The sequence below is a fragment of the Gilliamella sp. B2969 genome (genome assembly GCF_026536195.1).
GTDB lineage: Bacteria > Pseudomonadota > Gammaproteobacteria > Enterobacterales > Orbaceae > Gilliamella.
On record NZ_JAFNOP010000003.1, the window covers coordinates 1 to 57,671 of the forward strand.

Annotated in this window: 47 protein-coding genes, 1 pseudogene and 2 riboswitches (1 of these 50 running past the window's edge); of the genes and pseudogenes, 17 read left to right on the forward strand and 31 right to left on the reverse strand. The window is 35.0% G+C overall.

Features of this window, described 5'->3' with window-relative positions; translation table 11 throughout:
* Positions 1-537 precede the first annotated feature (537 nt).
* Together J3U66_RS03045 and J3U66_RS03050 are read left to right on the forward strand one after the other, a co-directional pair.
* Entirely contained in the window at positions 538-1,638 is a 1,101-nt protein-coding gene (locus tag J3U66_RS03045) for a hypothetical protein (protein WP_267347942.1), read from the forward strand.
* Entirely contained in the window at positions 1,631-2,392 is a 762-nt protein-coding gene (locus J3U66_RS03050) for a DeoR/GlpR family DNA-binding transcription regulator (protein WP_267333065.1), read from the forward strand. The genes J3U66_RS03045 and J3U66_RS03050 overlap by 8 nt, the downstream gene beginning before the upstream one ends.
* Before the next feature lie 37 nt (positions 2,393-2,429).
* Here J3U66_RS03050 and J3U66_RS03055 read toward each other — a convergent pair whose 3' ends face one another.
* Positions 2,430-3,233 (reverse strand): Cof-type HAD-IIB family hydrolase, encoded by an 804-nt coding sequence (locus J3U66_RS03055; protein ID WP_267347943.1) that lies wholly within the window; start codon positions 3,231-3,233, stop codon positions 2,430-2,432.
* Positions 3,234-4,116: 883 nt separating this feature from the next.
* Positions 4,117-6,687 carry an ATP-dependent chaperone ClpB gene (gene clpB / locus J3U66_RS03060; protein ID WP_267343859.1) on the reverse strand — a complete coding sequence of 857 codons (2,571 nt, stop codon included), beginning with the start codon at positions 6,685-6,687 and terminating at the stop codon, positions 4,117-4,119.
* A gap of 761 nt (positions 6,688-7,448) precedes the next feature.
* Positions 7,449-7,494, forward strand: a riboswitch (PreQ1 riboswitch).
* Between the two features lie 2 nt (positions 7,495-7,496).
* On the opposite strand from clpB, the gene queD reads away from it, so the two are divergent.
* Positions 7,497-7,925: a 6-carboxytetrahydropterin synthase QueD gene (gene queD, locus J3U66_RS03065; RefSeq protein WP_267333068.1), complete on the forward strand. Its 429-nt coding sequence runs from the start codon at positions 7,497-7,499 to the stop codon at positions 7,923-7,925.
* A complete protein-coding gene (locus tag J3U66_RS03070) occupies positions 7,922-8,536 on the forward strand; it encodes a 7-carboxy-7-deazaguanine synthase QueE (protein WP_267347945.1) in 615 nt (204 codons plus the stop codon). Before queD ends, J3U66_RS03070 begins: the two co-directional genes overlap by 4 nt.
* A gap of 465 nt (positions 8,537-9,001) precedes the next feature.
* On the opposite strand, the gene pgeF is transcribed toward J3U66_RS03070, so the two are convergent.
* Together pgeF and rluD are read right to left on the reverse strand one after the other, a co-directional pair.
* Positions 9,002-9,772 (reverse strand): peptidoglycan editing factor PgeF, encoded by a 771-nt coding sequence (pgeF, locus tag J3U66_RS03075; RefSeq protein WP_416379558.1) that lies wholly within the window; start codon positions 9,770-9,772, stop codon positions 9,002-9,004.
* Positions 9,773-9,785: 13 nt separating this feature from the next.
* On the reverse strand, positions 9,786-10,760 hold the full coding sequence (rluD, locus tag J3U66_RS03080) for a 23S rRNA pseudouridine(1911/1915/1917) synthase RluD (protein ID WP_267347947.1): 975 nt from the start codon (positions 10,758-10,760) through the stop codon (positions 9,786-9,788).
* A 93-nt stretch (positions 10,761-10,853) separates the two neighbouring features.
* Between rluD and bamD the strand changes: the two are divergent.
* The 6 genes and pseudogenes from bamD to infA form a co-directional block, all read left to right on the forward strand.
* Positions 10,854-11,576: pseudogene (gene bamD, locus J3U66_RS03085) on the forward strand (outer membrane protein assembly factor BamD); the annotation flags it as partial.
* A 282-nt stretch (positions 11,577-11,858) separates the two neighbouring features.
* On the forward strand, positions 11,859-14,441 hold the full coding sequence (gene leuS / locus J3U66_RS03090) for a leucine--tRNA ligase (protein WP_267347948.1): 2,583 nt from the start codon (positions 11,859-11,861) through the stop codon (positions 14,439-14,441).
* 34 nt (positions 14,442-14,475) lie between these two features.
* Positions 14,476-14,970 (forward strand): LPS assembly lipoprotein LptE, encoded by a 495-nt coding sequence (lptE, locus tag J3U66_RS03095; RefSeq protein ID WP_267347949.1) that lies wholly within the window; start codon positions 14,476-14,478, stop codon positions 14,968-14,970.
* A gap of 9 nt (positions 14,971-14,979) precedes the next feature.
* A complete protein-coding gene (gene holA / locus J3U66_RS03100) occupies positions 14,980-15,984 on the forward strand; it encodes a DNA polymerase III subunit delta (protein WP_267347950.1) in 1,005 nt (334 codons plus the stop codon).
* Positions 15,978-16,634 carry a nicotinate-nucleotide adenylyltransferase gene (nadD, locus tag J3U66_RS03105; RefSeq protein WP_267347951.1) on the forward strand — a complete coding sequence of 219 codons (657 nt, stop codon included), beginning with the start codon at positions 15,978-15,980 and terminating at the stop codon, positions 16,632-16,634. The genes holA and nadD overlap by 7 nt, the downstream gene beginning before the upstream one ends.
* A 232-nt stretch (positions 16,635-16,866) precedes the next feature.
* On the forward strand, positions 16,867-17,085 hold the full coding sequence (gene infA, locus J3U66_RS03110) for a translation initiation factor IF-1 (protein ID WP_025315083.1): 219 nt from the start codon (positions 16,867-16,869) through the stop codon (positions 17,083-17,085).
* Positions 17,086-17,207: 122 nt separating this feature from the next.
* Here the strand turns inward: infA and J3U66_RS03115 are convergent, their stop codons facing one another.
* Together J3U66_RS03115 and J3U66_RS03120 are read right to left on the reverse strand one after the other, a co-directional pair.
* A complete protein-coding gene (locus J3U66_RS03115; RefSeq protein ID WP_267333256.1) occupies positions 17,208-18,656 on the reverse strand; it encodes an amino acid permease in 1,449 nt (482 codons plus the stop codon).
* Between the two features lie 212 nt (positions 18,657-18,868).
* On the reverse strand, positions 18,869-19,147 hold the full coding sequence (locus J3U66_RS03120) for a YkgJ family cysteine cluster protein (protein ID WP_267333076.1): 279 nt from the start codon (positions 19,145-19,147) through the stop codon (positions 18,869-18,871).
* A 104-nt stretch (positions 19,148-19,251) separates the two neighbouring features.
* Between J3U66_RS03120 and yeiP the strand changes: the two genes are divergently transcribed.
* From yeiP to J3U66_RS03140, 4 genes are all read left to right on the forward strand, one after another.
* Positions 19,252-19,824 (forward strand): elongation factor P-like protein YeiP, encoded by a 573-nt coding sequence (gene yeiP, locus J3U66_RS03125; protein ID WP_065634563.1) that lies wholly within the window; start codon positions 19,252-19,254, stop codon positions 19,822-19,824.
* A 14-nt stretch (positions 19,825-19,838) separates the two neighbouring features.
* Positions 19,839-20,735, forward strand: coding sequence for a tRNA 2-thiocytidine(32) synthetase TtcA (ttcA, locus tag J3U66_RS03130; RefSeq protein ID WP_267333078.1), 897 nt, complete (start codon positions 19,839-19,841; stop codon positions 20,733-20,735).
* 264 nt (positions 20,736-20,999) lie between these two features.
* Positions 21,000-21,827, forward strand: coding sequence for an MBL fold metallo-hydrolase (locus J3U66_RS03135; RefSeq protein ID WP_267347952.1), 828 nt, complete (start codon positions 21,000-21,002; stop codon positions 21,825-21,827).
* Between the two features lie 13 nt (positions 21,828-21,840).
* Positions 21,841-23,067: an MFS transporter gene (locus J3U66_RS03140; RefSeq protein WP_267333080.1), complete on the forward strand. Its 1,227-nt coding sequence runs from the start codon at positions 21,841-21,843 to the stop codon at positions 23,065-23,067.
* Positions 23,068-23,114: 47 nt separating this feature from the next.
* Here J3U66_RS03140 and J3U66_RS03145 read toward each other — a convergent pair whose 3' ends face one another.
* From J3U66_RS03145 to rplM, 10 genes are all read right to left on the reverse strand, one after another.
* The gene (locus J3U66_RS03145) at positions 23,115-25,277 is read right to left on the reverse strand and encodes an extracellular solute-binding protein (RefSeq protein ID WP_267347954.1); all 2,163 of its coding nucleotides are present in this window, start codon (positions 25,275-25,277) and stop codon (positions 23,115-23,117) included.
* Positions 25,278-25,511: 234 nt separating this feature from the next.
* Positions 25,512-28,343, reverse strand: coding sequence for a bifunctional [glutamate--ammonia ligase]-adenylyl-L-tyrosine phosphorylase/[glutamate--ammonia-ligase] adenylyltransferase (glnE, locus tag J3U66_RS03150; RefSeq protein ID WP_267347955.1), 2,832 nt, complete (start codon positions 28,341-28,343; stop codon positions 25,512-25,514).
* Between the two features lie 9 nt (positions 28,344-28,352).
* Positions 28,353-29,333, reverse strand: coding sequence for a hypothetical protein (locus J3U66_RS03155; protein WP_267347957.1), 981 nt, complete (start codon positions 29,331-29,333; stop codon positions 28,353-28,355).
* A 39-nt stretch (positions 29,334-29,372) separates the two neighbouring features.
* On the reverse strand, positions 29,373-30,311 hold the full coding sequence (locus J3U66_RS03160; RefSeq protein WP_267347958.1) for an inorganic triphosphatase: 939 nt from the start codon (positions 30,309-30,311) through the stop codon (positions 29,373-29,375).
* Between the two features lie 66 nt (positions 30,312-30,377).
* Positions 30,378-32,111: an ABC transporter ATP-binding protein gene (locus J3U66_RS03165; RefSeq protein WP_267347959.1), complete on the reverse strand. Its 1,734-nt coding sequence runs from the start codon at positions 32,109-32,111 to the stop codon at positions 30,378-30,380.
* Positions 32,104-33,972, reverse strand: a complete 1,869-nt coding sequence (locus J3U66_RS03170) for an ABC transporter ATP-binding protein (RefSeq protein WP_267347961.1) — start codon at positions 33,970-33,972, stop codon at positions 32,104-32,106. The genes J3U66_RS03165 and J3U66_RS03170 overlap by 8 nt, the downstream gene beginning before the upstream one ends.
* 222 nt (positions 33,973-34,194) lie before the next feature.
* Positions 34,195-34,605: a ClpXP protease specificity-enhancing factor gene (locus tag J3U66_RS03175; RefSeq protein WP_267333087.1), complete on the reverse strand. Its 411-nt coding sequence runs from the start codon at positions 34,603-34,605 to the stop codon at positions 34,195-34,197.
* Between the two features lie 46 nt (positions 34,606-34,651).
* Positions 34,652-35,284 (reverse strand): stringent starvation protein SspA, encoded by a 633-nt coding sequence (gene sspA / locus J3U66_RS03180; protein WP_267333088.1) that lies wholly within the window; start codon positions 35,282-35,284, stop codon positions 34,652-34,654.
* 350 nt (positions 35,285-35,634) lie between these two features.
* A complete protein-coding gene (gene rpsI, locus J3U66_RS03185) occupies positions 35,635-36,027 on the reverse strand; it encodes a 30S ribosomal protein S9 (RefSeq protein WP_034901366.1) in 393 nt (130 codons plus the stop codon).
* 11 nt (positions 36,028-36,038) lie between these two features.
* Entirely contained in the window at positions 36,039-36,467 is a 429-nt protein-coding gene (rplM, locus tag J3U66_RS03190) for a 50S ribosomal protein L13 (protein ID WP_065566227.1), read from the reverse strand.
* A gap of 274 nt (positions 36,468-36,741) precedes the next feature.
* Here rplM and J3U66_RS03195 point away from each other — a divergent pair, with 274 nt between their 5' ends.
* Positions 36,742-37,362 carry a YrbL family protein gene (locus J3U66_RS03195; protein ID WP_267333089.1) on the forward strand — a complete coding sequence of 207 codons (621 nt, stop codon included), beginning with the start codon at positions 36,742-36,744 and terminating at the stop codon, positions 37,360-37,362.
* Here J3U66_RS03195 and pmrB read toward each other — a convergent pair.
* From pmrB to coaA, 15 genes are all read right to left on the reverse strand, one after another.
* Entirely contained in the window at positions 37,343-38,434 is a 1,092-nt protein-coding gene (pmrB, locus tag J3U66_RS03200; protein WP_267343843.1) for a two-component system sensor histidine kinase PmrB, read from the reverse strand. The two genes, J3U66_RS03195 and pmrB, sit on opposite strands and share 20 nt — an antisense overlap.
* Before the next feature lie 29 nt (positions 38,435-38,463).
* On the reverse strand, positions 38,464-39,129 hold the full coding sequence (gene pmrA, locus J3U66_RS03205; protein WP_267333091.1) for a two-component system response regulator PmrA: 666 nt from the start codon (positions 39,127-39,129) through the stop codon (positions 38,464-38,466).
* 12 nt (positions 39,130-39,141) lie between these two features.
* Complete coding sequence (gene eptA, locus J3U66_RS03210; RefSeq protein WP_267343842.1) at positions 39,142-40,806, reverse strand: phosphoethanolamine transferase EptA; 1,665 nt, start codon at positions 40,804-40,806, stop codon at positions 39,142-39,144.
* A gap of 108 nt (positions 40,807-40,914) precedes the next feature.
* Positions 40,915-41,454: a phosphatase PAP2 family protein gene (locus J3U66_RS03215; RefSeq protein WP_267343841.1), complete on the reverse strand. Its 540-nt coding sequence runs from the start codon at positions 41,452-41,454 to the stop codon at positions 40,915-40,917.
* A 222-nt stretch (positions 41,455-41,676) separates the two neighbouring features.
* Entirely contained in the window at positions 41,677-42,360 is a 684-nt protein-coding gene (locus tag J3U66_RS03220; protein ID WP_267343840.1) for an amino acid ABC transporter permease, read from the reverse strand.
* 2 nt (positions 42,361-42,362) lie between these two features.
* Positions 42,363-43,091 carry an amino acid ABC transporter permease gene (locus J3U66_RS03225; protein WP_267333095.1) on the reverse strand — a complete coding sequence of 243 codons (729 nt, stop codon included), beginning with the start codon at positions 43,089-43,091 and terminating at the stop codon, positions 42,363-42,365.
* 3 nt (positions 43,092-43,094) lie between these two features.
* Positions 43,095-43,922: an ABC transporter substrate-binding protein gene (locus J3U66_RS03230; protein WP_267347963.1), complete on the reverse strand. Its 828-nt coding sequence runs from the start codon at positions 43,920-43,922 to the stop codon at positions 43,095-43,097.
* A 287-nt stretch (positions 43,923-44,209) separates the two neighbouring features.
* Positions 44,210-44,635 (reverse strand): nucleoside-diphosphate kinase, encoded by a 426-nt coding sequence (ndk, locus tag J3U66_RS03235; protein ID WP_267347965.1) that lies wholly within the window; start codon positions 44,633-44,635, stop codon positions 44,210-44,212.
* A 13-nt stretch (positions 44,636-44,648) separates the two neighbouring features.
* The gene (gene pbpC / locus J3U66_RS03240) at positions 44,649-46,946 is read right to left on the reverse strand and encodes a penicillin-binding protein 1C (RefSeq protein ID WP_267347966.1); all 2,298 of its coding nucleotides are present in this window, start codon (positions 46,944-46,946) and stop codon (positions 44,649-44,651) included.
* Positions 46,947-47,040: 94 nt separating this feature from the next.
* Positions 47,041-52,119, reverse strand: a complete 5,079-nt coding sequence (locus J3U66_RS03245) for an alpha-2-macroglobulin family protein (RefSeq protein ID WP_267347967.1) — start codon at positions 52,117-52,119, stop codon at positions 47,041-47,043.
* A gap of 260 nt (positions 52,120-52,379) precedes the next feature.
* Positions 52,380-53,051: a 7-cyano-7-deazaguanine/7-aminomethyl-7-deazaguanine transporter gene (locus J3U66_RS03250; RefSeq protein WP_267333100.1), complete on the reverse strand. Its 672-nt coding sequence runs from the start codon at positions 53,049-53,051 to the stop codon at positions 52,380-52,382.
* Between the two features lie 42 nt (positions 53,052-53,093).
* Positions 53,094-53,771: a 7-cyano-7-deazaguanine synthase QueC gene (gene queC / locus J3U66_RS03255; RefSeq protein ID WP_267348087.1), complete on the reverse strand. Its 678-nt coding sequence runs from the start codon at positions 53,769-53,771 to the stop codon at positions 53,094-53,096.
* Positions 53,772-53,785: 14 nt separating this feature from the next.
* Complete coding sequence (queF, locus tag J3U66_RS03260; protein WP_267347968.1) at positions 53,786-54,259, reverse strand: preQ(1) synthase; 474 nt, start codon at positions 54,257-54,259, stop codon at positions 53,786-53,788.
* A 4-nt stretch (positions 54,260-54,263) separates the two neighbouring features.
* Positions 54,264-54,308, reverse strand: a riboswitch (PreQ1 riboswitch).
* 127 nt (positions 54,309-54,435) lie between these two features.
* Positions 54,436-54,888 carry a DUF1090 domain-containing protein gene (locus tag J3U66_RS03265; RefSeq protein WP_267347969.1) on the reverse strand — a complete coding sequence of 151 codons (453 nt, stop codon included), beginning with the start codon at positions 54,886-54,888 and terminating at the stop codon, positions 54,436-54,438.
* An 18-nt stretch (positions 54,889-54,906) separates the two neighbouring features.
* Positions 54,907-55,842, reverse strand: a complete 936-nt coding sequence (coaA, locus tag J3U66_RS03270) for a type I pantothenate kinase (protein ID WP_267333102.1) — start codon at positions 55,840-55,842, stop codon at positions 54,907-54,909.
* 169 nt (positions 55,843-56,011) lie between these two features.
* Here coaA and yihI point away from each other — a divergent pair, with 169 nt between their 5' ends.
* Both yihI and hemN read left to right on the forward strand, forming a co-directional pair.
* The gene (gene yihI / locus J3U66_RS03275; RefSeq protein ID WP_267347970.1) at positions 56,012-56,506 is read left to right on the forward strand and encodes a Der GTPase-activating protein YihI; all 495 of its coding nucleotides are present in this window, start codon (positions 56,012-56,014) and stop codon (positions 56,504-56,506) included.
* A gap of 288 nt (positions 56,507-56,794) precedes the next feature.
* Positions 56,795-57,671 carry the 5' portion of an oxygen-independent coproporphyrinogen III oxidase gene (gene hemN / locus J3U66_RS03280; RefSeq protein ID WP_267347971.1) on the forward strand. It continues 527 nt past the right edge of the window, so 877 of the gene's 1,404 nt are visible here — the first part of the coding sequence; the start codon lies at positions 56,795-56,797; its stop codon lies off the right edge, out of view.

The following is a 57,671-nucleotide window of genomic DNA, read 5'->3' on the forward strand; positions in this document are numbered from 1 at the left end:
GCCCGATGCCCGATGCCCGATGCCCGATGCCCGATGCCCGATGCCCGATGCCCGATTAAGACCACATTTTAACATATTTTTACCAATCCTTGTAGTGAATATCTAAATTTTTTCTTTAAAATTCATATGATTGAGTTTAATTTAATCATCAATTAATTTTGCTCTAAACCTTTAGTACCAATTTATACTAAAGTACTTTTAGCGTAATATATTAGAATAGTTAATTGAGTTTGTAATGAGCTTTTCAGTAAAGAATTGTTAAGTTATCACTCAAATAAAGTGACATTTGTCTTTACACTAGACGTTTAATTTTAATACTATCTTTGATAGATTCAGAGATAACATAATAAAAAAATTTAAAAAAATGATTTTAAGTTGAAATATAGATAAATTCATTTAGTTTATACCCTTTTGCATAAAAGCAGATTTACATTACAATTATTAAATTAGATTGTAATATGTTGATGAAAACGTCTTCCTTAATAACCCTATTATAAGGAATGTTACATAATCAACATTATTTAAGAGATAAAAAGCATGAAAAAAATAATATTACTTTTATTATTGATGGTATCTTCACCGGCATTTAGCACTATCTATGTTTATAAAGGTAATATAGCAGATAAACAAATGACTTTATATCTAGAGCCGATAAGTCAAGCTTTTTGGGTTTATGATGATGATCCTAAACAGATACAACATAAATTAAACTATGGATGTGAATTAAATAATTCCTGCTCACAGTTAACTCATCAAACCAATTTAGAACTTTATGATGCACACGATCTCTATATCGATCCTGACAATCAACAAATAAAAGCCAAAAAACAAAGTCATTATTTTATCTTTAATGATATTCATCTAACACAAAATCAAGAAACAACATTGTTAGATCAAACATTAGAGGGTTATTGGTTTAATGGCAGTAATAATCAACACTATCCGGTAAAACTTTCTCAACAATTAGTGATAGATAAAGACAGTAATACGCAATTTACTAATGTTGAATTATTACAATTAGCGTCAACTGATCATCACTATTTTACTGCCGTCTTTTCTAAACAAAAAATGGATAAAATTAAGTTAGTTGGCATTAATGTTTATGCGAAAAATAACCATCAGTTATTACAAAAAATCGAAAATTTAAACTATAGTGATAATGGTTTTATGAGCATCGACTTACAAGATATCAATTTTGATGGAATACTTGATTTAGCTATTAAAAAATACCGTTCAAGGCAAGGTGATAACTTGGATTATTATATTAATGATAAGGGAGCATTTACACCAACCCATTTATGGGGGAGCAATATAGAATTTAATCCCAAAGACAAATCCGCCATAGGTAGCAAAGATTGTTATGACCTGGATGATAAACAACAAAGGGTCCAGACTAAAATAGAAAGTGTTTATCAATACAAAAACTATCAATATATTTTTGTAAAAAATCGTTGTCAAATCATTAATATTGACAACAAAACCCAACGAAATTGTTTAGATGCCGAATATAATGCCTGTTTACTAAACCGCAATAATATTAATCGTGAAAATCCAAATGTAATTGGTGAAGATAATATACTGTACAAGAATATGGCGTGGGATAAAGGTAAATTAATTGATGGAGTGATAGATGATTGATTATGATGCTTTTCCTGAGCAACGGCAATCTTATATTCAGCAGCTGTTACAAGACAAAGGTCGAGTAGTCAATGCCGATTTAATTAAATTACTTGGTGTATCAGAACATACAATTCGCCGCGATTTACAAAAACTTGCACGTAATGGTATCTGCAAACGTGTTTATGGTGGTGCGGTCAGCCAATTAAAACAATCTGCAAGCTTTGAAACCAGAATGACACAAAGCGTTAGCGAAAAGTCATCGGTTGCTAAACGATGCGCTCAACTCATCAAAGCCAATTCTTGTATTTTTATTGACGCAGGTTCAACCTATTTGACAATGGCAAGTTATATTCCTACAAATATTGAGTTAACTATTGTGACAAATTCCCCCCAAATCGCTTCACTACTTAGTAGTCGAACTCAGGGGGAGCTTATTTTACTTGGTGGAAAAGTAAATCCACAAACCGGCAGCACCCTGGGTGCAGATACGGTAAATCAGATCCGTAACATGGTCTTTGATCAAACATTTATCGGCGTGTGTGGACTTGATCCACAAGCTGGATTAAGTGCTGTTTATTATGAAGATGCTTGTTTTAAAAAAGAGGTAATTGCCCAAAGTAATGAAGTTGTCGCCGCTGTAATAGCCGATAAAATGTTACAAATAGCTCGTTATAAAGTGGCAAAGTGTGAAGATCTCGATATCATTGTCGTCAGTCGAGAAACTAAAATTGAAGGTTTTGAGCAGGTTGATTTACAAATAGAGGTCGCCTAATAGATTCGCTCTAAGGTCGACCAAATCTCTTTTTTAGCTATTTTGCTTGTAGATTTAATAGCAATTGAATTGTTTTTAGAACAGCACTGTCAGTATTATAGCCCGTTATAAAATTTGCCTTTGCTTTCGTTTCTTCAAATGCATTACGCATGGCAAAACTATATTCCGCTTGTTCTAACAATTCAATATCGTTATAACCATCACCGAATGCCATAGTTTCGTGTGTAGTTACATTAAGCATTTGTTGTAATTTCTTGATAGTTGTACCTTTATGTACATCATAATCGGTAATATCAATCCAATTTGCTTCTGATACAACAATATAGACATTATCCTCATAAGGGGTTAAATGCATACGCGTTTGAGGGCATTGACCTGTTTCATCATAGACCGTGATTTTAATAAAATCATCAGAAATTGAACTCAGTTCATCAACTTCAATAATGGAAGCATAAGAACCACGAACTTTTTGTTTTAATCTTGCTGGTAAATCCGATCGAATCACTGCCCCTTTTGCTGTACAGGCAATGATGACATGATTGGTGCTGGCTTGTTCCAATGTTTTGATAATACGTTGTCCTAAATCATTGGCTAAAAAGGAACGATAGACAAATTCTCCATTAAATTTAATCGCTGTAGCACTGTCGCCAACGATCCAAATATGTTGACTATAATCGCCAAAGAGTTCCTCGACACGCTCACACTGTTTACCTGTACACGCAACAAAATGGACATTCTCATTTGCCATTTGCTTATACACTTTAGCAAACAGTTTACGATCGTAATCACCTTGTTCGTTTAAAAAAGTCCCGTCTAAATCACTGATAATTAATTTAATCATATATTTTTCCTTTCATGCTAATAATAAAGATTTTATCAATATGATTTAGTATGATGCTTTGTGATGGATTTAGCAAGATTAAATAATACTTTTGCTTTGAGCTTTATCAAAACACACTCAAACAAGTCTTTTACAAAATGATTAATAAATTCAAGATTAATTACTAAGATGCTGAGCATTAATAAACAACGAAGGATGTCATAAAGGTTAGTGAAAATCCAATTATCACCCGCCATATAAAAAGCATCAACATCGAGCATCAACAACCAATAAAATAGCTAATTATAGAAAAGATCCTGAATCGATACTTCCCTATTCCGTTAATCAAACCGCGCTTATCAATGCTTGTTTAGGGGTTATTAATCAAACCCCAAAACGGATAATAATAGGCAAAAAAATAGTGCTTTAATTGAAAAAAACAGAACAACTGTATATCAATGTCACCCTTTTAACAGTCAAAGCATCGATAGGAACAATAATCTATTACCTCTAAATCAAATACTCGTGGTATTTTGAAAATTAAAATAGCAAAAAATTTTTATATTACTATTTAGAATAAACCATTTCAGATTCGTTTCATAAGACATTAATTAAACCTGCTACACCGTTTATTTGATACAGTTTCAAATTTAAAGAAAAGGCAGAAGGTTAAGTTCTCAGGTAATTTTTTTAAAGATAGTGATACTTGTATTGATGAATCAAGCATGCGTTTAGAGGATAAATTAAAAGAGCCTGAATATACCCTCAGATTTTTTCAAGTCAGTCCTCTTTAATTCAATTATTTTCAACAATAATGATTAATTGATAAATAAAAAAGCCTGAAAATAATCTCAGGCTTTTTATATGCTCACATTGTATTATTTTCAACAATAATCAAAATTGATTATTGTTTAGCTTCAATGTTATCACCCACTAAATCCAAATGAATGGTTTTACCTGGCACAAGTTTACCAGATAGGATTTGTTGTGCTAATGGGTTTTCAATCTCTTGTTGAATTGCACGTTTTAATGGTCTTGCACCATAAATTGGGTCAAAACCAACTTTAGCAAGTTGCTCTAACGCTGCATCAGAGATATCCAATTGATAACCGCGTTCATCCAAACGTTTTTCCACATTAGCCAATTGAATTCTAGCTATCGCTTTGATATTTTCTTGACCAAGTGGATGGAATACCACTGTTTCATCAATACGATTGATAAATTCTGGTCTAAAGTGTTTTGTTACAACAGTCATTACTAATGCTTTCATTTCGTCATAACTTAATTCAACATGACCTTGTATCAAATCTGAACCTAAGTTAGATGTCATAATAATCACTGTGTTTCGGAAATCAACAGTGCGTCCTTGCCCATCGGTTAAGCGTCCATCATCTAATACTTGTAATAAAATATTAAAGACATCCGGATGCGCTTTTTCGACTTCATCCAATAAAATGACAGAATAAGGACGACGTCTTACCGCTTCGGTCAAATAACCGCCCTCTTCATATCCTACATATCCCGGAGGTGCGCCAATTAAACGTGCCACAGAGTGTTTTTCCATAAACTCGGACATATCAATTCTGACCATGGCATCTTCACTATCAAACATAAAGTTAGCTAATGATTTACAAAGCTCAGTTTTACCTACCCCAGTTGGTCCTAAGAATAAAAAAGATCCAATTGGTTTATTCGGGTCAGAAAGTCCTGCTCGGCTACGACGAATTGCATTCGCTACCGCAACAACGGCTTCGTCTTGACCAATCACGCGTTTATGTAGTGCATCTTCCATATGCAGTAATTTATCTTTCTCACTTTCAAGCATCCTTGAAACAGGAATACCCGTTGATTTAGAAAGCACTTCAGCAATTTCATTATCGGTAACTTTATTACGCAATAACTTCATGGTTTTGCCTTCTAGCTGTGTTGCCGATGCCAATTTCTTTTCCAGTTCAGGGATCTTGCCGTATTGTAACTCAGACATTTTATTAAGATCACCAGCTCGGCGCGCTTGTTCTATTTCAGTACGTGCTTTTTCCAACTCAGCTTTGATTGTCTGAGTACCCGAAACAGCAGCCTTCTCTGACTTCCACTCTTCTTCAAGTGACGCATACTCTTTTTCTTTCTCAGCAAGTTCATCGTTTAGCATCTCAAGTCGTTTTTTACTTGCATCATCAGACTCTTTCTTAAGCGCCTGTTGCTCAAGTTTAAGCTGAATAATACGGCGTTCAAGTCGATCTAATGATTCCGGTTTTGAATCCATTTGCATACGAATACTTGATGCAGCTTCATCAATTAAATCGATCGCTTTATCTGGAAGCATACGATCGGAAATATAACGATGTGATAATGTAGCTGCTGCCACAATTGCTGGATCTGTAATTTGTACATGGTGATGCAATTCATAACGTTCTTTCAAACCACGCAATATAGCAATAGTATCTTCAACAGTTGGTTCAGCCACGTAGACTTTTTGGAATCGACGCTCTAAAGCGGGATCTTTTTCAATATATTGACGATACTCATCTAAGGTAGTCGCACCAACGCAATGTAATTCACCGCGGGCTAATGCTGGTTTTAACATATTACCTGCATCCATTGCCCCATCGCTTTTACCTGCACCAACCATGGTATGAATTTCATCAATGAATAAAATGATGCGCCCTTCTTCTTTGGCTAAATCTTTTAAAACGGCTTTTAAACGTTCTTCAAATTCACCACGGTATTTCGCACCCGCAATTAATGCGCCCATATCTAAAGACAACACACGTTTATTACGTAAACCTTCAGGTACTTCACGGTTTACAATGCGCTGTGCAAGTCCTTCGACAATAGCGGTTTTACCCACGCCTGGTTCACCGATTAACACCGGGTTATTTTTAGTACGACGCTGTAATACTTGAATTGTACGACGGATTTCTTCATCGCGCCCAATTACAGGATCGAGTTTGCCTTGTTCAGCACGCTCGGTTAAATCGATAGTATATTTTTTCAACGCGCCGCGTTGATCTTCTGCACTGGCATCGTTCACGTTATCACTTCCTCTTATTTGACTGACGGCCTGATTTAATCTGTCTTTTGTAACACCGGATTTTTTAAGAATATCACCTAAACTGCCTTTTTCTTCTAAAGCAGCTAATATAAACAGTTCTGACGAAATATAACTATCGCCATTTTTTTGCGCTAATTTGTCACAAAGATTTAATACACGAACAAACTCTTGTGAAGGCAATACTTCACCACCCACACCTTGTACTTGTGGCAATCGATCAATTGCTTGGGTTAATTCTTGTTGCAAAGCAGCAACATTCGCTCCCGCTGCTGCCAATAATGGTTTGACACTGCTACCTTCCTGATTAAGCATTGCTGATAACACATGTACCGGCTCTATATATTGATTATCTTTACCTAATGCTAATGATTGTGCATCAGCTAAAGCTTGTTGAAACTTGTTAGTGAGTTTATCTAACCTCATATTATTCTCTCCTGAGCAATAAATTTGGTATAAATGCATAAAACATTTAAACCATTTGCATGATCACTAAATAAGTGTGGAAGAGTAAATTTCAAGAGCTACAAAAAAATTTTTTTATATGATTAAAATCAAAGTAAAAGTTAAAAATCATGAAATTACTTTCGAATAAAAATAACCTCATTCACCGCCAGTTGCGAGCTAAGAAAACACTAAAAAAATTGAGTAATAAACGTTAATATTATTCGTTTAGCTGGCTAGATTTGGTCTTAAAATTTGTTGATTAGCTGTACCATTACAGCCGCATCAATTTTCATGAATTATTACTATCATAAAATAATTCAAAATGTATAGAAAGGAATAATCATCATTAAGCAAAGCGAGATTAAAATCTATGCGACTTGATACATCTTTGCCAATTAACCAAATAGACAAAACACCACAATCGTTCGATACATCAATTATTGATACGACAACATAAAGCTAACCTCAATTCTAAAATAGAATTTTATGTACTGATGTATGAGCGCTTTAATTTTAACCCAAGTATAATTTAGCGCTATTTTTTATAAAGTTTGACGAGATTTGGCAATTAATTTTAAATTGCCCAACAAAATGTTGGGGCATCTATATTGCTAATATTATTTAAGTTACTTACCTAATATAAAAAATATAATCATTACCATGTTTATTCAAAATAATGATTTTAAATGACAAAACACTAGGAATATTTTATATTAGCTTCCCCAATGTTGTTAGATTATCTAACCGTGGTTCGTAACCCATCCCACGAAAAAAAACTAGGATTTAACATGTTTAAAATAGCTAAAGAGTTTCAATTTGATGCTTGTCATATGTTAGATGGGCATAATAAAAAATGTCACAACCTTCATGGCCATACTTATAAATTATTGGTTGAGATTAGTGGTAACCTTATTGCCGATGGTTCAAGTGCTGATATGGTGATGGATTACGCAGATCTAAAGGCAACAGTCACGCAACATATTGTTGATCCACTCGATCACGCTTACCTTTATAATCAAAACAATGAAAATGAGTGTCGCATCGCGGCTTTATTACACGAAATGAATCGAAAAACTTTTGCTTTTCCTTGTCGGACGACAGCCGAAGCAATGAGTAAATTTATTTTTGATTGTTTGTCACAGTACCTACCCGTTTCGATGATTAAATTATGGGAAACACCCACTTCTTATTGTGAATATCATCGGGGCGAAAAATGACAGAGTTTCGCATTGTTGAAATCTTCGAATCTCTACAGGGCGAAGGTTATAATACAGGCATGCCAGCTATTTTTATTCGCTTTGCTGGTTGCAATTTAAATTGCCAGTGGTGTGATACCAATTTCCGTCAATTTACACGATATACGTTAGCGGACATATTAGCTAAAGTAAAAAGTTACCAAAGTAAAAATATTATTATCACTGGTGGCGAACCAACAATGGTAAAAGCATTAGCCGAATTGTTAGCACCACTTAAGCAAGCTAATTATTTTATTGCAATTGAAAGTAATGGTTTAGGTAAAATCGATTCATTAATCGATTATATTGCCTTAAGCCCGAAGTTCTGTTATCAAACACGCTATCAAAAAATTGTTCAATCCACCGCAGATGAAGTGCGAATTGTGGCAGAAAACCACCCTGAATTTTTACCTTTTTGCCGCTATATTGAAAAACATATCAAAGCCAAACGTTACTATCTATCACCTTGTGAAAACAATGGTGAATTTAACATGTTTGAAACCATTGAATTACTCGGCAAAATAAATCAACAGCGTAGCGAAAATAAATGGTTACTTAGTATTCAAACCCATAAATTTGCGAATATCGAATGATGAATAAATTATTTTTTTAAATTATTTAACTCAATGAAATAAATGTAGTATTGCTTGAATTTTCAGTATTGATTAAAAACTTTGTTACAAAAGATTTCGATAGCATCGAATGCATTTTGCACGCAACGACTAACGACTGAGTCAGCAAGTTTTCTATTAAAACTTTGTCGATTTTTTTATCCAATGTGTGATTTGCCCTGGCTGTATGTGCTAAAACGGTTGCTGCTAATGAGCACACCTAAACGTCATCCTATAAGGCAAATAATTTACGCTCATCGCCAATCTTGTTTAAAAAAAGCTAAAAGCAATTGGGCTTTCGGTAATCATAAAAACATCTTCAGATTTGAAATTCTGTTGTAATTGTTATCGTGTTTTTGGCTGAGGATTATCAAATTTCATCTATCTAGTTAATACCTTATTATTATAATTTTTCAGAATGTTGCCGCTTTTGAAAAACTGGGATGGTTATGGATTTTCAAACCAAATCATCGATGCCATTCTACCGGTTCTGTTTTCACGACGATAAGAGAAGAATAAATCCTGTTCAGTAAAAGTGCAGAAATTACCACCAAAAATCTTATTTATTCCCATGGCAGTTAATCTTTGTCTTGCGATTAAATAGAGGTCAGCAAGGTATTTTTGTTCTGTTTGGTTAATCAATGTAAAAGCCTGTTCAGCTTGAGGATCAATTGCTTCAAATTGTGCTTTCACTTCACCGCCTACTTCGAATTTTTTTGCACTAATAGCCGGTCCCATCCAAGCGAGGATTTGATTTTTAGGACATGAAAACTTTTTAATAGTTTGTTCTAAAATTCCATTGCAAAGTCCACGCCAACCAGCATGAGCCGCTGCAACTTCATCGCCATTAACCGAGCAAAACAGTACTGGCATACAATCAGCTGTCAACACCACGCTTACCTGCTTAGCCTGCCGAGTATACGACGCATCAGCTTCAAATCTATCATTAGCAATCATGCCGATAGCCGGTTGCAATTCCACTTCAGTAATATCTAATGCAACTGTACTATGCGTTTGATTTAACCAATAAGGTTCACTGGGAATCTGTTCTGCTTTGATTAATCGCCGACAATTTTCCGCAACATGATCTAAATCATCACCAGTGCGACTGCCCAAATTTAAACTTTCAAAAGGCGCTAGGCTTACCCCACCCTTTCGAGTGGTGGTAAATGCCCGTATGTTTTTCGGGGCTGGCCAATAAGGAGAAATCGATTTAATCATGATGCTCACCTCACCAATCTAATTCATCTTTATGTTGTTGGGTATCGTCTTGAAGCGCTACAATTAACTTTTCCATATCCTCTGGGATAGGTGCATGCCATTCCATCTGCTCCCCAGTAATAGGATGAAATAACCGTAACATAGCAGCATGTAAGGCTTGTCTATCAAAATCGCGTAAAGTTTGTATAAATGATTCGCTTGCACCTTTTGGTGGTCTTGGTCGTCCACCATATAGAGGATCACCAACTAGTGGATGAGCAATATGAGCCATATGCACACGAATTTGGTGTGTGCGTCCCGTCTCGAGTCTTAAACGTAAGCGCGTATGGAGCCGATATTTTTCCATTACCCGATAGTGAGTAACAGCGGGTTTACCCGTTGGAAATACCGCCATGTGTGTTCGTTTTGTTGGATGACGTGTAATCGGCTCATCAATCGTCCCACCTGCGGTAATAATGCCCATGGCAACGGCTTCATATTCCCGCGTAATTTCACGTAATTGCAACGATTCAACTAAATGTGTTTGTGCAATGATTGTTTTGGCAACGACCATTAAACCGGTGGTATCTTTATCTAAGCGATGGACAATACCGGCGCGCGGAACTCGTGCTATTTCTGGATAATGATAGAGTAATGCATTTAATACGGTACCATTAGGATTGCCCGCACCAGGATGGACAACTAAATCACGCGGTTTATTAATAACTAAAATATCATCATCTTCATAAACAATATTCAATTTGATATTTTCAGGTTGATGATATGTTTCTTGCTCAATTTCTGCACTAATGGTAATTTTTTCGCCGCCTAATACTTTTTCTTTAGGCTTATTAACAATAATACCGTTGACTGTCACTTTATTATTCACAATCCACTCTTTTATTCTTGAACGTGAATAATCAGGAAAAAGCTCGGATAACGCTTGATCTAAACGCATTCCGAGTTGTGTTTGTTCTATTTCTGTTGATAATTTTAACTCGAGCATATGTAATTTATCTATTTTAAGCTGATATGTTTTAGAGTATTATATACTATTCATAGACTTTAATGTTTATTTATATTTTGGATTGAGAACTGAATGAAACTACGTTTACACTCTTTGTTAGCAATTGCTTTAAGTGGCATGTTAATTGGCTGCACAACAACAAAGCCTGATGTTGAAAATGTATCAGAATTAGAACTCCACAACAAAGCTCAAACCGAGCTAGAAAGTGGTAACATAAAATCCAGTATCACTATATTAGAGGCAATGGATAAAAATTATCCATTTGGTCCTTATTCACAACAAGTGCAACTTGATTTAATTTATGCTTATTATAAATCTGCTAATTTCCCATTAGTTATCGCGTCGGTTGACCGATTTTTAAAATTAAACCCGACTCATCCTAATATCGATTGGGTTATTTATATGCGTGGTTTAGCCAATATGGCTCAAGACAACAATATGATCCAAGGTTGGTTCAATGTTGATCGTTCAGACCGAGATCCTGACTTTGCTACCGCTGCTTTTAAAGATTTTACTTATCTGGTTTCAAGTTTTCCAACCAGTATTTACGCCGCTGATGCACAAAAACGTTTGGTATTTTTGAAAAATAGACTGTCAAGATACCAACTTAAAATAGCGGAATATTATACTCAGCGCGGTGCTTATGTTGCGGTTATTAATCGTGTTAGCCAAATGATTGCGTTATTTCCGGATACGGATTCAACTAAACAAGGTCTACTGTTAATGCGCGATGCCTATAATGAACTAGGCTTGACTAATGAAACACAAAAAACCGATACGCTTATACAAGCAAATCTTGAAAACATGCCTAAAGAAGAACAGCGCTCATTTTTATCACGCTTAACCAGCGTATTTAATGGTAACTAAAGCCGTAAGAGGCGGGATAATTACCCGCCCATCACTAAGATTATCAGCTAGCAATTACTCTGTTTGTTAATCATTATTAATGAGCTGCCTAAATTATCCCCTTTAATAAATCTATTCATACATTCACATATCGTTTGTAAAACGTGACAATAACCAATACAATTAGCAAATTATTTTTATTAGCAATAATAGATAGGACATTAATTCGTCATGCAAGAACAATATCGCCCCGATGAGATTGAAGCCAAAGTTCAACAACATTGGCAAGAAAATAAAACATTCCATGTTACCGAAGATCCCTCAAAAGAAAAGTATTACTGCTTATCAATGTTACCTTACCCATCAGGGCGGTTACACCTTGGTCATGTTCGAAACTATACTATCGGTGATACTATTTCACGCTATCAACGTTTAAATGGCAAAAATGTTTTACAACCTATTGGTTGGGATGCTTTCGGTTTACCGGCAGAAGGTGCGGCAGTGAAAAATAATACTGCACCGGCTAAATGGACCTATGAAAATATTGCTTACATGAAAAAGCAACTACAGTTATTAGGGTTTGGTTATGATTGGGATCGCGAAGTGACAACCTGCCGTCCTGAATACTACAAATGGGAACAGTGGTTTTTTACTAAACTATTTGAAAAAGGTTTAGTTTATAAAAAAACATCCGCTGTTAACTGGTGTCCGAACGATCAGACCGTCCTTGCTAATGAACAGGTGGTTGAAGGTTGCTGTTGGCGCTGTAATACCCCCGTTGAACGCAAAGAGATCCCACAATGGTTTATTAAAATTACTAATTATGCCGAAGAGTTACTTAACGATTTAGATACATTAGAAAACTGGCCAGAACAAGTTAAAACCATGCAACGTAACTGGATTGGCCGCTCTGAAGGTGTAGAGTTTGATTTTGCGGTTGAAAACTATGCTGATAAGTTACGAGTTTATACTACGCGGCCAGATACATTAATGGGTGTGAGTTTTGTGTCTGTTGCGGCAGAACACCCACTAGCGCAATTAGCAGCCCAAAATAACACCAAAATTGCTGAATTTATTGCTGAATGCAAAAATACTAAAACTGCCGAAGCCGATATGGCGACCATGGAAAAGAAAGGCATGGCGACAGGATTTTTTGCTATTCATCCATTAACAGGCGATAAAGTTCCAGTTTGGATTGCTAATTTTGTTTTAATCGAATATGGAACCGGTGCAGTAATGGCAGTACCAGGCCATGATGAACGCGATTATGAGTTTGCAAGTAAATACAATTTGCCAATTAAACCGGTAATTTTAGATCAAGATGGTAAAGCGCCGGATCTTTCCGAAAATGCGTATACTCAACATGGTATATTGTTTAATTCGGGTGAATTTAATGGCCTTGATTTTGAACAAGCGTTTAATGCCATTGCCGATAAACTCATAGCGTTAGGTATTGGTGAACGTAAAGTTAATTACCGTCTACGTGATTGGGGGGTTTCTCGCCAACGTTATTGGGGTGCACCAATTCCAATGGTGACACTGGAAGATGGCACCACAATTCCTACACCAGAAGATCAGCTGCCAGTTATTTTACCAGAAAATGTTGAAATGAACGGTATTACCAGTCCAATTAAAGCCGATCCTAATTGGGCAAAAACCACGGTAAATGGACAACCAGCATTGCGTGAAACGGATACCTTTGATACGTTTATGGAATCATCTTGGTATTATGCTCGTTATACTTGCCCACATTATGACAAAGGCATGTTGGACGAAAAAGCTGCCAATTATTGGTTGCCAGTCGATCAATATGTAGGGGGTATTGAACATGCCATTATGCATTTACTTTATTTTAGATTCTTCCATAAGTTAATGCGTGATTTTGGTCTAGTATCATCAGATGAACCGGCTAAGCGTTTGCTTTGCCAAGGTATGGTGTTAGCTGATGCGTTTTATTATACCAGCCCAACCAATGAACGTATTTGGGTATCGCCAACTGAGGTCACAATCGAACGTGATGAAAAAGGTCGTATTGTGAAAGCGGTAGATAGCAAAGGTAATGAGCTGGTGCATGCCGGTATGACTAAAATGTCTAAATCAAAAAATAACGGTATTGATCCGCAAGAAATGGTCGAAAAATATGGCGCCGATACTGTACGTTTGTTTATGATGTTTGCCTCACCGGCTGAGATGACCCTTGAATGGCAAGAGTCTGGCGTTGAAGGTGCCAATCGCTTTATAAAACGTGTTTGGCGTTTAGTTTATGAACACGCACAAAAAGGCAGTGTGGATAAACTTGACGTTAATGCTTTAAATGCCGATCAAAAAGCATTAAGACGTGAATTACATAAGACAATTGCTAAGGTCAGTGATGATATTGGTCGTCGTCAAACCTTCAATACTGCTATCGCTGCGGTAATGGAGTTTATGAATCGTTTGCAAAAAGCACCACAAGAATCAGCACAAGACCATGCGCTTATGGATGAAGCTTTAAATGCGATTGTTCGTTTACTTTACCCAATGATGCCTCATGCTTGTTTTGTCATGTGGCAAGCTTTAGGTCATAGTGAAACAATTGATAATACAACATGGCCTATAGCTGAAGAGTCAGCCATGGTCGAAGATGAAAAACTGATTGTTGTGCAAATTAATGGTAAAGTACGTGGTAAGTTTACCGTTCCTGCTGATGCTGATCAAGATTTGGTATTGGCGCAAGCAAAACAAGAACCGAATATCCAAAAATACTTAGCGGACGTTACTATTCGTAAAGTTATTTATGTACCAGGTAAATTATTAAATCTTGTTGTTGGTTGATACTGTTAAAATTCAAACATGGGTGGTAATACTTATGAAAAAATATATAGCCTTATTTATACTAATGGCAGTATCATTGACAGGTTGTGGTTTTCATCTACAAAATGAAACTGAAATACCAGCACGATTTAAGACGATGACTTATATCAGTTATGATCCTTATGGACAGCTTTCAAGAAATATTAAAGAGTTATTAAAGGATAATAAAGTTACATTAGCTAACAATGATGTATCACACAATTATCCCTCTTTAAATATTATAAGAGAGTCCATTGATCGTAGTACGATATCTATTTACCAAGATGGTAAGGCGGCGGAATATCAATTAGTCTTAAATGTTGACGCTCAAGTTATTGTTGCGAGTGAAAAGGTATACCCAATTAGTGTTCGTATTTTCCGTACATTTTTTGATAACCCAACAGCAGCACTTGCTAAAACAACCGAGCAAGATTTAATTGAAGATGAAATGTATAAACAAGCCGCTAAGCAAATTATTCGTAAATTGAAATCGGTTGATGCTGTTAATTAACTTTTTGACATGATTAAAATCAACGCAGACCAAATTACGACAAAATTAGGATCGCCCTATTATTTACTATTAGGCAACGATCCTTATTTACAATATTATAGCCAATCGCAGCTAAAAACCGCTTTTAAACAAGCTGGCTTTAATGAACAACTGACATTTAACATAGATAATCAAACTGATTGGCAGCCTATCTATGATAGTTGTCATGCAATGAATCTGTTTTCAACCAATACGCTTATTTTTTTAGATTTTGGTGAAAACACAATCAATGCAGCGGCGAGTTCAAAGCTGAATAGTTTAAGTGAAATACTCAATCCTGATATTGCATTAATTATCAGTTTAACCAAAATTACTAAAACTCAAGAAAATGCAGTTTGGTATAAAAAATTATCCGATAACTTAGTCGTCGTCAATTGTACTACGCCTGACACAGCTTTATTACCACAATGGATTAAAAATCATCTTCAACAAAAGCAAATAGTGGTTGAACCTGAAGCTATCGATCTTCTTTGTTATTATTACGAAGGAAATTTACTGGCATTAACGCAAATTATTGAACAATTAAAGTTACTATATACTAATCAAACAATAACTTATGATCAGGTTGAAAGTAATATTAATGATTCAACCATATTTACCCCATATCACTGGATTGATGCAATGGTTGCTCACAAAACAAAGCGAGCAACCCACATTTTACAGCAATTAAAAATGAATGATTTTGAACCATTAATATTACTCCGAATTATTCAACGTGAGCTGATTTTGATCATCAATCTAAAAAAAGGCTTATCATCAAAACCGTTAAAACAAATTTTTGATGAATATAAAATTTGGCAAAATAAAAGAGCAATGTATACCAATTATTTAAATCGTAATGATATTAAAGATCTATTTTCAACGCTAGCTCTACTTACTGAAATCGAAATCAGCTTGAAACATGATAATCAACTACGAGTGTGGGATGCGCTATCGGCTTTAACAATGCAATTTATGGGATTAAATAAATGTTAACAGCATTGTTCGGCGGCACTTTTGATCCAATTCATTATGGGCATATTTACCCAGCAATTGCGCTCGCAAAAGAGGTTGGCTTAACGAAAATTAGTTTATTACCCAACCATATTCCCCCGCATAAACCGCAACCTGAGGCAACGATAGCACAGCGCCTAGCTATGTTAAATTTAGCTATAAGCGATATACCGTTATTTTCAATTGATACCAGAGAATTACTACCACAAAATTTAACCCGACCGTCCTACACTATCGAAACACTGCAACAGTGGCGTGACCAACATGGTGATCAGTCTGGTCTAGCCTTTATCATGGGACAAGATTCTTTAATAAATTTACCCACCTGGAAAGATTGGAAAATACTACTTAATTACTGTCATTTACTTATTTGTAGACGTCCAGGTTATACCGAAAAAACGACTGACAATGAACTTCAAGCGTTTATCACTCAACATCAAACAACCAATATTGACGATTTGCATGATTTTCCAGCTGGTTACATCTATTTTGCACATACCCCTTTAGAAAATATATCTGCGACAGAAATTCGAGAAAATATTCATAATCAACAAAGTTGTAAAAATTTATTACCCCCCAAAGTATGGCGTTATATTTGTGAGCAAGGGCTTTATAATGGAAAGAAAAATTAGAAAGGTCTTTACTTCTGTCAGTTTTTTCGGCATTATTTTGCCGCTGTCTTTATATATTATAAATTCAGTGATTTTATAGCTTATACTCAATGTCAATTAATCTATATGCACAAAAGTCGATAACAGCAATTTTAAAAAAGTTTTTAGTTGTCACGTTATCCCCAGATGATATGGGAATAAATGGATGATGATATGAGTATATTTAATTTGTATTTATTAATAAGAGGCCCCAATGGCAAAAGAAGATAACATTGAAATGCAAGGTACCATACTTGATACTCTTCCAAACACGATGTTCCGTGTTGAACTTGAAAATGGTCATGTCGTTACTGCACATATTTCTGGTAAAATGCGCAAAAATTATATTCGTATTTTAACTGGTGATAAAGTTACCGTTGAAATGACACCTTACGATCTATCTAAAGCACGTATCATATTCCGTAGTCGCTAATATCGTTATCATCAGAATTGTTATTTAATCATTATTAAATCTAAAACGGTTTATTCTCTTTTTTAATAAAATTCCGTCGACTTGTGTCGACGGAAAAAAGAGCTTTAATACTATTATGCTAATTAATTTACTTGTGAAAAATCCATTTCTGAATAGTTAACCCATTTGGTCTTTTTCACAATTTTGTAGCCAAAATAGATTACCAAAAATAGTGGTAAACCGACATATGTTGCTATTACACCATTCCAATCAATAGTATCTTGTAAGAATGCTTCATAATTTTGACCTAGTGTAATAATCAAACATAGGACAAAAGCAAATATTGGACCAAATGGAAAACAGCTTGAACGATAAGGTAACTTATTGATATCTAATCCTTGTGCAATATAACCTTTTCTAAAACGGTAGTGACTAATTGCAATACCAAGCCAAGCTATAAAACCTGTCATGCCAGACATATTAAGCAACCATAAATAAACTTCTTGATCTTTATACATCGAAGTTAAAAAACATAGCATAGCAATAATTGTTGTTGCGATAAGTGCAAATCTAGGTACCCCTGATGAAGATAGCCTTGAAAAGATTTTAGGGGCTTTCCCCTCTTTAGCCAATGCATAAAGCATCCGTGTTGAGGCATATAAACCGGAATTACCCGCCGATAATACCGATGTTAAAATAACCGCATTCATAATTGCCGCAGCGGATAATAGTCCTGCATGCTGAAAAACTAAGGTAAATGGGCTGACACTGATGTCGGTTTCTTCATTACGTAATAAATTTGGATCCGTATAAGGAATGATTAAGCTAATGACCAAAATAGCAAAAATATAAAACAGTAAAATTCGCCAAAAAACTTGCTTCATCGCTTTTGGAATATTTTTTTCTGGATCTTTTGACTCTCCAGCAGCTATGCCGATTAGCTCCGTACCTTGGAATGAGAAGCCAACAACCATCGCAACCCCTATCATCGAGGAAAAACCACCAACGAAAGGAGCATCACCAATAGTCCAATTTTGCCAACCTGCATTTTCACTCCCCTTTAAAATGCCAACAATCATCAACAAACCAATCACAATAAACACGATAACAGTGACAACTTTAATTAATGAGAACCAAAACTCGGCTTCACCAAATCCTTTTACAGAAATATAGTTTAAACAAAAGATGATGCTTAAAAACAGCAAGCTCCAAAGCCAACTATAACTACCTGCATCAAACCAATAAGAGATAACAAGCTGAGCAGCAACTAAATCTACTGCAACAGTAATTGCCCAGTTATACCAATAATTCCATCCAATTGCGAAACCAAAAGCCTCATCAACATAACGAGCGCCATAAGTAGCAAAGGTCCCTGACACCGGCAAATACGCCGCTAGTTCACCAAGACTGGTCATTAAAAAGTACACCATAATACCAATGATAGCATACGAAAGTAATGCACCACCGGGACCCGCTTGAGCAACCGTTGCGCCTGAAGCAACAAAAAGCCCTGTACCAATTGAACCGCCAATAGCAATCATGGCTAAATGCCGAGATTTTAAGTCCCGTTTTAATTTATTATTCATAACAATATTCTTCTGTTTAAAAAGATTAAAAAAGACAATAAGAAAAATTCAGTTAATAGTGTAATACCGCAATCCTAACAACAATTAACTAAAGATTAATCTAATTAATATGGTCATTTATCATTAAATAATGAAATGCGATGAAGTTTATCAAAAAAAAAACGACGCGAGATAAATAATTCTAATAATAAAACTCGTTTATTAAATATTAGCAATAGTTAAACGCTAGTTAACTGTTCTAATTGAGTTAAATAATTTAAAGCTTGTACACGATTGTTGCCACACATCTCAATACAAGGCTTTAACCGACCACAAACTTGTGGTCTTGATGACTGTCCAAATAAGTCACATTGAAAATTAGCATTTAAATGAATGCATGCAACTCCAGCGGGTTTACCATTTGGCATACCAGGAATCATTGACGAAATTGAAGGCGCAATACAACAAGCACCACAGTTTTTTCGACATTGAAATAAGCTATCCGTTGTTTTTTTCATAATTTGACATTAATCGGTAAATTTTGTTGGTGACAATAGCAAGATAGCGCTAAAATAGCGAACTAATTTTCAACTCTATTTTTAATAATCACGAAGAAGATATTATGGCTAAAGCAAATGAAATAAAACGTGGCGATGCAGTCACTTATAACGGTAAATTATTATTGGTTAAAGATATTGATGTTCAAAGCCCTAGTGCACGTGGCGCTAGTACACTTTATAAAATGCGATTTACTGATGTAAAAACTGGCGGTAAAGTCGAAGAACGTTTTAAAGGTGATGATATTATCGAAACCATTGAATTAATTCGCCGTCCGGTTAGTTTTTCATATATCGATGGTGATGAGTATGTCTTTATGGATAATGAAGATTACACGCCATTTATCTTCAAAAAAGCGCAAATCGAAGAAGAGCTATTATTTATTCCTGAAGGGGGAATGAACGGTATTCAAGTGCTAATGGCTGATGGCGAGGTAGTTGCATTAGAGTTACCGCAAACGGTTGATTTAGAAATCATTGAAACTTCACCTAGCATCAAAGGTGCGTCTGCCAGTGCACGCACAAAACCGGCAACCTTATCAACTGGCTTAGTTATTCAGGTTCCAGAATACATTGATAACAACGAAAAAGTGAAAATTCATATTGCTGAACGCCGTTATATGAGCCGAGCTGAATAATCTATAAAATCGTGATGAATACATATAATCAAAATAAATTACATAAACGGTTACGTCGTCTAACTGGAGAAGCCATTGCCGACTTCAATATGATTGAAGATGGTGATCGGATTATGGTTTGCTTATCAGGTGGTAAAGATAGCTATACGCTACTCGATATTTTATTAAATTTGAAAATCAGTGCCCCGATCAATTTTGAACTAATTGCCGTCAATTTAGATCAAAAACAACCCGGTTTTCCTGAACATGTTTTGCCGCAGTACTTAGAGTCATTAGGTATTGAGTATAAAATTGTTCAAGAAAATACTTATGGTATCGTAAAAGAAAAAATTCCTGAAGGCAAAACAACGTGTTCACTTTGTTCTCGTTTGCGTCGTGGTATTTTATACCGCACCGCAACAGAGCTTGGCGCAACGAAAATTGCGTTAGGTCATCACCGCGATGATATTCTAGAAACGTTATTTTTAAATATGTTTTATGGTGGCAAACTTAAAGCAATGCCACCCAAATTGGTTAATGACTCAGGCGAGCATATTATTATTCGACCGCTTGCTTACTGCAAAGAAAAGGATATTGCAAAATATGCTGAAATTAAGCAATTTCCAATCATTCCATGTAATCTTTGTGGTTCACAACCTAATTTACAACGTCAAGTGATTAAAGAGATGCTAAACGATTGGGATAAAAAGTTTCCTGGTCGTATAGAAACCATGTTTAGAGCCACGCAAAATATTACGCTTTCACATTTATGTGATACTAACCTTTATGATTTTAAAGGTATCAAAAAAGGGGATATTGATGTCAATGGTGGCGACATGGCGTTTGATCGCGAAGATCTCCCCTCAGTAGTTGGATTTGATCCATCTGACCTTGAGGATCAAGACTTAATTCTTTGGAAAGAAGCAAACTAAATATTACGTCATTATCTACTTTTAAATAACCATTTATCGGCGAATGAGTAAACTCGCCGATAATCTTTCCCCTCATTAATTTTAGAGTTCGACACTCATCATCCCTTACAAATTTTGATCTTCCTCACGAATTAACAAAAAATTAATTAATTTTATTGTGGAATTCAAGTCATTTCAATAAAATTGGAACGTTCCAATTTTAAATGCTTTATATCACCAAATAAAATGACAACAATTTGAATCATTGAATTATAGGAGAACAATGTGAAACTACAGTTTTTGGGTACAGCAGCCTCGGAAGGTATCCCAAATCCTTTTTGTAAATGTGAAATCTGCGAGAAAACCCGCATACAAAAAGGTAAAAATATCAGGAGCCGAAGCTCCGTTATCATTGATGACATCATGCAAATTGACTTTGCACCCGAATTTAGTTACCAAGTTATGCGAGAAAATATTGATGTAACTAAAATTAAAGATTTGTTATTTACGCATACTCATCCAGACCATTTTAATGTCGGTGATCTATTTAGCCGTATGGTAGATTATGGCTTTAACATTGATCACCCGCTTTATATCTACGGCAATGATATCGCAATAAATGGGTGCTTACATGTGCTACCAGGTTACAGCCTTGAACGCTTTGTGTTTAATTTATTGGTCCCTTATCAGACTATTACCAGTTCTGCTGGCTATCATGTGACGCCTTTACTATCGAATCATGCAAAATGGGAATTTTGTTTTATCTACTTAATTGAAAAAGAGGGGAAAACTATTCTTCATGGTCATGATTCTGGCTATTTTCCTGAACTCACTTGGCAATGGCTCAAAAACAGCGGCAAAAAAATTGATTTAGCGATCTTTGAATGTACCTATGGCTATAAACAAGACGACCGCACCAATAATCATATGAGCATTGAAACTGTGATCGCCGCACAACAACGCATGATTAGTGAAAATATTTTTCATAATAAAACACAACTAATAACGTCGCATCATTCACATAGTAGTGGCTTTATGCACGATGAATTAGTGGAAATATTCAAACCTCATAATATAGAAGTCGCTTATGACGGCTTAATAAAAACAATTTAACACGGAGTTTTTTATGTTTAAAATACCACGTCTACTGGTAATGATGTTTTTACAATATTTTGTGCAAGGTGCATGGAATATGGTTATTGGGGCAGTCCTCGCTGCTTATGGATTAAAAGAGATTGTTGGATCAACTTACTCTGTATTAGGTATCGCAACCATCATTTCACCGTTATTTATTGGCATGATTGCGGATAGATTTATTGCATCACAAAAAGTGATGGGCATATTGCATATTCTCAATGCCGTTGTATTATTCTTGATTCCTAACTTTGTTGAAAACGGCAATATTGCTGGTTTTTTAATCATGATTTTCATCGTTGGTTTATTATTCTATCCAACAACAGCTTTAGCCAATAGCGTTAGCTTTAGACATATAGATGGTGTACGTTGGTTCCCAATTATTCGTGTATTTGGTACTATCGGCTTTATGATTGTAGGGTTGATTCTTGGTTACACAGGTTTTTCTAGTTCTATCAATTCATTTTTACTTGCTTCAGGTGCATCTGTTGTTTATGGCATTTATTGCTTCACACTACCTAATACACCACCAAGCAGCAAAAATAAAAAATTCTCTTTGCGCGATGCGATGTGTTTAGATGCATTATCACTTTTTAAAGATAAATACTTTACTATTTTTATGTTGTCCACTTTTATCTTAATGATAACTAAAACAGCTTATAGTGCTTATTTACCGGTTTATCTCCCTGTTTTAGGATTAGAACCTGCATCAATGATGCAAATAGCTATCGCCACTGAAGTCTTATTTATGTTCCTTCTATCTTTCTTATTAGGTCGTTTTGGTTTCAAAAAAATCATTTTATTTGGCGCAATATGCTGGGTTATTCGTAGTTTAATGTTATCGTTAGCCGCCACTGCTGATGGTAGTACGATGTTCTTTTATATTATTGGCACATTACTTTTACAAGGTGTTTGTTGGGACTTCTTCTTTACCGCTGGTGATATTTATGTAGATAAAAAAGCAGGACCAGAAATCAAAGCACAAGCGCAAGGCTTACGTTTTATTGTTTCTAACGGCTTTGGCGTATTTATGGCCGCATCAGTTTGTGGATTTATCAACAATCGCGTAGTTACCGAAAAAACGCTGCCAAATGCTGGGCCACAATGGCAAGAATTTTGGATCTATCCTGCTGTAGTGGCAGCGATTGTTGCGATTGGTTTTTGGTTATTGTTCAAAGATAAAGATGTAATAATGGCCCCGAAAGAAAAATCAAAATAATCTGATTTTAATTATCAAATCAAACAATATTGTTAGTGTGTTTATCATTAGCAATATTGTTTTTTTATCTCATCATTAATCAAATCAATAACTTGTTTTGAATCGTATTGTTTAGCCATCCACTTTGATAAATAATTACCTATGATGTTTTCAACACACCTTAAATTCACAGCCTTACCTTTTATACTATTTTCACGTATACCGTTAGCGTACTGCTGCTTAGCCACAGTGAGCCACGGATAGCTATTGATAATGCGTTGATTTTGAAAAATAGAGTTTTGTGCCGTTGCCCCACCCAACAACGCAATCTGTTCGCTAATTTCTGGCGAATATAGCCACTCAAAAAAAGATTTTATAGCCGCATCTTTTTGACTATACTTTGATACGCCTAAAGAACCACCACCAAATAAAGGCTTATTACCCGGCACTTTAGCATACCCCACCAACGGCAAAATGTTACGATGATTTATACAACTAAACAAATTCATATAAACAATTAGCATCGCTAACTTGCCTTGTTCAAATAATTTCACTGAATCTTGCCACCAAGTGGCATTAATATTTTTGGCTAGTTTAATAAAAGAGTGTAATTGAGTTAACGTTGTAAGTGCTATAGCAGTATCGAGCTGAGGTTGGGGTTGATTAAATAATTTTCCACCTTGTGCATAATAGCGGACTAAAAATTCGGAAGCGATGAGTTCATCATTACCTGAGGTAAAACAACTACCAAACTCTACTTGTGACTCCCCATTTTGCTGTCGATTAAAAAAAGCCGATATTTGATTAAAATCAGCAAAATTTGCCGGTACATCAAGTTGTTGACGAAACTGCTCAAAATAAGCGCGTTTAATTAACGGATCATCAAAAAGATCTTTACGATAAAACAGCATTTGTACACTTGGATCGAACGGCAAAGCATAAGCGATATTATTCACATAACTAAAACGGTCTATTATTTCAGGCGTATAGCGTGTAAAGATATTGGATAAATCAATTTGCAGTTCAGATAGCGGTTTAAATATTGAAGGGGCAAACCAAGGCAAACCCGCCATATCAATCCGAATAATATCCAGATATTGATGATGTTCTATATGATTAAGTATGTGATAAATCTCATCAAAAGGCTTAACTATTAAATTAACATTAATACCACTTATTTTGCTAAAGTGAGGTAATAATTTGACTACGGCTTGGGTTGACGGGCTGGGAAGGATTAAAAAATTAACTGTATCACCATCGTTAGTCTTGTCGTGGGGCAATGAATCAGGAAGTAAGGTAAATCCTTTATTTTCAGGTAAAGTAACTGGCTGGTCCTCAATTAAGTTGGCAATTTGCCGACTTAATATCCCATAATTCATATGATATTGATAAAAATGGTTTTCATAAAAAAAACTATGATTTGTTAATGTATAAATGGGTGGGCAAGATTGTAAACTTCCGAAATAATTAGCATTACGAACAAAATGTGCGCGCTCCATATCCATGGTAATGATGGCATCGTACTCTACTTGCTCATTTGCAAAAAAATTGAATGATAAATTATAGGTACTATTTGAAGGTATTGAAGTAATGCAATTTATCTCGACACGATAATTTTGTTGCTTAAAGGTTTGCTCTAACCCTTTTTTAAAAGATTGTGAATGAGTATGTTGATCAGAATTACTAAATAAACCAATATGCCGATAATTATTTTTTATCATTTCGCAGGCAATATCATGCCCAGCTTTTTCAAAATCTAATGATATGAATTTCAGCGCAGATTTTGGTTTACGGTAAACAAAAATAATTTTTTCTTTATCTACTTTTAGCGTTTGGTAATAACTTTGTGCGCTGTCTAAAGCGCTGACCACAATCACCGCATAATCGCGTTTTACAGCAATTTCTTGAATGAGTTGTAATTCAAACTCTTTTGAATCATAGGTTAAATATAAGGTTAATCCATAACCTAATCGATTTAAATAACTAAAAAGCCCATCATATAAATCGGCGTACTGTTCAGCGGTAATATTGGGTAACAAGACCGAAATCGTTTTGGTCGTTCCTTGTTTTAAAAACTTTGCTTGTAAATTTAGTTGATACCCTAATGCTTGAGCGGCTTGCTCAACAAGTTTAATTTTTTTGACACTGACATTACCGCGACCATTTAGTACATTTGACACCGTACCATGTGATACACCCGCCATCTTAGCGATATCTTTAATCGTTGCCATTGATATTAAACTCCATAAATAACCGGTAATAACCCACTCAACTTAACTAACTATATGGTAACGTGTTGATATTAAAATCTTATTTTAACCTTAGATCATCACTCTATTTAATAGAAGTTTGTTGAACCTTTATCAAACTTGCAAATGAGGCCTAACTAGTAGGTTAGCTTTAATAAGATATCGAGCATCATTGTTTTTTGATATCAAACTCGCTTATTAACCAATATTAGACATTCAATTTAACCATTTATTCCAGCTCTGTTTTACTATTGCTCTTTCCTGTGTAAAACAAGAATTATCAACCGTACCGGGTAAAACTTGTAAGGCTAAACGATGAATTTCGTTACGCATGTCGATATAAGCTTTTGTCAATTGCTGCGCTTGCTCATTATCCATAATTTGATATTTTGCAGCCAACTCTAAAATACGCACATTATCACTCCATTGCGTCATTTTAGGTTGTTGATAAGCATAGTTAAGTACCAAAAACTGAGACAAAAATTCAATATCGCCAATTCCACCTTCATCAATTTTTAAATTAAATAAGTCTGATTGTGTGGAGCCTAAATGGCTTCTCATCTTTTCGCGCATCTCTCTTACTTCAGTTTTTAATCGATTTTCATCTCGAGGTTGGCTTAATATACTATGACGAATCTGATTAAAGCGATCAATGAGTGCGGATTCGCCATAAACAGCTCTTGCTCGAACCAAAGCTTGGTGTTCCCATGTCCATGCTTCATTCATCTGATAATCTTCAAATGAATCTAAACTGCACGCTAATAGTCCAGCATCACCTTGTGGTCGCAAGCGGACATCAACTTCATAAAGAATACCAAAGCTGGTTCGTACATTAAATAGGTGAATTATTCGTTGTACTAGTCGTAAGTAAAATTGACGACTATCGATCTGCTTATCGCCATTGGTCATGCTATGAACGGGGCAATCATGTAAAAAAACTAAATCTAAATCAGAGCCATAACCCAGTTCCCATCCACCTAATTTACCATAAGCAATCACAACTAACCCTTTTTGATTATCCTCTAAATGTTCAGGTTTACCATAACGACCCACCATCTGATTCCAGGCCATTTGAACAACAAAATCAAGGAGCGATTCTGCAACATAGGTTAAATGATCGCTGACTTTCATGGTCGATAATACATGCTCAACATCAGCCGCCGCGATATGCAGCAGTTGCATCTGTTTAAACTGCCGTAGTGCTTCAAGTTGTTGTTCTTCATCATCCGATAAAATACGTAATAGGTATTGATAGAGCTGATTTTTATACTCTTGTGGCGCAAGTGTTTGATACAATGAATTAATATCAATTAGTTCATCAAGCAAAATTGGATAATGTGCAAGCTGATCGCTAATCATAGGCGATGCACTGCATAATCGAATTAATTGTTTTAATGCTGTTGGATATTCTAATAACAGTTCTAAATAGGTGGTACGGCTTACAATATTTACCAATAATGGCAAAATACGTGATAATACCATCAAGCTATGACTATCATTACAGCAAGCATCAAGTAAACGTGGCATGAGTTGATCGAGTATTTCTCGTCCACGTACGCCGATAGTACGTTTACCAATATCATTACGGAATTGTAAAAGTAATTGGTAGAGCTGATTAGCTTTCTCATCTGAATAATCAGGTAATAGTGCTTGCACATCACTCAATTGCAAATCAGGCACCCATAATTCATCAAATTGGTCATTATAAGGTTTAGTTTTAGTTGAGGATTCATTGTCATCCTCACCAATTAATTCATTAAATATTTGACGATTCGCCTGCATTCGAACAAATAATTCCGTTTCAAATTCTTGCCAAGTGCCAAACCCCATAGACAATGATAACCGAGCTTTATTTAATTCATCGTCGGGAAGTGTTTGTGTTTGTTCATCATTGATTGCTTGCAATACATTTTCACAACGACGTAAAAATAGGTAGTTTTCACGTAAAATTGAGACTTCCTGATAATTCAATAACTGTTCATGTTCAATGACTTGTAGTGCGGTTAACAGTGAGCGAGTCTGTAATCCAACAACTCGCCCACCACGAATAAGTTGAAAAACTTGTACAATAAATTCAATTTCACGAATACCGCCTGCACCCAATTTGATATTATTTTTTAAACCTCGACGACGAACCTCGCGTTCAATCATACTTTTCATGTTGCGCAATGATTGTAATACACTAAAATCAATATAACGACGATAAACAAATGGCTTGAGAAGTTGATATAGTTCAACAGTATAATGATCTTGTTGATTACCCAGCACTTTTGCTTTCACCATCGCATAACGTTCCCAATCACGACCTTGTTCTTGATAATAATCTTCCATCGACGAAAAACTCAAAACAAGCGGACCACCATCACCTAAAGGACGTAAGCGCATATCAACTCGGTAGACAAAACCATCTTCGGTAACTTGATCTAACGCTCTAATTAAACGTTGTCCCAAACGCGTAAAAAACACAGCATTATCTAATTCGCGACGACCGCCTTGTGTTTGTCCATGTTCAGGATAAGTAAAAATAAGGTCAATATCAGATGAAAAATTAAGCTCTCCCCCTCCTAATTTTCCCATGCCCAGGATAAGTAAAGGTTGCGCTTGTCCTTGCAAATTACACGGCGTACCCCACTCTTTACAACTCAGTTCATAAAGCCAATCTCGCGCAGTGATGATAATCACCTCTGCCAAGTGAGTAAGTTGCAATAAAATTTGCTCATCGCTACTGGTTTGCGTTAATTGTGACCATTCAAGCCTCACTAAGATATAACGCCTAAATAATCTTAACGCTTTCATGAGCGTCAATTCATCAGATACCGACGCTAACTTTTGATTTAACCATTGTTGATAGTTACGTCTTTCATCAGTCTGAGGGGGATTGTTAACAATGTCTGTCAACCATTCTGGAAACCGATAAAAAGCATCAACGATAAAATCACTTTGAACCAAAATATCTAAATTAACGTGAACATCATTAGGATCACATTGAGTCAATTGTGAGATAATTTTCTGTTTTTTATCATTAAGGAGTGAAGTTAATTCTGACATATTATTAGCTCATATAAAATTTGGTTGATTGATAAGTTGACGCTGTTTAAAAAACAGTTTTACCGATACCCGAGTGACAAAACAACCTAACACGCACAAGATCAAAAGAAATAGGTACCACAAACCTATTTCTATGGTGTCTGATAGATATTCATTTGCGATTAATCCCATCAATTGGATTAATCCAAACATCAATGCTAACGTTAAACAACAAAGAATCAAAAAAGCCCATAAAGAACTCAAGATCAGTTTTTTTATTTCTAAATGGTTTTTTACAGCCGTAAAACCGTTACGTAAAGCAAAATAACCTAATGTATTTACTACAATTAGAAAAGTAAACAATATGCCAGTTCTAACCAAATTAGCAAACAAAGACGTATAAAAAACGTTCTGCAGGTGAAAAAAACTAAATAACAAAGTTAAAAAATACCAATTAAATAGCACGATATACAATGATAAATGTAAATTTTTGTTTTGCTGCCTGGTTAGGCAATAATGGGTATAAATAAGGTATTTTTTAAATAATTTCATGCCTAAATAATACATCATTGCTATCACAAAATAGTCAATTATCATCAATACCATAACCACTATCCAAGAGGTTAAAATAGACAATATCGATGATGAACTTTGATTTAAGAGAGGAACAACATATTGATTTAGATAGTACTGACTAACCAGCGTTATCAATGTGATGACAATTGAAATAATGAAAATAAAACTGACATTACGCCAATGGATTTGATAAATAGCTTGTCGAGATAAAAGCAGCGTTGAGATAATAAAAATAAATAATAAATTGGGTAATTGAATTAAGAAATGCGTTAAAAGCACATTACCCACTACCCAATAAAACGATCTTTGCCCAATGGTTGGTGAAAAAAACAGGCTAATGTCAAAAAAACAAGAATAACCTGTTAGCAAAATAACGTTAATTAGCAGAAAAAATAATATCGTCAATAAAGGTAATTTAAAAAAATTAACGGGCATTTAATGTTCCATAATGATTTAAAACATATTGCTAAAACACTACCGGTTATTTTGAGCTAATAACATTAACTTCAATTTAGTATTTACCTCACTATAAGCAAAATCGCTTACTGATTTAATCGATTGTAACGCATGCTGCCATTGATTGAATTCAGGTTCAATGAAAACACCCTTTTCTAATAAAGCTTGTTGAACTTGTTGTAATGTGTGTTGATAAAAGTTGAGATCGTTATTAGCTAAGGCATACTCTTCATTTTGTTGCCAGAATTTTAAAATATCAGGTAAGCTTTGTTGACAACTTAAATTAATTTCACTGTGGTTAATTGGTTGATTTTTTAATAATCGATAACCTCTTGCTGCTTTGCTTTGCGAAAAAAGGTGCAAATCAAACCGAGCTAATTCAATAGCAAAATTAATCAAATCTTGCTTATTACCCTGTTTTATCTCTAATTCAACTTCTTGGATGGGTAATTTTGTTCCATTCGACTCGATTTCACCTTGGTCTAAAGCTACTTCTATTTCGCTATTAGCAAATAAAATTAACCAAGCTTGGCGTTTAAAATTGGTGCTAAATAAAGGTTTAAGATGATTTTGTAGTTGGTTAATATCGCAATCTTTTGGTAGTGCAGCTTTAGGCAAAGCCGTTATATCAAGGTGTGGGCTGGGTAAATCAATATTGTATTCAGCGCGTTGATGCAAACCCGCTATTGATTGAGAATCACGCTTAAGAGTCATTTCACAATGTTGATTTGAACCTTGTTCGCTTACTCTGACTCTTAATCCACAGCCATTATTACGCAAATAATAGTCTGGAGTATCATAATAAGTGTTTAATAAGATTAATTGTGAAATTCTTGGCTGCGTTTGCCCACTATCTAGATACTCAGCAGCATCACAATTAACCCACTGGTTTAAAAACAACGTTAGGTCAGCAATTTGGCGATTAGTTATTTCAAACTTCAATTCGATTTCGTTCATTAATCTATAGTCTATAATGATAATTTACACATATCATATACCGATTTAACTCAGAAATATAGGCACTCAAGGTGCCAACGAAAAGGTTTGTTTTTGTAGCTTATAAAGCTTAGCAAACAGTTGATTGTTATTCATTAATTGTTGATAACTACCTTGCTCGACAAGAGTACCTTTATCTAATACTATTATCTGATCTGCCGAAATGACGGTTTTTAAACGATGCGCAATCACAATTACCGTGCGATCTTTCACCAGTTCAGCAATAGCTTGCTGAATATAAACTTCATTTTCGGGATCAAGTGAAGCTGTTGCTTCATCAAGTAACACAATCGGCGCATTTTTTAATAAAGCTCTTGCTATTGAAATACGTTGTCTTTCACCACCAGAAAGCTTACTCCCATTTTCACCAATTAAAGTATTCCAACCATTCGGTAAGCGTGCAACTAACTCATCACAACGCGCTTTTTTTGCAGCTTGCATCACTTCTTCATCTGTCGCATTATGGCGACCAATACGGATATTATTTAAAATGGTATCATCAAATAACACAACATTTTGAAAAACAAACGACATATAACGCATCAAGGTTTCAGGATCGATGTCTTTGATATCAAATCCACTAATGCTAATTGTGCCACTATCGACATCCCAAAAACGCGCAATTAATTGTAATAACGTACTTTTACCACTGCCAGATGGGCCGACTAATGCTGTCATTTTTCCTGAGGGTATAACGCAACTTAAATCGTGAATAACGGTTTTTTGATGATAGGAAAAATTAATATGATTAATATCAATTGTGAAATCATTTAAAACGACATCATCACGACCTTCCATAACTGTTTCTTCATTAAGACTCTTCATACGCTCAATCGAAACCAACATATGAAACAGTTCAGGTAATAGCGTTAGTACCGAAATTAAAGGACTGTAAATTCGAGAACTAATGATCACAAATGCTAAAAAAGTAATGGGCGCTAAGCTACCTGAAACCATTAATTTTACCCCCACTAATACCACTACCCCCAGCCCTACCTGTAACATCATGATAGATAACGTAACAAATATACCGCCAATGCCTTCGAATTTAATCGATGCCCACATCATATTCTTTAATGCTTTATCCAGTTGTTGAAATTTTTCTCCACTGCGTCCAAAACCTTTAATAATTTTAATACCATCAAGATACTCTTGTACTTCATTCGACACAGCTAATTTTGATTCGATATGCTTATGGCTTAGTTTTTTTTCAATCAACTTACCGATAATCACAATCAACAATGATAATGGTAATGTACACAATATGGCTCCAGCCATTCGCCAGTCATAAAAAGCAAGTAAACTACAGGTAATTATGCTACTACACGAATAACCAATTAGTTGGGGGATAACGTGACTTAACATACTTTCAATCGTTGAGCAGTCACCCATGATATTGGTCGTCAATTCAGATAAATCCTTACGATTAAAAAAGCTTAGGGGCAGTTTTCGAATTTTTTCTGCGACTTCAATTCGAGTATTAGCGGCTTGTCCAAAAGCACTCGCGTAAGTTTTTTTATATTCTCGTTGATAACAATATAAAAATAACAAAGCGGCTAAAACGCCAAAGGCAACCATTATCCATAAATCATCTTTATTAATAGGCACATTATTGATTAATGGGTTTATCAGTAACACCATAACTTGCAATAAAATAATAAAAGGGAGCATTAATGTCAGATTAGAAATAGTGCAAGCAATCGTAGCTTGAATTAGATTTTTATTTCCCACATCTGATAGCATCAGTAAACGTTTAAACATCTCGCACCTCATTAACATGATTTATTTGCCTATCATTTGCTTCAACTGCCTGATTACTTTGTGGCATATCCCAATCTAATGTTTTTTGATAGTACTGCCACATCTTGTAATAGGTTGCGTGATTGTCAATTAGTGTTTGGTGCGCACCTTTTTCAACAATATGACCTTTATCTAAAACAATTATTTGGTCAGCATCTTTAATGGTAGAGAGCCGATGCGCAATCATAATGACTGTTTTATCTTTCATTAACGCTTTTAATGCTAGTTGAATCTTATATTCATTTTCAGGATCGGCAAATGCCGTCGCTTCATCCAAGATCAAAATAGGCGAATTTTTTAATAATGCTCTTGCAATAGCCAAACGTTGCATTTCACCCCCCGATAGATGTAAGCCTTGTGTACCAATAACTGAATTATAGCCATCCGGTAGCTTTTCAATAAAATCATGACATTGTGCCGCTTTCGCAGCAGCAATCACTTCATCAAGTGATGCATGAGGTTTGCCGATTCTGATATTGTCTAAAATGCGTTGTTTAAATAAAAAAACATCCTGAAAAACAAAACTGACTAACGATAACAAGTAATCACTGTTCATCTGCTTTAAATCAACACCACCAATAGTGATATGCCCACTGGTAGGATCAAAAAATCGTGGTATCAGTAAAGAAATGGTACTTTTACCACTGCCAGATAAACCAACTAAAGCTGTTGTTTGACCTTGTTTTGCAGTGAATGTTATATGACTGATTGCATTATTATTGACAGATTGGTCATCAATTTGATTGTTAGAGTAAGAAAAATTCACATCATTAAAACATATATCATAATGATCTGTTTTTAAACCTATTTTAGGCTCAGGCAACAAAGGTATATTCAATACCGCATCCATAGTTTGCACACTAGTTGCTGAATTTTGAAAATTCCTAGTAACATAAAGTAATTTAAAGAACGGTGCTGGTAACCCTAAAGAAAAAATCAAATAAAAAATAGCAGACAGTATAAAATGAGCGTAATTATCAGTATGCCCTAATAATAAAATAATGATTGGAATAATAAAAAGGTAAATATTATTTAATATCAATAAGAAAAAAGCCATGTGATATTTGAAACAATAGATAAATTTTAAGCAATATAACTGGTAAGCTTTAATTGACTGATAAAAGCGTTTAAATGAAAAAAAGGTTTGATTGAAGGCTTTAACAACAGTAATACCACGAATATATTCGACAGATGCATTACTCATTTCAATTAATCTTTTTTGAAACTCTTGTTGATGATGTTTAACATCTTGACGTTTATAACCACTGATTAACACAATATAGGCAAGCATTATAGGGAATAACGTCGCTAAACCTAATCGCCAATCAAAGACAGCTAAAATAATGAAAATCATAACAGGGGAAGCAAACGCCCCAACCATGTCGGGTAGTTGGTGAGCGATAAATTGTTCAATTTTTTCGATATCATCATCAACAATCTTACGTAATTCTCCACTCGAATGCGTGTAAAAAAAACCTAATGGTAATAGGGATAAGTATCTTACAAAATTATATTTTAAATGATAGAGAGTTTTGAAAGCCGCATAATGTGAAAAACATAATCCCAAAAAGTTCAATAAAATGGATACCGCTGCTGAAATAAAAGCTAACCAACCATAATTGATAATTAAATCATTATTTAACGCCGCACCACGACTGATACTCATTACTATTTCATAAATAATAAAATAAATGGCGATAAATGGGATAAAAGAAACGGCTACACTAACAATTGAAAATAGACAAGCGAAAGTCATTAAAACCTTATAATTAAATGCTAACTCCCAAAGTCTTGAACTTGCAGTTTTATTACCGGACTTCATAAAATTAACCAACTTTCATTTAATAATAATAATCATTATCAATTATAAAAAATAAAATAACAGTATTTTTTGTGCGTTTAGCTATTAAAAAATAACTATTACACCTGTAGATTAATTTTTGTAAAGTACATCATGAGATCTTGCTTACAGAGGTGCAAGCAAGACATTAGTAGGGTTTATAACGCAGTCACTAAGCAAGTAAGAACAATTATGAAAGGTTAATTATTTTACAACTCTAAATGGATTAGTGGTTTTTTTATTGGTTGATTCAGGTTGTGTGTCACTATTTTTGGTCTGAGCATGATATTGAGGTTCATCTTCAAATCCCATCCCTACCCCATTTTCACGTGCATAAATAGCTTCAATAGCGGCCATTGGCACAACAATGTGTTGAGGAACACCAGAAAATCTAGCATTAAATTCAATTTGTTCATTAGACGCAAAATATTGACCAACTGAATGTGGCGCAATATTTAAGACTATCTGATTATTTTGCACAAACTCTTGAGGAACAATCACACCATAAATTGAAGTATTAACAACAATATATGGCGTTAGTTCATTATCAATAATCCAATCATAAAAAGCCCTAAATAAATAAGGGCGCCTTGGTGTCATTTGTTCAAGATCCATAAAAACTACCTATTTCAACAGTTTTATCAACGAGATAAAAATTTACTTAAGATCTTATCTTTTTTTCTTCTTCAGTTAATGAGTTAACAAAAGCTGGACGTTCAAAAATACGTGCCATATAAGCTAGATAATTCTTCTCAGCTACTTTTGGCAATTCAATACCAATCATTGGTAAACGCCATAGTAATGGGGCAAAATAACAATCACATAATGTGAAATCATCACTCATAAAATACGGTTTTTCTTTGAACATAACCGAAATGGAAACCAAATCATCAAGCAAATTTTTACGCGCAGTTTTTGCAGCTTGGCTATTAGGATCGGCAATGATGGTTTCATAAGCGCTATACCACTCTTTTTTAATGCGGTACATGGTTAAACGAGAATTTGCACGAACAATCGGATAAACAGGCATTAAAGGTGGATGGGGGAAGCGTTCATCAAGATATTCTAACGCAATATGAGGTTCATATAATGTTAGATCGCGATCAATCAAAGTTGGAATTGTACCATAGGGATTAAGATCTAGAAGTTCTTGAGGTAAATTATCTGCCGTTACAAACTCAATTTCAGCAGTTACCCCTTTTTCTGCCAGCACAAAACGAATTTGATGGCCGTAAATATCTGTTGTATCACAAAATAATGTCATTACAGAACGTTTATTAACAGCAACAACCATGTTCACTCCAAATATGCAAAATTAAAAAAAGTTTAGAATTTAACTATTCTAGCAAATTGGATAACAAATTTGTTAAAAAAAATTAATTTTCTTGTTATCTTTCTCTAAACAACAGCAATTTGACAAAAGTTTAAGAATAAATATACATCTTAAAACAAAGGCTTGAATTTAATTAACGTAATAAACTAAAATAAAAACAATAAATTAATAAAATTAATGTTTTTTATCAATTAACAAAATTACATTTACCCGTCAGGCTATGAATTAGCATCTAATTAGAATCCAAATAAAAAAACCCAGTCGAAACTGGGTTTTTGCAAACAATTTTGTAACCTTTGTACAAAAAATAATTAACGTTTGCTGAATTGTGGACGACGACGTGCTTTGCGTAGACCCACTTTTTTACGTTCAACTTGACGCGCATCACGAGTAACAAAGCCCGCTTGACGTAATGAAGAACGTAAAGTTTCATCATATTCCATTAATGCACGAGTAATACCGTGACGAATCGCACCCGCTTGACCTGAAATACCCCCACCTTTAACAGTGATGTAAAGATCAAGTTTGTCAGTCATTTCAACTAACTCTAAAGGTTGCATCACAACCATACGAGCAGTATCACGACCAAAGTATTGCTCTAATGAACGTTTATTAATAACGATATTTCCACTACCTGGTTTAATAAACACGCGAGCAGCAGAACTTTTGCGGCGACCTGTACCGTAATATTGATTATCAGCCATCTTCTATCCCCTTAAATATCTAATACTTGCGGTTGTTGTGCCGCATGATTGTGCTCATTACCAGCATAAACTTTTAGTTTACGGTACATTGCACGACCAAGAGGACCTTTCGGTAGCATGCCTTTGACAGCAATTTCGATGACTTGTTCAGGATGACGTTCAATCATTTCTTTAAAAGTCGCTTCTTTAAGTCCACCGATGTAGCCAGTATGACGATAATAGATCTTATCAGTGCGTTTTTTGCCTGTTACAGCAACTTTTTCTGCATTGATAACGATAATATAATCACCTGTATCAACATGTGGTGTATATTCTGCTTTGTGTTTACCACGCAAACGGCTTGCGATTTCAGTAGCTAAACGACCTAGCGTTTTACCTGCTGCATCAACAACATACCAGTCGCGTTTAACTGTTTCTGGTTTAGCTGAAAAAGTACTCATTCGTAATTATCCAATTTTTAATTAATCTCACGTTAATAAATCATTTGATTTATTTACACTTTTTGATTGTTGCTATTAACTAACTAACCCCTTCGAGTTGTTACATTAACTTTGACAACCGAAAACAGTGTTGGGAAAAACACTGTTGTAACGTGGGTTGCAATATTATACAGAAATATAATAAAAGCGCTACATTTTAAATAAAAAATCATGGCATGCGAAAACACTTGCTGATAAACTCTAAGCGAACTATTAATAACGCATTAAAAATTAGATGGAAAATTTAATTCAACTTACCGATAAAGATTATATAAGCAAGGGGTTACACCGTAAATGCTATCATCACCCAGATGATCCGAATAAGTGCATCAAAGTCAATTATAATGACGGGGCAGAAGAAGAAACCAACCGCGAAATAGCCTATTATAAGCATCTTATTAAACGCCACATATCATGGGATGCGTTAGCACAATATTACGGTCCGGTAAACACCAATTATGGCCAAGGTCATGTGTTTGAACTCATTCGTGATTATAACGGTGAAATAGCGACTCCACTTGAAAAATATTTGTTGGATGAACAGCTAACCAAACAATATTTTGATGCATTAGTCATTTCGCTAAAAGCATTAAAAACAGCATTGTTAAATGATCGAATTATTACCATGACAATCAAAAGTAAAAATATTTTATTTCAACATTTATCACCAGAAGCAAATCGCTTAATTATTATTGATAACATTGGTAATTCGACATTGATTCCTATCGCTAATTATGTTTCTTATTTTGCTAGAGCCAAAATTGAACGCACTTGGCAACGGTTTTTAGCTTCATTAATCAGAGAAAACAAACACAATCAGTTAATCACTCAATTAGTTAACGAGGTGAATCAGTAAGGCGCAATGTTGCTACTGCACCTTTAATATTATCTTGTCTATTGTTAAGGGTGAATACGCCATGATGTAAATTAGATATACGATTAACGATGCTTAACCCAAGCCCTATTCCATTATGTTTTCTATCCATACGGAAAAAAGCTTGGGTCAGTTTTTCACTTTTTGACTCATCAATGCCCATCCCTTCATCGATAACCGAAATAACAATATCTTTGTCGTCCTTAAGGCAACTAACAGTGATGTTAGTATTTTCGGGGCTATATCGATGAGCGTTTTCAACTAAATTACGTACTAATAGACGAATTAACGTCGCATCACCATTAAATGTTACAGTATGGTCAATAACCTGCCACAAAACTAACTGATTTTTTTGCGAAGTTAATTCGCTTAACTCATCGGTTAATGGAATCATGACATCTTGATAAAAATTAATTTTTTGATATTGACCAATAGTAAATTTTTGACTGGCTCTAGCTAGCATCAATAATTGTTCAACTGTATTGACCAAACGATCAATTCGCTCAATTAATTCATGGCAATCAATGTGATGTTTAGTTTCTAATAATTCCAAATGGAGACGAATACCGGCTAAAGGTGTTCGCATTTCGTGAGCAACATCAGCGGTAAAAAGCCGCTCTTGTGATAACGTGTTATTCAATCTTAAAAATAGATTATTTAATACCGTAGTAATCGATTTGATCTCTCGCATATTACTAATTGGGGCAATGGGTTTAAGATTTTCCTCAGTACGTTGGTTAAGATCGTGCTCAAGAACTTCTAGTGGTTTTGTTATCCATTTAATTGCCTTATAAGCTAAAAATAACGTAACTAGCATCATCGAAAAAGCTGAACAAAACAAAGCAAAGATAGCTTCAAGTTCCTCATGTTCGACAACTTCGTCAATTTTATTTTGGCTTAAAGTTAAATTCACTAAAACATCAATTTGTTCTTTACTTTCATGCCATAACCAAAACACGGTGATGATTTGACAAATCAGCATAATAGCGCCCAAAGTAAAAAATAGATTCCAGCGAATTGTGTGACGAATTTTACTGATAGAATTTATGATCATAACATTTTTTCTTAATTGATTGTGCATGGTTAATCGTCTTGAGTATTAAGCTGATAACCGTAACCTCTTACAGTACGTATTAAATTTTTACCCAGTTTATTTCGTAGCCCATGGATATAAACTTCCAGTACATTTGAACTCGGATCACTTTGCCAATCATACAAATCATTTTGCAACAGATCTCGATGGACTTTTTCACCGGCTTTTAACATTAATCGAGATAACACAATAAATTCCTTAGGGGTTAGCATCACTTCTTGATTAGACAAAATGGTCTTTTGTTGTTTTATATCAATGGTGATAGGACCATAACTAATAAGGTTTTCGGCAATTCCCTGATGCCGACGTATCAGCGCTCGAATGCGTGCTAATAATTCAGTCAAAGCAAAGGGTTTAATTAAGTAATCATCCGCACCAAGATCTAATCCTTGAACCCTATCTTCAATAGTATCTCGAGCGGTTAAAATCAATACGGGGATACTAATTTTATTTTTACGCCAGCGTGTTAAAAGCTCAAGTCCATCACAATCGGGCAAGCCAAGATCTAAAATAATCAAACTAAATTGTCCAAATAGTAAATGTTGTTCAGCTTGTTCCCCTGTTGCCGCCACTTCACAAACATAACCATTCGCGGTGATACCATCATACAACCCTTTTTGTAACAGATTATCGTCTTCAACAATTAATATTTTCATGATTTTTAAAACCTATCCACGAGCATTTTTACAAGAATTTAAGCTATCGAGTGATTGATTATACTCTTTAGTCTGAATAGCAAAAATGCCTAATAATAAATGAAACAAATTATCATGCGATAAAAGGTCCTGTTTTGCATGATTTTGTATACATGCTGTATTGATATGATTTAAGTTTGCTAAATGCTTTGAAATCCACAAAATAAATGGAATTTTAGTTTGTTGTGTTGGCGCAATTGAATAAGGAAAACTGTGTAAATATAGACCATTTTCACCCAACGATTCGCCATGATCGGATAAATAGATCAGCATCGTGTTATATTTATTTTGCTTACGTTGTAAAAGTTCAATTGTTTGATTGATAATATAATCAGTATACACAATCGTATTATCGTAAGTATTCACTAAACTGCCTAAGTCACAATTAGTTATCTGATTAGTATCACATGTTGGTGTGAATGTTCTAAATTGTTCAGGATAACGTTGATAGTAATTTGGACCATGACTACCTAAAGGATGTAAAACAATTAAGGAATCTTTATCAAGATGTTGCAGCTTTGTGGCTAACTCATTGACAAGCACTTCATCATAACACGCCCCATCTTGGCAAAGTTTGCTACCGCTATTTAGATACTTTTTAGTTATATTTTCATTTTCAATCCTGTTACAAACACCTTTACAACCAGTATTATTATCCAACCAAATTACATTTATACCTTGTTTGTTTAAAATATCGAGTATATTTTCTTGACGCAAAGCTAAAGCTTCATCGTAATTTTTACGTGACATATTCGAAAACATACAAGGGATAGAAAAAGCAGTATAGGTACCACACGACGTTGTATTTTGAAACGAGATAACATCATCACGTTTGCTTAACAAAGGCGTTGTGTTTTTACCATAACCATTTAGTGCAAAATTTTCACTACGCGCTGTTTCGCCAACTATTAACACAACAACTGTTTTAATAGCTTCACTATCACTATTAACGACTTGCCGATGAGCATCATCACCGATTGTTAAAAAAGGGCGATTTTTATTTTGTTCAAATTGATATTGTCCGTATAGTGCACCAATATAATTGGATGGGAGTAGATATTTGATTATTTTGCTATTATTACGCACAAACGTAGCATAATTTTTATAAAAAATAAGCGCAATAAGCCCAACCAATAACAGTGCTAATAATACAATCATGACATGCTTAAATAAAAAATATAATCCTATCGTTCTTGGTTTAATTTTAACAAATATAATGACAATACTGGGTAAAATCCCTAACAGTAAAATACAGTTTATTAATTCAAAGGTTATCAACGATGCCGATTCAGTAAAACTCGTCTCTAACGTATTTTGCAACATACTGCGATCAATCATAATGCCAAATCTGAGCATAAAATAAGAGAGTGCTGAACCGATTATGACTAAACTACTTGCTACTATTTTAACTAACCATTGATTTAATAGCAGAGTGAGCAGGATAAAAATCACACAAAAAACAACAACAGGCATGGATATAAAAAAGGCAATATTTTCAATAGAATCTAAAGATAATTTGATTAAAACTTGTTTGTAAAAACTGATATTCAAAATTGTCGCTTGATATACTGCAACTGACACAATGAGCGTACGCAGTGATATAGGACGAGTTAAAAGCATTTGAATTATTCTTTTCATAAAAAACCTATACTACATTTATACCTATCCCTAAAGGAAGTTCGTGTTTAGCTATCAACGTTAATGAATATGTAAAAATGAATGATGTTTATTTAATTAAAATACTTATCAGCGAATAAAAATCATTGATAGTAATTTATAAATAATCGGCCATAACTTTTGTATTACATAAGCTGAAATTAAACTCACTATAAAGCCCCCCACTATGTCTAATGGCCAATGGACACCTAAGTAGACTCGGCTCCAACAGACTAAAATAGCCACAACAGTAAATAGCATTAGAAGTTTTTTTAATTTAGCACCGTAATTTAAGCAAATGACTAAACAAATAGTCCAAACAAAAACCGCATGTTGGCTAGGAAATGAACTTGTTTTATCGTGATATAAATAATTGGTCCCTATATTTTGTGCAAAAGGACGCGGTGAATAAAAGAGATGGCGAAGAATAAACGTGACCAATAATGCCAAAGCTAAACCAATGGCAATTTTAATAATTAATTGTCGACAAGAAGGCTGTAAAAACCAATAAATGCCTAAAACAATGACAGGCAAATATACTAAATAATTTGCACAAAAAACAGCAAAATAGACAAATGTTTTTGAAGCTTGTTCTGATGCATTAATGAGTAAAAAAAGTTGAGTATTCACATTGTTCCACATAAAAAAAACCAATATTATTTATAATGTGAACTAATTTAATCAATAAATCTTAATACAACCTTAATGCAATAAATTTCAAATATAAATTCCATTTCGGTTTGATACGCCCAAGTAAAGTGGAATAAGGCTATATTTGATAAAGGGATAATGATTTTACCAAACTTAACATAATCAGAAATTATGGTTAGTTTGGCGGTTCAACAATAATGATCAGTGAATACGAAATAATCGACTTTTTGATAGCATAGATAAAGAAAAATCCAACAACCAGCAAATAATAAAATAAACGACAATGACAAATAAAAATATCTCGGTTGGATAAACCATACTACGATTGTTGATTTGTGTTGCAACAAAAGTAAATTCAGCCACACCAACAATATAAGCTAAAGAGGTATCTTTAATGAGTGAAACCCATTGATTAACGAAAGATGGCAACATCATTTTTAGTGCTTGCGGCAAAATAATAAAAATAATAACTTGTCTTTTAGTCAAACCTAACGAATAGGCTGCTTGCCACTGTTCTTTGGCAATCGCAATCATACCCGCATAAACTGAATGACCAATATAAGCCGCGCCAATTAAGGATAACGCGAATATCACTGTAGCTATAGCTGGCACATCAATATCAAGCAATATAGGTAATAAAAAGTAAGTCCAAAAAATTAGCATAATCACAGGAATAGCTCTTAAAAAACCCAATAAACTAATTAATATATAGCGACATATACCTTTGGTCACCGTTAAGCCTACCCCAGCTAAAATCCCCAAAAGTGTAGAAAAAAAGATAGCGGCAATGCTCATTAATAGTGTCAAGAAAATGCCGCCAGGAAAGTTTCCCCACATTAAATAATCCAGGTTATTCCAAATAAGTGCTAAACCTTTAAGTTCCATAACTAAACCTTGTTACCAAATTGCAGTCGTTTTGCCTGATAAATATTGCCGAGCGTACCTACAATCACTATAGCTAAAATATATAAAAACGTTGCAATGGCAAAATCCTGAAAAGTTTTAAGCGATTCAGTTTCTACTTGTCGAGAAACGTAAGACAACTCTAAGACGCCAATCGCCATGGTCAGGGATGAATTTTTGATAATATTCATATATTGACCAATTAATGGTGGGAATGCGATACGAAAACTTTGCGGCAAAATAATAAAACGCATACTTTGCCACCAAGTCAACCCGAGTGCCGATGATGCCTGCTGTTGCCCTTTACTCACCCCAGATATTCCTGCTCGAAATTCTTCAGCAATAAACGCACTAGAATAAAATGTTAAAGCAATCAAACCAATAATAAATTCAAATGACGGCATTTTTAAAGTGAACAAAAATAAATTAATCTGTGGTTCATCAAATAACCACATTTTAAATTCAGCAGGTAATAAACTTCCAATGCCAAAGTACCAAAAAAACAGTTGAGGCAATAATGGCGAATAACGAAAAATGGCGTTATAGCTAACTACAACGCCTTTGATAAATTTGATATGACTTTGTTGAGCAATAACTAGCAAAAAACCCAATACAGTAGATAAAATGATTGTTAAAACCGAAATAGCGATAGTGACTAAAAAACCATCCCATAACCACCATAAGTAACGTGGTTCTAGTAACTGCTCAAACATAAATTATAAACCTTGACCTATTTTAAAATCACCGCGCGGCATAGCTGATTTGGTTTCTGGTCCAAACCAACGATTATAAATCGTTAATGCTTCACCATCATTTTCAAGTTTTAATAGTATTTGGTCAACCTTTTCTTTCAAACGGGTTTCCCCTTTTGGAATACCAACAGCTTGATACTCTTGGGTAATACTAAATGGCGAAATTTCAAATGCGGCGCGTTGTTCGTCAGGCACATTAGCAAGTAACCCAATTAATTTAGCATCATCTTGAGTTATAGCTTGTACCACACCATTACGCAATGCAGTAAAAGCAAAAGGCGTATCGTCATAGGAGATCACCTTAGCTGTTGGATACTTTTCACGTAAAGTAATTTCCATTACCGTACCTTTATCAGCACCAATGCGTAAATTTTTTAAATCATCAGGCGATTTTAATAACCCTTTTTTGGCAATAAATTTTTGCCCGGTAGCAAAGTAAGGTAAACTAAAATCGACTGTTTTAGCGCGTTCATCAGTAACCGTAAAGTTTGCTACAATCAGATCGGCTTTTTGTGAGGTTAGTAAGGGAATACGGTTAGCCGGATTAGTTGGAACAAGATCAACTTTTACATTCAATGCTTTAGCAATTTCATTAGCATAATCAACATCAAGCCCTGCAATTTTATTCGTTTTTTCATCAATAAAGCCAAACGGCGGATTGCTATCAAATACGGCTATTTTAATTTCACCGCGTTTTTCAATATCATCTAAACGATCCGCAAAAGCAGAATTCGTTCCTAATAAACTACCAATTAATGCTACTACTTTTAGCGTTTTAGTTAAAAATTTCATCTCGATTTCCCCAAATAAGGATAGTGTTAAGTACAGCTAAAGTCTAACAGCAAATAACTGAGGTAAATAAATAATAAATTTTTACATGGTTATAACTAATAGTTATATTAAAAGCAGCAACCTACTTTTTTATGATTGAGTGACTAATGATTGCTGCTTGTTAATTAACATTCTCAAAGACCATCACGCAATTTTGATAGAGATGATTAATCAAAAATATTTTTAGATGTCTGGTTGCACAATATGTTGTTGCTAACTCACATAACATCTTCATTTTATAAACTGCTTTAGCTTCCTATTATTTCATTTTCGACAAAAAAGTAAGCAATCTCTCTTTCGGCTGATGCCGCTGAATCCGAACCATGTACTGCATTTTCAGTCACACTGTCAGCAAAATCTGCTCGCAACGTGCCCGCAGCCGCTTTAGATAAATCAGTTGGCCCTATCAATTCACGATAGCGTTGAATTGCATTTTCACCTTCAAGTACTTGCACAACAATTGCACCAGATGTCATAAATTTTACTAAATTGTCAAAAAACGGTTTACCTTGATGTTCAGCATAAAAGCCCGCCGCTTGTTCTTGTGTTAATTTCAACATTTTTAATGCAATAATCTTGAATTTTGCTTGTGATATACGCGTTTCAATCTCACCAATTATCTGTTTACGAACTGCATTTGGCTTGATAATTGATAAAGTTCGTTCTATAGCCATAAGTTAATCCTTATTAATTGAAGGTAAATTTGACACGTGCAATTTGACCACTTTCATCTAACAATAATAAAAAGTGTTCACCTTTTTGTGATAAAGTGACTGCAACTTTATCACTATCCATCGAATGTGCAATAAGATTGCCATCTAAAAACCACCATTTTTCTCCATATCCCCCCTCTGGTGTTAAATCAACAGTGACTTGATTGTTGCCGGGCAATGCCCTAAGCAATTGTTTATCATTTAGTCCAACAATATTGAGTGACATAAAAACATCTTGCCCCATTACCGGACAACGTTTATCAATTGGTGGCAATAAAGCCCGTCTTTTCTCTTTGGTTAATAGAAAGTTTTCTAAGGATACTGGCCATAGCGCGACTTGTTTTTTTTGCGCGCCAGAGCAATCCGCCGCCACACGCTCACCTTGTTCATTAACCCAAATCGTTATCGAACCAGAACGATAAATATTATTTTTTAACTCACTATAGGTGCTTAATGTTGGTGGAACCATATTATTCAATACCCATGCTGTTTTTTGGCGGTGACAGTTTGCATCTGACTCAGGAAGCGGTTGCCCTAATGGCCAACAAATTTTTATAGATGATACTGATTCTGGTTTTGGATAAGCAATAAGTGGACGATTTAAACGGTTTTCTCGGTTTAATAAAATAGAATTAACATGTTGTAAAATTGGCATTGCAGACATTGAACCATATTGCCCCACAACAGGTGTTCCATCAGGCCGCCCTACCCAAACGCCAATTAAATACCGTGGATTGATACCTATCGCCCAAGCATCACGATAGCCATAACTGGTTCCGGTTTTATAAGCTAATAAATTATTATTAATTAGCATTTGTCTTGTTATCCAAGCGCTACCATCTGAAATAAGGGGTTTAGTAATTAATGGCGCTTGTTGAGTAAAGCGCAAAGGACTCACCTCACCATGCCTTGCAAATGCACTATAAGCGCTGACAAGATTATCCATTCTTACAGAAGCGCCACCTAATATATAAGAGATATTCGGTTCATTTGCTATGGACGATAACGGTAAACCGATGCCAGCCAATTTACCGGCAAATCGTTTTGGCCCATATAACTCAATTAATTGTACCGCTGGTAAGTTTAATGATTTACTTAACGCATCCGATGCGCTAACCGGGCCATTAAATCCCTCATCAAAATTAGTGGGTCGATAATCAGTGGTAATACGTGGAACATCTTGGAGTAACGATTCTGAATGAATCATACCATCATCAATGGCAAAGGCATAAATGAAAGGTTTTAGTGTAGAGCCAGGCGATCTTAACGCACTAATCATATCCACTTGGCCAAAGCGCTCTTTGTCATTAAAATCAGCTGAACCGATATACGCTTTAACTGTCATATCAGTATGATCGACAACCAAAATAGCCAATGATGTTTTAGGCGGTAGTTGTGAGGCTCGATTGATGGCTAAATCTTCTAAATTATATTGAAGCGAAGCATCAATAGTGGAATGAATAATATCCTCATTCGGATATTTCTGTTTTAGACGATAAGCCAATAAAGGCGCCAACTGCGGTGCTTTTCGTGGATAGACCCAAACTTCGTCACGTCGGACTTGATCGATCAAATCATTAGGCCACACCTTATATTGCGCCAATCTATCTAATACTTTATCGCGAGCTTGCTTCGCTCTTTCAGGAAATCGATCAGGCCTCAATCGACTGGGCGCTTGAGGTAATACGGCTAATAATACAGCTTCACTTCTTGTTAACGCTTTGGGATGTTTACCAAAATAGGACCAGCTTGCTGCGCCAATACCCTCTATTGTGCCACCATAAGGAGCATGATTAATATATAAAGTTAAAATCTCCTTTTTACTATAATGTAATTCAAGTTGCAGGGTTCGAAAAAGCTGTTTTAGCTTACCGAGCAGTGTTCGATCATGTGGATATAATAATCTCGCCACTTGCATAGAGAGAGTACTGCCTCCGGAAATGATTCGATCATTAGCTATATTTTGCCAAGCTGCACGAACTAAAGAAACCGGATTGATACCGATATGATCGTAAAAATAACGATCTTCATAATTTAATAAAACGTCAAGATAATAGTCGGGCACTTCATCAAGGTTGACCGAATAACGCCAAACACCATTTTGGTCTGCAAATCGCCATAAGGGTGTTTCATCTTCAGCAACAACCGTTTGCGTAGTTTTATTTTGGGAAATAGATAATGGAAAAAGAGAATCAGCAATCAAAAAACTACCGACTAATAAAACCAATAATATCAATACAAATTTGAATAATTTATAGAAGTGTTTTTTCATTATCGTTGTTATGTGACCTTGCTAAATATACTTACAAATAAAAATTCCGCCAAATACTTTGGCGGAATAATCAGTTAAGTTTATTGATATTTGATTAATTTTGTTCCTTTTTCGGATTTGAAATTGTCATCAAATCAGGTGATTGTCCTATCGCAAAACGATCTGGACGATACATAGATTCAACATAGGGATAAGGAATCATATAATCGCCTGGCGTTACCGCTCTAACTAAATAAACGATACGTTTACGATAGGTATCACGCGCTACATATGTTTGCAGATTAACGGCGGCAACATATCTATCATCTCGATATTCTTGATATTTAATATCACTAATATCCTCACCTTTCATTAAATCAGCTATAGCAGGAATTGATGATAAATTTACGCTACTATTAGAAAGATTTTGATTTTCAAGTTCTAAACCTGCTGGTAAAAAATCAACAATCAATGCATCATTAACCGGTTTTTTAGCCGTTACATCTAGAACTACAACCATCATTGAACCAACCTCTAAAGTTGTTGGTGATATGTTATTACCCTGCAAATCGTAATAGCGTCGACTGATATTAAAGAAATCATCAGGTGACGTTGGTGCTGGTGCTATTTTGGAATAACCAGTAACAGAAAACTTAATATAAAGTGGTTCACCCGATTCTACATTATTAATCGTTAACCCTTGAGCTAACCCATCATAATCATAAGCGTGTGAAAAGGCCGAAGTCACTTCATTAACTTTACCATTTATCGACACGTTGAATTTATGACCAGTGCTATGTTGTTCTAATGACCAACCAGCAATAAACAATGCGTTTAGCTCCTGTGTTGAAAAATAGCGTTTATCATTTAATAACGCCGATAGATTAAATAAATAACTAGCTTGATTATTTTGAGCCATATTGTTATCTAACAGTAAAGAGAGTATTAATGCTCTATCACGTATTTCACTGCCGTAATTACCTAACCAGTTATTATTATACTGATATGGCGTGCTGAAAATTAATGGTATTAATTGTTCATAGATAGGTTGATAACCATTCAATTTTGCAGCAACTGCTAATTGCGCTAAAGGTAGTGGTGAATAGATAAATGATTTATCACTATTAATTTTGTCTGATAAATAATTTATCTCGTTACGCATTGCTGAGGTAATTTTATTTTGTTTAGTTAGCACCATTAATGCATAAGCTTTAATTGACAACTTAGTAAACTCAAGATTACGCGAATCTCCATAATAATTAAGATTATTAAATGCAGATGCATCATAAATATATTGACCTATGCGCGTCATTGCTAAATCAAGCGCTTTATCACTAACTTGATAACCCCGTTCTTTAGCTTGCAATAAGAAGTCAGTTGCATACACAGTCAACCAATGCTCTTCTTCGTTATGGCTATTCCATAAACCGAAGCTGCCGTTACTGCGTTGCATTGATAAGATACGTGAAATACCCAATTGTACTTTTTCACGACGTTTATCATCAGCATCGGTTTGAATGCCTAACTCTGCAAGTTGTTCACTATTGGCATATAGCGATGGGAATAAACCACTGGTTGTTTGTTCCAAACAACCGTAAGGATATGCAAATAATGCTTTGATATATTGAGCAATATTCAAGGGTGGTTGATTAGAGATAACCAACTGCCCAGCAACAGTGTTATCAATTAATCCCGTTAATGCTTGGTCTGGTAATTGCCAACTTTCATTGGCATTTAATGCTGCTACATAAGATCGCGTTGTACCAGCATAGGCTGGTCTTACGCCAATTGACCATGAACGTTCAATGTTAACCTCTGAATTACCTTCGAGTAAAATACCTTTGACCGCTATCGTCACTGAACCTGCACCATAACCATAATCCGCAATTACAGGAATTTGAATAATCTCTTTTTGTTTACTATCAAGTTTAACCGATATCGTTTGTGCTTCATTTTGCTTAATCAAACCCGCGGTTGATACTTCAATTTGCATAGTTTGTGTGCTATCAGTCAAATTATGCACATCTAACGCTAATACAGCGCGATCACCACCAGATAAAAATCGCGGCGTAGATAATTCAACCACAACCGGCGCGGCAACCTTCATTTTTTTATCCGCCTTACCAAAACGGTTATCATCCCATGCTTGCGCCATTATTCGTAGTTCACCATTAAAATTAGGTAAAGGTAAATTAATCTCACCTTCACCTTCGTCATTTAACTCAATGGTATTGAGTTGTTGTGCAACAATTTGAACGTCATTTGACGGTTTTTTCCCGCCAGCGCCCATCGCATCACCACCGAAGCTCATGTTAACATTACGGCCGGTAGCTTCAATTAATTTGCCATAGACATCATAAATATCGACATTATAACGTTTACGCCCTAAGAACCCAGCATAAGGATCGGGGGTGACATAATCAGTAATATTTAACACGCCAGAATCAACTGCTGAAACCAATACAGTCACTTTTTTATCTTTCTGGATAGATGATGGATCCATTTTAATTTTAATCGGCACAACGCTTTCTGGTTGTACTTGTACGGGTGCATCAATTGAAAAATTTAATTGACGATTAGCCGTATCAATCGGTAAATAAAGCAAACCAATTGCGCGTTTGACAGTTTGCACTGAAGCGTCCGTCGACGGGCGAACAATCATGGCACTAATGTAAATATCATGTCGTCCCCATTTTTCAATAGGAATGTCGACATCTAAACCTTCTTCACCCACTGTAATGGCTTTTTTCCAAATGGTGCCATCGTTGGTTTCAAGAGAAATATAGCCAGACCCTGCGACAGGTGCTTGGACATTAACTTTAGCGACATCGCCTGGATTGTAAGATGGCTTATCAATACTTAACTTAACTTGGTCTGGACGTACCGATTTAGTACCTTGAGTATTATCCTCCCAGTCATAACCAGACCAGAATCGAAAACTTGTTACGACTTGAGTGTTAGTATCGACAACTTCAACACGGTAAGACCCATAATCGGTTGGTTGATAGGCTATTTTTGTGGTACTGCCTGGCTCAATCGATAACTGATCTTCCGAAACGACAAACTCCTTGGAGTTGTAACTTTGGCTCCAGCCATCTACATCTGACCACACCCAATAATAATTATAACGCTCACGAATCAGTCTAGCTTTTAATGAATTTGTACCTAATTTTTCACCATGCGTATCAACGTAAGCGATTTCGAATTCAGCATTACTATTTATGTCTACAGTAGGACGCTGTAAATAATTATCGCTATTCCAATCATAATAAGGCGAGTCTTCAAATAATGCTCGAATTGCCGGCATTTTAGGTGCTGGCCAAATAGTTTGCGTTGCATAACGTGTAACCGGCCTACCGCCAGAATCTAGCAAACTAGCTTGTAAAACAACTTTGACAGGCGATTGCGTTTCGGACCAATAAACTTTCTTCACATCAATTTGAGTTAAGCCATCGTTATCTAACTCCAACCCTAAAGAATCTAGATCCTCATATAGATTATCATCAGTAACTGGACCAATTTTAAAATCAGCTAATCCAGCAATAGTGTCGGCTTTCTTTAAATAAAGATTCGCATCTAAGCGATTACCAGATGCAGGTGCACCATATAAATACCAACCTTTGATATCAAAGGAAACATCTTCATTCTTTAGAATTGGCTCATCAGATACACTGTGAATTTCCATCGCCATCCGTTCTGGCAAAAACTCTTCTACTTTGAAGTTCCATTGGCGAAAGTTATCATCTCCTAAATTAAAACGAATTGTCCAATTACCTGTTGCGGCATCATCGGGAATAACAAACTCTTGTTGATATAATCCATTGGTATCAGCACGACTTTTTAAATGGAAAGTTTCAACCACTCGACCATTTGTCGATATCACCTCAGCGATGATGGGTTGTCTAGGTAATGGCTGACCATCTGCGTCACGTAATAGTGCATTGAAATAGACCGTTTCTTTTGGACGATAAAGGTCACGAGGCCCAAAAACAAACAATTGTTTTTGATAAAACGGCGTACCAGATAGATTGAAATCCGTTAAATTGAGCGCATTTCGATCAATCGTCACAAATGAGGTTTGCTGTCCATCAGTAGCTGTCAAGATGTTATAGGCAGAGCTTTTTGTTTTGGTAAATTCAGCATAACCATCTTCATCTGTTGTTGCTGTCAGGTTTTTACAGGTTTTGTTACTATTTTCGGTTTGGCATAGCAGTGATAAATTAATATTGGCCAGTGGTTTACCATTATCTAAACCATGAACCATTACCGCTAATTTACCATTTTTATAGTGATGAAGTGAAACCCCAATATTACTTATAGAAAATATTGTTGCTGGGTTATATTCATTATAAGTTCCTGCTTGATTCATTACCGCAATATAAACCCCTTCTTGATTGAGTTTAGCAATGTTAGAAAGGTTAACGATAATGGTTTCTTGAGCATTCGGTTTAGGATTAAGATCAAATCTTGAGGAATAAACTAAGTCGGTAAATTCACTCATTTCTTGCGAACGCCAAATTGATAACATATTAATAAAGCCATAATTATCGATCAAACTGGATAATTTTTCTGGCTTAATTTTGAAAAAGTTTATATCAACTTTGTCAACATTGAGCGTGGTAATAGGCAATCCACTCATGGATTTACTTGGCAATAATAATCCTGTACTTGCAAAGCCGACTGTTGGTTTACGGTCTTGAGTGGTTATCTCGGTTTGATAAACATCTGATAAATGACTATCATTAATCGCTGATAACATTTTATCAATAGTTAAAACTAATTTACGATTGGGTTGAAGATAACGAAGTTTTAATTCAAGGCCATTATCAGACAACTCCCAAGCGCCATCAACCACACCACTCTCTTTGTCAACCAATCTTAATAAATTTGAAAAATGCAATTTTGGATTGATAGGAACAGAAAACGTCACAACTAAAGTACTTGTACCATCAATAATAACTTCTGAACTATCGATAACTTTTAGGCTTTTACCTTTATATTTTTCAATTAATTCAGGTGTTGGATTAAACGAACTATGAGATTGCGAATTAACATTCGAATTATGCGTAGAATTATCGGTAATGAGCTCCGTTTTATTAGTACTTTCTAAATCGACAGTTTTCTTTTTTTGATCGTCACAAGCACATAACGCCAAAAACAAACCTAACACAGCCAACTGTTTTATCAATCTCATTTTTTCATCTAATCCTTACTATTACAGGTAAATATACTTGTTATTTTATTGTCAATATTATGTCCCATTGTATAAACATTAGCAAAGAATCTTTATCAAGATTTTTAGCCGATCTTGAGATAAATAAAATTTTTAAATTAGTAAAAAAATTGGCAGAACGAGGTTATTGAAGGAGGATTATGACATTTAGAACTTATCATGAGGCCAATAAGCTCTAAATATCTATATTTTCTAATATTATTCGATAATTAATAGCTGATTTACGATGTTTTGATAATTAATTTTTTTAAGATAAAGTTCAAAATAATGCCATAAAGCGGTAAAAAGAATAAGCCACAGATAATAATTTTAAAACTATAATCGATAGCGGCAATTTCAACCCAATGCGTTGCCATAAACTCATCGCTCGTTTTATAAAATGCGATCGCAAAAAAGACAATCGTATCAATACCATTACCTAATACAGCTGATGCCGAAGGTGCTACCCACCATGCTCTATTTTTACGTAAATAATTAAACACAGTAATATCCATCAATTGCCCAACTAAATAAGCGGCAAAACTGGCTAAGGCAATACGGAAAACAAAACTGTTAAAATCAGACAAAGCTGAAAATCCCATCCAATGCCCTTCAAAAAATACAACCGAAATGGAATAAGAGAACAGTAATGCCGGTATCATAACAACAAAGATAATTTTTCTGGCAAGACTAGCACCAAATACCCGAATGGTTAAATCGGTAGTCAGAAAGATAAATGGAAAGGTAAAAGCCCCCCAAGTGGTATGAAACCCGAAGATATCAAACGGGATTTGCACCAAATAATTACTTGAAGCAATAACCAAAATATGAAAAAACGAAAGCCAGCCAAGGGCTTTCATTTGTTGCGTGTGAGTAAATTTGCTTGTTTGCTCTGAATGCGTGTTCAGATACATAAATTTTCCTTTTTTATGGGGTGAGTGAACCCAGTATGACAATTAATTTGAATGATTAAGGTATTGGTTTAAACCTTTCTCGCGAAGAATGCAGCTAGGACACTTACCGCATCCACCCTCTACGCCATAATAGCAAGTATGAGTATGGTTTCGGATATAATCCAAATAACCCAGCTTATCGGCCATTTCCCATGTTTGCGCTTTGGTAAGATACATTAAAGGCGTTTTAATATTAAAAGCGTAATCCATAGCTAAATTCATTGACACATTCATCGATTTGATAAAGATATCTCGACAGTCCGGATAACCACTAAAATCAGTTTCACATACGCCAATAATAATATCTTTAATACCGTGTTGTTTGGCATAACAGCCTGCTAACAATAAAAATAGCATATTGCGCCCATCAACAAAGGTATTAGGATAATCCCCGTCTTTGGCAGCTTTAATTTCCTGCGCCTCATCAATCAACGCATTATTGGTCGTTTGTTTGATCACTGAAGTGTCGATGACGGTTTGTTTCACACCAAGATCGTCAGCAATCCATTTCGCTTTTTCAAGTTCAATGGCATGTCGTTGTCCATATTGAAAACTAATGGTTTCGACGTTTTCACGTCCATAATCTGCAATGGCTTGCAGTAAACAGGTGGTAGAATCTTGCCCACCAGAAAATATCACTAGTGCTTTACGATTTTGCATTTTTAACTGTTCCGATTTGATTTTTTCGACAAAAATTAGCGATTATCAACTTTTTCAGGATAAAGATCGTGATTAGCCAAACGGTTCATCGCTATCTGCTCCCAATTGGTGCCAGCTTTACCATAATTGGCATAAGGATCGATAGAGATACCACCGCGCGGTGTAAATTTTCCCCAAATCTCAATATATTTAGGATCCATTAACTTGATCAGATCTTTCATGATGATATTAATGCAATCTTCATGATAATCGCCATGATTACGAAAACTAAAGAGATACAGTTTGAGTGATTTACTCTCAACCATCTTAATATTTGGTACATACGAAATATAAATCGTAGCAAAATCCGGTTGACCGGTTATCGGACAAAGACTGGTAAATTCCGGGCAGTTAAATTTAACAAAATAATCATTACCCGGATGTTTATTATCGAAGGTTTCTAAAATATTTGGACAATAGTCAGTTGGATAGCGAACAGATTGGTCGCCAAGTAGTGTAATTTTACTCATTAAATTTTCCTTAGTTTTTTAGCGTGGGAGGTTCACGAACCACGTAGTAAGGCGCACACCTTACTATTTTTGATGGCAAAAGTCTAGGATAATAGCTGTCTAACGTGATGTTAAAAACGCTATCAATATTAAAATTGATAGCGTGAAGATAAAAAATAAGTAGGTTAGCAATTCATCTATTTAATTGTTACTTGTTGATAATAATCAGCAAGTTTTTGTTTAGCATCCGCTAGTTCTTGTTCGGCTTTTTGTACTTTTGCTTTTAACTTATCAATTTTTTCTTGATCGAACTTTTTACTATCTTTAGCGTATTTTTCAGTTTTTTGAGCTAATTCATTCTTTCTTTCAACAACTTTATCCGTTTTTTCGGCAATATCTTGCTTATATTTTGACTCTAAATCGGCATTACTACAATGCGTATTAACTTCATCAAACGCTTTCTCAAGCCCGTTAATTTTATGGCTGTTATTATGGCTTTTAGCTTGTTCAATTTCGGCTTGAATAGCCTGCTTTTTGCTTTCACAAGTTAGCCCTTCAGATTGATGATTTTGCGCAAAGCTGTTCATTGAGCAGGTTGTGACCAAAGTCAACATACTTAATTTACTGACTAACTTTATTACTTTTTTCATATTCATTTCCCCAATTGTTTATTTTCTCAGTTGTATACAATCAACTTTATGATCTTTCCCTTTGGTTAGAATCAAACTTGCTCGTTCCCGTGTTGGCAAAATATTTTCGATCAAATTTAATTCATTAATTTCTCGCCAAAGGCGGTTAGCAATATTCACAGCTTCTTGTTCTGGCAACTGTGAATAATGGTGAAAATAGGAATTAGGATCACTAAATGCCCCAGCTCTAAATTTCAAAAATCGATTGACATACCAATCATGTAATAACGGTAATTGTGCATCGACATATATTGAAAAATCGACATAATCAGAAACAAATACCCGATTGTTAGCTTGAGTATAATTGACTAAACCTTGTAAAACATTTAATCCTTCAAGAATTAAAATGTCGGGACTGTCTATAATAATTTCTTCATTTTCGACAATGTCATAAACTAAATGCGAATAAACAGGGGCACTGACCTGTTTTTGCCCTGACTTAATGTCAGCAACAAAATTAATCAATTTTTTGATATCATAAGATTGTGGAAAGCCTTTTTTATTCATTATTCCACGTTGTTCAAGACATTTATTTGGATACAAAAATCCATCGGTTGTCACCAATGCAACTTTGCGATGTTCAGGCCAACGTGTCAAAAGCGCCTGTAATACTCGAGCAGTGGTGCTTTTACCGACAGCCACACTACCTGCGATACCAATAATATAAGGGATTTTCTGACTTTTACCTAAAAATTTTGATAACACAACCTGCCTAGAAAGGCTATTACTAATATAGTAATTAAGTAGTCGAGATAAAGGCAAATAGATTTCACTTACCTCATCCATCGATAAATCTTCATTAATTCCTTGTAACGAAGTTAATTCTTCGGAAGTTAAAGTCATTGGTACCGCATTACGCAAACTTGCCCACTCTTTACGGCTAAATTGCATATAAGGACTCAAATGATTCTTCATATTTTACTTTTCTCTTTGATGATTAATGCAAAAATAATCGGTTCAGATTATACATAATTCTTATTTTTTACAATCACAAATTAGCATTGATGCTTCATCGTAGCTATCTAAGTGAGTTACTGATAAAATATAAACGTAAAATTTAACTTGAATATAAAATTGAGATTATATGTTAAAAACTAAATCGAAGCTAAAACCCAAAAAAAGCCGTCAAGAAATAAATGAAGAGTCGCGTGAACTGAAACGCAAACGTAAACATAAAGGTTTACCGAGCGGTTCACGTTTTAATGGTCAAGATAATAATCAACATAAAAAATCATCCAATACCATTAAAGATCCGCGAATTGGTAGTAAAAAGCCAATTGCCTTAATTGCGGATGATGCAACAAGCAAACCTGTTTTAGTCAAAGAGTCAAAACCAATAAAAAAACGCTTATCCCCTCAAGAAGAGTTAGAACAATTAGAAAATGATGAAAAATTAGAGCAACTACTTGATTTAGTCGAAAGTGATAGTAAATTAACCAAAGAACAACAGTCATACCTTGATAGCAAACTAAACCGTATAGAAGAGCTGATGCAACAGCTTGGTTATAGTGATGATGATTTTGATGATGAACAAGATGAAGCGAAAGACGATATCGTCAATTTATTAAAACGTCATTAAAAATCGATTAAATGATCATAATCCGACGTGAATGTGATTATAAAGTATTTAAGTCATATCAATTAAAATACAGCGATTTTAATTGATATGATCTTAAAATCGGTATTGTTCAATACAAATCAGCTTAGATAAATAATGAGAACATAATGCCATTACTAATAATGCTTAGTTTATATTTTGGATTATTGATTTGTACGTTACTATTTTTAAAAAAAACCAATCGTATAAAAAATAGAACCAAAATCAAAACTAAACAAAAACCAATTAAAAAAAATCATGGAAATAGCAATGTTAGATGCCGAATTAAATAAAAATAATAATAAAATTCAAACGCAATTATGGGATCAAAGATTAATTGAAAAATATAATTATTCTGGTCCGAGATATACATCATACCCAACAGCGCTCGAATTTAATGAAAATTTTAAAGACCAAGATTTTTTAGCGGCGGCCAATCGTTATCCCGATAGACCATTATCGCTTTATGTTCATATCCCTTTTTGCCATAAGCTTTGTTATTTTTGTGGTTGTAACAAACTAGTTACCCGCCAGACTCAAAAAGTTACTAAATATTTAGATATACTCGATATTGAAATTGAAAAGCGATCACAACTATTCAAAAACCGTATTGTCTCGCAAATGCATTGGGGCGGCGGTACCCCAACCTTTTTGACCAACGATGAAATTACCCGCCTGATTGTTTCGCTAAGAAAGCATTTCAATTTTGCGCAAAATGCTGAACTGTCAATTGAAATTGACCCACGGGAAATTACTCCTCAAACTATTGATCATCTTGCTAGCCTCGGATTTAATCGACTGAGTATGGGAATTCAAGATTTTAATCACGAAATTCAAAATTTAATTAATCGTGAACAAGATGAAAATCTAATACGCTCATTAATTAAGCAAGCACGTAAAAATCATTTCCATTCAATTAGCTTGGATCTTATCTATGGATTACCTAAACAAACAGTAGAAAGTTTTACCGAAACCTTAAATAAGGTTATCGATATTTCACCAGATCGATTGAGTGTCTTTAATTATGCTCATCTTCCTAGTCGTTTTGCCGCTCAGCGAAAGATCAAAGATCAGGATTTACCTAACGCTAATCAAAAATTGCAGATTTTACAAACCTGTATCGAAAAATTAACCCAAGCTGGTTATC

Coding starts and splice junctions, on each gene's coding strand:
- J3U66_RS03175 (WP_267333087.1), bottom strand. CDS start 34,605: ATGGATCTTGAACAAATGACACCAAGGCGCCCTTATTTATTTAGGGCT.
- J3U66_RS03265 (WP_267347969.1), bottom strand. CDS start 54,888: ATGAAAAAAGTAATAAAGTTAGTCAGTAAATTAAGTATGTTGACTTTG.
- rpsI (WP_034901366.1), bottom strand. CDS start 36,027: ATGGCTGATAATCAATATTACGGTACAGGTCGCCGCAAAAGTTCTGCT.
- J3U66_RS03140 (WP_267333080.1), top strand. CDS start 21,841: ATGTTTAAAATACCACGTCTACTGGTAATGATGTTTTTACAATATTTT.
- J3U66_RS03230 (WP_267347963.1), bottom strand. CDS start 43,922: ATGAAATTTTTAACTAAAACGCTAAAAGTAGTAGCATTAATTGGTAGT.
- ttcA (WP_267333078.1), top strand. CDS start 19,839: ATGAATACATATAATCAAAATAAATTACATAAACGGTTACGTCGTCTA.
- glnE (WP_267347955.1), bottom strand. CDS start 28,343: ATGTCAGAATTAACTTCACTCCTTAATGATAAAAAACAGAAAATTATC.
- clpB (WP_267343859.1), bottom strand. CDS start 6,687: ATGAGGTTAGATAAACTCACTAACAAGTTTCAACAAGCTTTAGCTGAT.
- J3U66_RS03250 (WP_267333100.1), bottom strand. CDS start 53,051: ATGTATCTGAACACGCATTCAGAGCAAACAAGCAAATTTACTCACACG.
- J3U66_RS03165 (WP_267347959.1), bottom strand. CDS start 32,111: ATGTTTAAACGTTTACTGATGCTATCAGATGTGGGAAATAAAAATCTA.
- J3U66_RS03050 (WP_267333065.1), top strand. CDS start 1,631: ATGATTGATTATGATGCTTTTCCTGAGCAACGGCAATCTTATATTCAG.
- sspA (WP_267333088.1), bottom strand. CDS start 35,284: ATGGTTGTTGCTGTTAATAAACGTTCTGTAATGACATTATTTTGTGAT.
- J3U66_RS03145 (WP_267347954.1), bottom strand. CDS start 25,277: ATGGCAACGATTAAAGATATCGCTAAGATGGCGGGTGTATCACATGGT.
- J3U66_RS03155 (WP_267347957.1), bottom strand. CDS start 29,333: ATGCCCGTTAATTTTTTTAAATTACCTTTATTGACGATATTATTTTTT.
- J3U66_RS03160 (WP_267347958.1), bottom strand. CDS start 30,311: ATGAACGAAATCGAATTGAAGTTTGAAATAACTAATCGCCAAATTGCT.
- queF (WP_267347968.1), bottom strand. CDS start 54,259: ATGAGTAAAATTACACTACTTGGCGACCAATCTGTTCGCTATCCAACT.
- J3U66_RS03070 (WP_267347945.1), top strand. CDS start 7,922: ATGACAGAGTTTCGCATTGTTGAAATCTTCGAATCTCTACAGGGCGAA.
- J3U66_RS03055 (WP_267347943.1), bottom strand. CDS start 3,233: ATGATTAAATTAATTATCAGTGATTTAGACGGGACTTTTTTAAACGAA.
- holA (WP_267347950.1), top strand. CDS start 14,980: ATGATTAAAATCAACGCAGACCAAATTACGACAAAATTAGGATCGCCC.
- yihI (WP_267347970.1), top strand. CDS start 56,012: ATGTTAAAAACTAAATCGAAGCTAAAACCCAAAAAAAGCCGTCAAGAA.
- pmrB (WP_267343843.1), bottom strand. CDS start 38,434: ATGATCATAAATTCTATCAGTAAAATTCGTCACACAATTCGCTGGAAT.
- rluD (WP_267347947.1), bottom strand. CDS start 10,760: ATGCTCGAGTTAAAATTATCAACAGAAATAGAACAAACACAACTCGGA.
- nadD (WP_267347951.1), top strand. CDS start 15,978: ATGTTAACAGCATTGTTCGGCGGCACTTTTGATCCAATTCATTATGGG.
- ndk (WP_267347965.1), bottom strand. CDS start 44,635: ATGGCTATAGAACGAACTTTATCAATTATCAAGCCAAATGCAGTTCGT.
- eptA (WP_267343842.1), bottom strand. CDS start 40,806: ATGAAAAGAATAATTCAAATGCTTTTAACTCGTCCTATATCACTGCGT.
- J3U66_RS03170 (WP_267347961.1), bottom strand. CDS start 33,972: ATGAAGTCCGGTAATAAAACTGCAAGTTCAAGACTTTGGGAGTTAGCA.
- J3U66_RS03045 (WP_267347942.1), top strand. CDS start 538: ATGAAAAAAATAATATTACTTTTATTATTGATGGTATCTTCACCGGCA.
- yeiP (WP_065634563.1), top strand. CDS start 19,252: ATGGCTAAAGCAAATGAAATAAAACGTGGCGATGCAGTCACTTATAAC.
- queD (WP_267333068.1), top strand. CDS start 7,497: ATGTTTAAAATAGCTAAAGAGTTTCAATTTGATGCTTGTCATATGTTA.
- J3U66_RS03245 (WP_267347967.1), bottom strand. CDS start 52,119: ATGAGATTGATAAAACAGTTGGCTGTGTTAGGTTTGTTTTTGGCGTTA.
- J3U66_RS03225 (WP_267333095.1), bottom strand. CDS start 43,091: ATGTTTGAGCAGTTACTAGAACCACGTTACTTATGGTGGTTATGGGAT.
- pmrA (WP_267333091.1), bottom strand. CDS start 39,129: ATGAAAATATTAATTGTTGAAGACGATAATCTGTTACAAAAAGGGTTG.
- J3U66_RS03195 (WP_267333089.1), top strand. CDS start 36,742: ATGGAAAATTTAATTCAACTTACCGATAAAGATTATATAAGCAAGGGG.
- pbpC (WP_267347966.1), bottom strand. CDS start 46,946: ATGAAAAAACACTTCTATAAATTATTCAAATTTGTATTGATATTATTG.
- coaA (WP_267333102.1), bottom strand. CDS start 55,842: ATGAAGAATCATTTGAGTCCTTATATGCAATTTAGCCGTAAAGAGTGG.
- lptE (WP_267347949.1), top strand. CDS start 14,476: ATGAAAAAATATATAGCCTTATTTATACTAATGGCAGTATCATTGACA.
- infA (WP_025315083.1), top strand. CDS start 16,867: ATGGCAAAAGAAGATAACATTGAAATGCAAGGTACCATACTTGATACT.
- J3U66_RS03120 (WP_267333076.1), bottom strand. CDS start 19,147: ATGAAAAAAACAACGGATAGCTTATTTCAATGTCGAAAAAACTGTGGT.
- leuS (WP_267347948.1), top strand. CDS start 11,859: ATGCAAGAACAATATCGCCCCGATGAGATTGAAGCCAAAGTTCAACAA.
- rplM (WP_065566227.1), bottom strand. CDS start 36,467: ATGAGTACTTTTTCAGCTAAACCAGAAACAGTTAAACGCGACTGGTAT.
- J3U66_RS03220 (WP_267343840.1), bottom strand. CDS start 42,360: ATGGAACTTAAAGGTTTAGCACTTATTTGGAATAACCTGGATTATTTA.